At 40.3% G+C, this 57,671-nt stretch carries 50 protein-coding genes, 2 tRNA genes and 3 rRNA genes (2 of these 55 running past the window's edge); 24 read left to right on the forward strand and 31 right to left on the reverse strand.

Annotation, left to right across the window (positions count from 1 at the left end; genetic code table 11):
• The 9 genes from AAC851_RS09110 to tyrS form a co-directional block, all read right to left on the reverse strand.
• Positions 1-292, reverse strand: the 5' end (the start) of a protein-coding gene (locus tag AAC851_RS09110) for an SLC13 family permease (protein WP_005087418.1). Its footprint begins 1,484 nt before the window's first position; only the first 292 of its 1,776 coding nucleotides appear in the window; it begins with the start codon at positions 290-292; the stop codon falls past the left edge of the window.
• A gap of 397 nt (positions 293-689) precedes the next feature.
• Positions 690-1,253 carry a DUF4256 domain-containing protein gene (locus AAC851_RS09115; RefSeq protein WP_100833009.1) on the reverse strand — a complete coding sequence of 188 codons (564 nt, stop codon included), beginning with the start codon at positions 1,251-1,253 and terminating at the stop codon, positions 690-692.
• A gap of 47 nt (positions 1,254-1,300) precedes the next feature.
• Complete coding sequence (locus AAC851_RS09120) at positions 1,301-1,699, reverse strand: putative signal transducing protein (protein ID WP_017396284.1); 399 nt, start codon at positions 1,697-1,699, stop codon at positions 1,301-1,303.
• 93 nt (positions 1,700-1,792) lie between these two features.
• A 5S ribosomal RNA gene (gene rrf, locus AAC851_RS09125) occupies positions 1,793-1,907 on the reverse strand.
• A 172-nt stretch (positions 1,908-2,079) separates the two neighbouring features.
• Positions 2,080-4,970 (reverse strand): 23S ribosomal RNA (locus AAC851_RS09130).
• A gap of 390 nt (positions 4,971-5,360) precedes the next feature.
• Positions 5,361-5,436, reverse strand: a tRNA-Ala gene (locus AAC851_RS09135).
• Between the two features lie 36 nt (positions 5,437-5,472).
• Positions 5,473-5,549: transfer RNA gene (locus AAC851_RS09140), tRNA-Ile, on the reverse strand.
• Positions 5,550-5,713: 164 nt separating this feature from the next.
• Positions 5,714-7,250: ribosomal RNA gene (locus AAC851_RS09145) — 16S ribosomal RNA — on the reverse strand.
• The 16S, 23S and 5S rRNA genes sit together here with 2 tRNA genes alongside, the layout of an rRNA operon.
• Positions 7,251-7,746: 496 nt before the next feature.
• Positions 7,747-8,979 (reverse strand): tyrosine--tRNA ligase, encoded by a 1,233-nt coding sequence (gene tyrS, locus AAC851_RS09150; protein ID WP_100833008.1) that lies wholly within the window; start codon positions 8,977-8,979, stop codon positions 7,747-7,749.
• A gap of 61 nt (positions 8,980-9,040) precedes the next feature.
• Between tyrS and AAC851_RS09155 the strand changes: the two genes are divergently transcribed.
• A complete protein-coding gene (locus tag AAC851_RS09155; protein WP_100833007.1) occupies positions 9,041-10,174 on the forward strand; it encodes an anhydro-N-acetylmuramic acid kinase in 1,134 nt (377 codons plus the stop codon).
• A gap of 54 nt (positions 10,175-10,228) precedes the next feature.
• Here AAC851_RS09155 and erpA read toward each other — a convergent pair whose 3' ends face one another.
• The 4 genes from erpA to AAC851_RS09175 all read right to left on the reverse strand — a co-directional run bounded on the left by erpA (position 10,229) and on the right by AAC851_RS09175 (position 14,132).
• Positions 10,229-10,564, reverse strand: a complete 336-nt coding sequence (gene erpA, locus AAC851_RS09160) for an iron-sulfur cluster insertion protein ErpA (RefSeq protein ID WP_005086061.1) — start codon at positions 10,562-10,564, stop codon at positions 10,229-10,231.
• 121 nt (positions 10,565-10,685) lie between these two features.
• Complete coding sequence (locus tag AAC851_RS09165; RefSeq protein WP_075314251.1) at positions 10,686-11,690, reverse strand: putative solute-binding protein; 1,005 nt, start codon at positions 11,688-11,690, stop codon at positions 10,686-10,688.
• Between the two features lie 288 nt (positions 11,691-11,978).
• Complete coding sequence (locus AAC851_RS09170; RefSeq protein WP_075314250.1) at positions 11,979-12,989, reverse strand: putative solute-binding protein; 1,011 nt, start codon at positions 12,987-12,989, stop codon at positions 11,979-11,981.
• Between the two features lie 141 nt (positions 12,990-13,130).
• The gene (locus tag AAC851_RS09175) at positions 13,131-14,132 is read right to left on the reverse strand and encodes a putative solute-binding protein (protein WP_075314249.1); all 1,002 of its coding nucleotides are present in this window, start codon (positions 14,130-14,132) and stop codon (positions 13,131-13,133) included.
• A gap of 229 nt (positions 14,133-14,361) precedes the next feature.
• Here AAC851_RS09175 and AAC851_RS09180 point away from each other — a divergent pair, with 229 nt between their 5' ends.
• Together AAC851_RS09180 and AAC851_RS09185 are read left to right on the forward strand one after the other, a co-directional pair.
• Positions 14,362-16,290, forward strand: coding sequence for an ATP-binding cassette domain-containing protein (locus AAC851_RS09180; protein WP_160132008.1), 1,929 nt, complete (start codon positions 14,362-14,364; stop codon positions 16,288-16,290).
• A gap of 333 nt (positions 16,291-16,623) precedes the next feature.
• Positions 16,624-17,181: a VTT domain-containing protein gene (locus AAC851_RS09185; RefSeq protein ID WP_004637309.1), complete on the forward strand. Its 558-nt coding sequence runs from the start codon at positions 16,624-16,626 to the stop codon at positions 17,179-17,181.
• An 89-nt stretch (positions 17,182-17,270) separates the two neighbouring features.
• On the opposite strand, the gene gyrB is transcribed toward AAC851_RS09185, so the two are convergent.
• The 4 genes from gyrB to dnaA form a co-directional block, all read right to left on the reverse strand.
• Positions 17,271-19,739 carry a DNA topoisomerase (ATP-hydrolyzing) subunit B gene (gene gyrB, locus AAC851_RS09190; RefSeq protein WP_160132007.1) on the reverse strand — a complete coding sequence of 823 codons (2,469 nt, stop codon included), beginning with the start codon at positions 19,737-19,739 and terminating at the stop codon, positions 17,271-17,273.
• Positions 19,740-19,788: 49 nt separating this feature from the next.
• Positions 19,789-20,883: a DNA replication/repair protein RecF gene (recF, locus tag AAC851_RS09195; protein ID WP_100833004.1), complete on the reverse strand. Its 1,095-nt coding sequence runs from the start codon at positions 20,881-20,883 to the stop codon at positions 19,789-19,791.
• Positions 20,884-20,910: 27 nt separating this feature from the next.
• Positions 20,911-22,059, reverse strand: a complete 1,149-nt coding sequence (dnaN, locus tag AAC851_RS09200) for a DNA polymerase III subunit beta (RefSeq protein WP_340600790.1) — start codon at positions 22,057-22,059, stop codon at positions 20,911-20,913.
• A gap of 112 nt (positions 22,060-22,171) precedes the next feature.
• Positions 22,172-23,566: a chromosomal replication initiator protein DnaA gene (gene dnaA / locus AAC851_RS09205; protein ID WP_115736300.1), complete on the reverse strand. Its 1,395-nt coding sequence runs from the start codon at positions 23,564-23,566 to the stop codon at positions 22,172-22,174.
• 670 nt (positions 23,567-24,236) lie between these two features.
• Here dnaA and rpmH point away from each other — a divergent pair.
• The 6 genes from rpmH (at position 24,237) to AAC851_RS09235 (ending at position 29,170) form a co-directional block, all read left to right on the forward strand.
• Positions 24,237-24,371 carry a 50S ribosomal protein L34 gene (gene rpmH, locus AAC851_RS09210; RefSeq protein ID WP_000831329.1) on the forward strand — a complete coding sequence of 45 codons (135 nt, stop codon included), beginning with the start codon at positions 24,237-24,239 and terminating at the stop codon, positions 24,369-24,371.
• 27 nt (positions 24,372-24,398) lie between these two features.
• Complete coding sequence (gene rnpA, locus AAC851_RS09215; protein WP_004637316.1) at positions 24,399-24,794, forward strand: ribonuclease P protein component; 396 nt, start codon at positions 24,399-24,401, stop codon at positions 24,792-24,794.
• Between the two features lie 9 nt (positions 24,795-24,803).
• Entirely contained in the window at positions 24,804-25,127 is a 324-nt protein-coding gene (gene yidD, locus AAC851_RS09220) for a membrane protein insertion efficiency factor YidD (RefSeq protein WP_005086077.1), read from the forward strand.
• Between the two features lie 2 nt (positions 25,128-25,129).
• The gene (gene yidC / locus AAC851_RS09225; RefSeq protein ID WP_005091949.1) at positions 25,130-26,890 is read left to right on the forward strand and encodes a membrane protein insertase YidC; all 1,761 of its coding nucleotides are present in this window, start codon (positions 25,130-25,132) and stop codon (positions 26,888-26,890) included.
• A gap of 91 nt (positions 26,891-26,981) precedes the next feature.
• The gene (gene mnmE / locus AAC851_RS09230) at positions 26,982-28,337 is read left to right on the forward strand and encodes a tRNA uridine-5-carboxymethylaminomethyl(34) synthesis GTPase MnmE (protein ID WP_340601042.1); all 1,356 of its coding nucleotides are present in this window, start codon (positions 26,982-26,984) and stop codon (positions 28,335-28,337) included.
• 134 nt (positions 28,338-28,471) lie between these two features.
• Entirely contained in the window at positions 28,472-29,170 is a 699-nt protein-coding gene (locus AAC851_RS09235; protein WP_160132273.1) for a DsbC family protein, read from the forward strand.
• Positions 29,171-29,223: 53 nt separating this feature from the next.
• On the opposite strand, the gene AAC851_RS09240 is transcribed toward AAC851_RS09235, so the two are convergent.
• From AAC851_RS09240 to guaD, 3 genes are all read right to left on the reverse strand, one after another.
• On the reverse strand, positions 29,224-29,475 hold the full coding sequence (locus tag AAC851_RS09240; protein WP_004637321.1) for a GlsB/YeaQ/YmgE family stress response membrane protein: 252 nt from the start codon (positions 29,473-29,475) through the stop codon (positions 29,224-29,226).
• 226 nt (positions 29,476-29,701) lie between these two features.
• Positions 29,702-30,232, reverse strand: a complete 531-nt coding sequence (gene hpt / locus AAC851_RS09245) for a hypoxanthine phosphoribosyltransferase (RefSeq protein ID WP_075316468.1) — start codon at positions 30,230-30,232, stop codon at positions 29,702-29,704.
• Between the two features lie 225 nt (positions 30,233-30,457).
• On the reverse strand, positions 30,458-31,774 hold the full coding sequence (guaD, locus tag AAC851_RS09250) for a guanine deaminase (RefSeq protein WP_340600791.1): 1,317 nt from the start codon (positions 31,772-31,774) through the stop codon (positions 30,458-30,460).
• 325 nt (positions 31,775-32,099) lie between these two features.
• Between guaD and AAC851_RS09255 the strand changes: the two genes are divergently transcribed.
• Positions 32,100-32,471 carry a hypothetical protein gene (locus tag AAC851_RS09255; RefSeq protein WP_340600792.1) on the forward strand — a complete coding sequence of 124 codons (372 nt, stop codon included), beginning with the start codon at positions 32,100-32,102 and terminating at the stop codon, positions 32,469-32,471.
• Between the two features lie 14 nt (positions 32,472-32,485).
• Positions 32,486-33,046: a hypothetical protein gene (locus AAC851_RS09260; RefSeq protein WP_340600793.1), complete on the forward strand. Its 561-nt coding sequence runs from the start codon at positions 32,486-32,488 to the stop codon at positions 33,044-33,046.
• 162 nt (positions 33,047-33,208) lie between these two features.
• On the opposite strand, the gene AAC851_RS09265 is transcribed toward AAC851_RS09260, so the two are convergent.
• Both AAC851_RS09265 and AAC851_RS09270 read right to left on the reverse strand, forming a co-directional pair.
• Positions 33,209-34,162 (reverse strand): TerC family protein, encoded by a 954-nt coding sequence (locus tag AAC851_RS09265; RefSeq protein WP_340600794.1) that lies wholly within the window; start codon positions 34,160-34,162, stop codon positions 33,209-33,211.
• 292 nt (positions 34,163-34,454) lie between these two features.
• Positions 34,455-35,381, reverse strand: a complete 927-nt coding sequence (locus tag AAC851_RS09270) for a LysR family transcriptional regulator (protein WP_075316465.1) — start codon at positions 35,379-35,381, stop codon at positions 34,455-34,457.
• Positions 35,382-35,487: 106 nt separating this feature from the next.
• Here AAC851_RS09270 and AAC851_RS09275 point away from each other — a divergent pair, with 106 nt between their 5' ends.
• The 4 genes from AAC851_RS09275 to AAC851_RS09290 are packed head-to-tail and all read left to right on the forward strand — an operon-like array spanning position 35,488 to position 39,310.
• Entirely contained in the window at positions 35,488-36,720 is a 1,233-nt protein-coding gene (locus AAC851_RS09275; protein ID WP_161401470.1) for an acyl-CoA dehydrogenase family protein, read from the forward strand.
• 10 nt (positions 36,721-36,730) lie between these two features.
• Complete coding sequence (locus tag AAC851_RS09280; protein ID WP_075316463.1) at positions 36,731-37,852, forward strand: phosphotransferase family protein; 1,122 nt, start codon at positions 36,731-36,733, stop codon at positions 37,850-37,852.
• Complete coding sequence (locus AAC851_RS09285; RefSeq protein WP_004637330.1) at positions 37,849-38,547, forward strand: histidine phosphatase family protein; 699 nt, start codon at positions 37,849-37,851, stop codon at positions 38,545-38,547. Before AAC851_RS09280 ends, AAC851_RS09285 begins: the two co-directional genes overlap by 4 nt.
• Positions 38,548-38,566: 19 nt before the next feature.
• Complete coding sequence (locus AAC851_RS09290; RefSeq protein ID WP_005091975.1) at positions 38,567-39,310, forward strand: SDR family oxidoreductase; 744 nt, start codon at positions 38,567-38,569, stop codon at positions 39,308-39,310.
• Between the two features lie 525 nt (positions 39,311-39,835).
• On the opposite strand, the gene mpl is transcribed toward AAC851_RS09290, so the two are convergent.
• Positions 39,836-41,197, reverse strand: a complete 1,362-nt coding sequence (gene mpl / locus AAC851_RS09295; protein ID WP_075316462.1) for a UDP-N-acetylmuramate:L-alanyl-gamma-D-glutamyl-meso-diaminopimelate ligase — start codon at positions 41,195-41,197, stop codon at positions 39,836-39,838.
• A gap of 135 nt (positions 41,198-41,332) precedes the next feature.
• On the reverse strand, positions 41,333-41,860 hold the full coding sequence (locus tag AAC851_RS09300) for a hypothetical protein (protein ID WP_075316461.1): 528 nt from the start codon (positions 41,858-41,860) through the stop codon (positions 41,333-41,335).
• Positions 41,861-41,934: 74 nt separating this feature from the next.
• On the opposite strand from AAC851_RS09300, the gene AAC851_RS09305 reads away from it, so the two are divergent.
• The 4 genes from AAC851_RS09305 to AAC851_RS09320 all read left to right on the forward strand — a co-directional run bounded on the left by AAC851_RS09305 (position 41,935) and on the right by AAC851_RS09320 (position 46,002).
• Entirely contained in the window at positions 41,935-42,291 is a 357-nt protein-coding gene (locus tag AAC851_RS09305; RefSeq protein WP_257787235.1) for a DMT family protein, read from the forward strand.
• Between the two features lie 137 nt (positions 42,292-42,428).
• Complete coding sequence (gene purE, locus AAC851_RS09310) at positions 42,429-42,941, forward strand: 5-(carboxyamino)imidazole ribonucleotide mutase (RefSeq protein WP_005086095.1); 513 nt, start codon at positions 42,429-42,431, stop codon at positions 42,939-42,941.
• A 69-nt stretch (positions 42,942-43,010) separates the two neighbouring features.
• A complete protein-coding gene (locus AAC851_RS09315; protein ID WP_075316460.1) occupies positions 43,011-44,132 on the forward strand; it encodes a 5-(carboxyamino)imidazole ribonucleotide synthase in 1,122 nt (373 codons plus the stop codon).
• Between the two features lie 571 nt (positions 44,133-44,703).
• Positions 44,704-46,002 (forward strand): lytic murein transglycosylase, encoded by a 1,299-nt coding sequence (locus AAC851_RS09320; RefSeq protein ID WP_005086097.1) that lies wholly within the window; start codon positions 44,704-44,706, stop codon positions 46,000-46,002.
• 40 nt (positions 46,003-46,042) lie between these two features.
• Here AAC851_RS09320 and AAC851_RS09325 read toward each other — a convergent pair whose 3' ends face one another.
• The 4 genes from AAC851_RS09325 to AAC851_RS09340 form a co-directional block, all read right to left on the reverse strand.
• The gene (locus AAC851_RS09325; RefSeq protein WP_004637339.1) at positions 46,043-46,426 is read right to left on the reverse strand and encodes a hypothetical protein; all 384 of its coding nucleotides are present in this window, start codon (positions 46,424-46,426) and stop codon (positions 46,043-46,045) included.
• A 102-nt stretch (positions 46,427-46,528) separates the two neighbouring features.
• The gene (locus tag AAC851_RS09330; RefSeq protein WP_075316459.1) at positions 46,529-47,332 is read right to left on the reverse strand and encodes a matrixin family metalloprotease; all 804 of its coding nucleotides are present in this window, start codon (positions 47,330-47,332) and stop codon (positions 46,529-46,531) included.
• Between the two features lie 369 nt (positions 47,333-47,701).
• The gene (locus AAC851_RS09335; protein WP_075316458.1) at positions 47,702-48,616 is read right to left on the reverse strand and encodes a matrixin family metalloprotease; all 915 of its coding nucleotides are present in this window, start codon (positions 48,614-48,616) and stop codon (positions 47,702-47,704) included.
• A gap of 423 nt (positions 48,617-49,039) precedes the next feature.
• Positions 49,040-49,951 carry a matrixin family metalloprotease gene (locus tag AAC851_RS09340; protein ID WP_017395359.1) on the reverse strand — a complete coding sequence of 304 codons (912 nt, stop codon included), beginning with the start codon at positions 49,949-49,951 and terminating at the stop codon, positions 49,040-49,042.
• 163 nt (positions 49,952-50,114) lie between these two features.
• On the opposite strand from AAC851_RS09340, the gene AAC851_RS09345 reads away from it, so the two are divergent.
• Positions 50,115-50,999 carry an MBL fold metallo-hydrolase gene (locus AAC851_RS09345; protein ID WP_075316457.1) on the forward strand — a complete coding sequence of 295 codons (885 nt, stop codon included), beginning with the start codon at positions 50,115-50,117 and terminating at the stop codon, positions 50,997-50,999.
• A gap of 45 nt (positions 51,000-51,044) precedes the next feature.
• On the opposite strand, the gene dnaK is transcribed toward AAC851_RS09345, so the two are convergent.
• From dnaK to AAC851_RS09360, 3 genes are all read right to left on the reverse strand, one after another.
• Positions 51,045-52,988, reverse strand: coding sequence for a molecular chaperone DnaK (dnaK, locus tag AAC851_RS09350; protein ID WP_004949942.1), 1,944 nt, complete (start codon positions 52,986-52,988; stop codon positions 51,045-51,047).
• Positions 52,989-53,176: 188 nt separating this feature from the next.
• A complete protein-coding gene (gene grpE / locus AAC851_RS09355) occupies positions 53,177-53,722 on the reverse strand; it encodes a nucleotide exchange factor GrpE (protein WP_005091991.1) in 546 nt (181 codons plus the stop codon).
• Positions 53,723-53,881: 159 nt separating this feature from the next.
• Positions 53,882-54,775: a LysR family transcriptional regulator gene (locus tag AAC851_RS09360; RefSeq protein WP_017394688.1), complete on the reverse strand. Its 894-nt coding sequence runs from the start codon at positions 54,773-54,775 to the stop codon at positions 53,882-53,884.
• A 107-nt stretch (positions 54,776-54,882) separates the two neighbouring features.
• Here AAC851_RS09360 and AAC851_RS09365 point away from each other — a divergent pair, with 107 nt between their 5' ends.
• From AAC851_RS09365 to AAC851_RS09380, 4 genes are all read left to right on the forward strand, one after another.
• The gene (locus tag AAC851_RS09365) at positions 54,883-55,737 is read left to right on the forward strand and encodes an MBL fold metallo-hydrolase (protein WP_004637354.1); all 855 of its coding nucleotides are present in this window, start codon (positions 54,883-54,885) and stop codon (positions 55,735-55,737) included.
• A 389-nt stretch (positions 55,738-56,126) separates the two neighbouring features.
• Positions 56,127-56,357 (forward strand): hypothetical protein, encoded by a 231-nt coding sequence (locus tag AAC851_RS09370; protein ID WP_005086115.1) that lies wholly within the window; start codon positions 56,127-56,129, stop codon positions 56,355-56,357.
• Between the two features lie 286 nt (positions 56,358-56,643).
• Complete coding sequence (locus tag AAC851_RS09375; protein ID WP_340600795.1) at positions 56,644-56,844, forward strand: hypothetical protein; 201 nt, start codon at positions 56,644-56,646, stop codon at positions 56,842-56,844.
• Positions 56,845-57,081: 237 nt separating this feature from the next.
• Positions 57,082-57,671 carry the 5' portion of an alpha/beta hydrolase gene (locus AAC851_RS09380; RefSeq protein WP_194150420.1) on the forward strand. 481 nt of this gene lie beyond the right edge of the window, so the window shows 590 of its 1,071 coding nt (coding positions 1-590); the start codon lies at positions 57,082-57,084; its stop codon lies off the right edge, out of view.

The following is a 57,671-nucleotide window of genomic DNA, read 5'->3' on the forward strand; positions in this document are numbered from 1 at the left end:
AGATTCGCAACAGTGCCATACGTTCTGTTTTAGGTGTGCCCAATAGTTTATTCACAAAAAGGTCGATGCCACCGGAGTTGGAAATTCCTGCAGCCACCACAAACATCGCAGCCACAGTAATCAAACCTGAATTACTAAAACCAGCCAATGCCTCTTGCGCAGTTAATATGCCCAACACGCTTAATATCGTCAAAATTGCCAACATCACGATATGTGGGGCAATTCTTGAAAAAATTAGCGTAAGCAGTCCTGCTAGCGTCAATGCTAACGATAACCAACCTTCCCAACCCATGAGGCAGTCTTTCCACAACTATATAATTTTCCGAATTTTATATAGTTAAAGTTGATATACAAATGCGATTTACAGCTAACCTTAGCTAAAATTGTGATAAGAAAGCATATCTATATCGATTTATCTGGTAAAAATCACACAATCCAATCTAAGCATAATGTAAGCCTAAGCCTACATTAATCGGGGAAATTGACGAATATACAACGCCTCTGATTCATCTTAATATATAAATCATACAGAGACAGGAAGTCTCATTGAAAATAACAAGACCCACAGGAAGTGGTTGTTTATAGGAAGTAAACAACAATAAACTGAATATGAAGAAGCCCCATCAGGATGATGGGGCTTCTTTTTATGTTTGGCTTTTTAAATATTGAATAGTCTCTGTTTCCTTATTTCAAACTTTTAGACGACTACGAAATCCCCGCGTCGCATAATAAGATTGCGCACCATTATGATAAGTAAATACTCGACCATAGCGGCTATCACAAAATATCGCCCCGCCTAGTTCCCGAATATCATCCGGTGTTTTTACCCAACTCGATGTCTTTAAATCAAAACCCTCAATAGTTTGCAGTTGTCTATATTGGTCTTCCGTTAATAACTCAACGCCCATTTCTTCAGCGACATCAAGCGCGTTATTTTTGGGTTTATGTTCTTTACGTGCATCTAAGGCAGCTCGATCATAACACAAACTTCTCCGCCCTTTAGGGGACTCAACAGCACAATCATAAAACACAATAGTCGATGTTTTTGAATCAAAGCAAACAACATCGGGTTCACCACCTGTCATTTCCATTTGATTCAAGGACCATAATTTCTTTGGCTGTTGTTTTAATTGATCTGCTACATCCACCCAATCTAGCCCTTGATGTCGATGCATATTTTGCTCAAATCGTTGTTTTAAACCCATCATCAACGTATTGATTTGCTCTGCATTTAAATATTGTTTTTTCGTCATTTTAATTCTCTAAATATTTACTCTAATAAATTGGAGTTTAAGCTTAATTATTTACTCCAAAAATACTGACACTGCTGACATTTATAACCACTTGTATAAGAAAACAAAGGAAAACCTATTAATAAAAATAGCAAATAAGCTGGCTTTTTACCCTTAATATAAACCTCTATATCATAGCTTCCACACTGAGGACAACAGTCTTTCTCTCCTTGAAACTCTTGCTCTAGTAACTCACTAAAATCTTGGGTAAGAATCATTTTTGCCTCATCTTCATAAGCATTAGGTACCAGTAAACGCACACCACCTAAAGCATTCGAATAAAGCCAATTCATGTTAATCGTATGTTCATTTTCAATTTGGGCAGGAATGCCAGCAGCTTCTAATTGTGTTTTTGCAATTTGTGCTTCATATGGAAAAGAGAAGCTTTTTACGACGATCCAAGTCATTGCATAAAGCTCTCAAACTAAATAGGTAGTATATAAAATTCCGCCCAATAAAAAACACCCCTAACCGTCAGGTTAGGGGTGTTTGAATTTAAAAGCTGGCGATGACTTACTCTCACATGGCAAGTGCCACACTACCATCAGCGCGAAGAGGTTTCACTTCTGAGTTCGGGAAGGGATCAGGTGGTTCACTCTTGCTATTGTCGCCAGCAAACTGTTTTGGCTTTGGGTGGTCTTACTTTTGAACTTATTAAGTTCATGCCACTTAGTACCGAAAGAGTTATTAACGGATTAGTTAATCGAGTCGTATTGTAACTAGTTTTGACACTAAATCAAGTTATGTATTGAATTTATCTTGAATACAACAACTGTTTGGGTGTTGTATAGTCAAGCCTCACGAGCAATTAGTATTGGTCAGCTTCACACGTCACCGTGCTTCCACACCCAACCTATCAACGTCCTAGTCTCGAACGGCTCTTTAGAGGAATAAATTCCTAGGGAAATCTTATCTTGAGGTAGGCTTCCCGCTTAGATGCTTTCAGCGGTTATCCCTTCCGAACATAGCTACCCGGCGATGCGACTGGCGTCACAACCGGTACACCAGAGGTTCGTCCACTCTGGTCCTCTCGTACTAGGAGCAGATCCTCTCAAATTTCCAGCGCCCACGGTAGATAGGGACCGAACTGTCTCACGACGTTCTAAACCCAGCTCGCGTACCTCTTTAAATGGCGAACAGCCATACCCTTGGGACCTGCTTCAGCCCCAGGATGAGATGAGCCGACATCGAGGTGCCAAACACCGCCGTCGATATGAACTCTTGGGCGGTATCAGCCTGTTATCCCCAGAGTACCTTTTATCCGTTGAGCGATGGCCCTTCCATACAGAACCACCGGATCACTAAGACCTACTTTCGTACCTGCTCGACTTGTGGGTCTCGCAGTTAAGCGCGCTTTTGCCTTTATACTCTACGCGTGATTTCCGACCACGCTGAGCGCACCTTCGTACTCCTCCGTTACTCTTTAGGAGGAGACCGCCCCAGTCAAACTACCCACCAGACATGGTCCTCGTCCCGGATAACGGGACAGAGTTAGAACCTCAACATTACCAGGGTGGTATTTCAAGGACGGCTCCATTGGAACTAGCGTTCCAACTTCAAAGCCTCCCACCTATCCTACACAAGTAAGGTCAAAGTTCAATGTCAAGCTGCAGTAAAGGTTCACGGGGTCTTTCCGTCTAGCCGCGGGTACACTGCATCTTCACAGCGATTTCGATTTCACTGAGCCTCTGCTGGAGACAGCGCCGCCATCATTATGCCATTCGTGCAGGTCGGAACTTACCCGACAAGGAATTTCGCTACCTTAGGACCGTTATAGTTACGGCCGCCGTTTACTGGGGCTTCGATCAAGAGCTTCGCTTACGCTAACCCCATCAATTAACCTTCCAGCACCGGGCAGGCATCACACCCTATACGTCCACTTTCGTGTTTGCAGAGTGCTATGTTTTTAATAAACAGTTGCAGCGGCCTGGTTTCTGTGGCTGCCAATAGCTCAGGGAGCAAGTCCCATCACCGTCAGCAGCGTACCTTCTCCCGAAGTTACGGTACCATTTTGCCTAGTTCCTTCAGCAGAGTTCTCTCAAGCGCTTTGGTCTACTCGACCTGACCACCTGTGTCGGTTTCGGGTACGATTCCTGTGTAACTGAAGCTTAGAGACTTTTCCTGGAAGCATGGTATCAGCCACTTCACTGTACAAGTACAGCTTGCTATCAACTCTCAGCATAGAGCACCCCGGATTTGCCTAAGATGCATGCCTACTGTCTTCCACCTGGACAACCAACGCCAGGCTGACTTAACCTTCTCCGTCCTCTCATCGCATTACACAGAAGTATTGGAATATTAACCAATTTCCCATCGACTACGCCTCTCGGCCTCGCCTTAGGGGTCGACTCACCCAGCCCCGATTAACGTTGGACTGGAACCCTTGGTCTTTCAGCGAACGGGTTTTTCACCCGTTTTGTCGTTACTCACGTCAGCATTCGCACTTCTGATACCTCCAGCATACTTCTCAATACACCTTCATCGGCTTACAGAACGCTCCCCTACCACTTGACTAATGTCAAATCCGCAGCTTCGGCACATAGTTTTAGCCCCGTTACATCTTCCGCGCAGGCCGACTCGACTAGTGAGCTATTACGCTTTCTTTAAAGGGTGGCTGCTTCTAAGCCAACCTCCTAGCTGTCTATGCCTTCCCACATCGTTTCCCACTTAACTATGATTTTGGGGCCTTAGCTGGCGGTCTGGATTGTTTTCCTCTTGACTACGGACGTTAGCACCCGCAGTCTGTCTCCCGGATAGTACTCATTGGTATTCGGAGTTTGCATCGGTTTGGTAAGTCGGGATGACCCCCTAGCCGAAACAGTGCTCTACCCCCAATGGTATTCGTCCGAGGCGCTACCTAAATAGCTTTCGGGGAGAACCAGCTATCACCAGGCTTGATTAGCCTTTCACCCCTATCCACAAGTCATCCCCTGGCTTTTCAACGACAGTGGGTTCGGTCCTCCAGTTAGTGTTACCCAACCTTCAACCTGCTCATGGATAGATCGCCTGGTTTCGGGTCTACACCCAGCAACTAAACGCCCTATTAAGACTCGATTTCTCTACGGCTCCCCTATTCGGTTAACCTTGCTACTGAATGTAAGTCGCTGACCCATTATACAAAAGGTACGCAGTCACACCACGAAGGTGCTCCCACTGCTTGTATGCATGCGGTTTCAGGATCTATTTCACTCCCCTCACAGGGGTTCTTTTCGCCTTTCCCTCACGGTACTGGTTCACTATCGGTCAGTCAGGAGTATTTAGCCTTGGAGGATGGTCCCCCCATATTCAGACAAGGTTTCACGTGCCTCGCCCTACTCGTCATCATTGTGTGTGCCCTTTCGTGTACGGGAATATCACCCTCTACGTTCGCACTTCCCAGAGCGTTCCACTAGAACACACATAACTTAATGGGCTGCTCCCCGTTCGCTCGCCGCTACTAAGGGAATCTCAATTGATTTCTTTTCCTAAGGGTACTGAGATGTTTCACTTCCCCTCGTTCGCTTCAATAACCTATGTATTCAGTTATTGATACCCGCCTTGTAGCGGGTGGGTTCCCCCATTCAGACATCTCCGGATCAAAGGATATTTGCCGCCTCCCCGGAGCTTTTCGCAGGCTATCACGTCTTTCATCGCCTCTGACTGCCAAGGCATCCACCACATGCACTTAATTACTTGACTATACAACCCCAAACAGTCGCTAACCCTTACAAGTAAGGTTAGGACAGATTGCTATGCTTGTTTTTCAACTCACATCGCTCTCATCCAGTTTGTTGCCTCGTGCACTTAAGCACCGTACAGCTTCAATCTAAATTCATATACCAAAACGCTTGATTCAGTGTTTTTGCTAGTTCTCAATTTCATTCTTTCGAATGAATTGAGTGAACAATTTATTTCAGACTCAATTCTACTAATCTGTTAATGATTAACTACAGCCTCGTCAGCTTGCAGTAAACTGTGATAAATCACAGAAGTTAATAAACTCAAATCAAAATCTCTTTTGATTTATTTAGATATTTATTAATTTCTATAATTTACTTTAGCTTTGAATTAAATGTTTCATTTAATTCGTGGTGGAGACTAGGAGAGTCGAACTCCTGACCTCCTGCGTGCAAAGCAGGCGCTCTACCAACTAAGCTAAGTCCCCAGCTTTAATCATAATGAACGACATATCTTTCAGATTTGGTGGGTCTGACAAGACTTGAACTTGTGACCCCACGCTTATCAAGCGTGTGCTCTAACCAACTGAGCTACAGACCCTGAGAAAGTTTTAAAGCAACGCTTTAAAAGTTTTGCAAGACAAACAGCTCCGCTGTGCGTAGTGTTTGAGTCTCGTTTTTTCTTAAAGGCTTAACTCTAAATCTTTAAAGACATATCTCGAAGAACAACTTGTTGTGGATTCTTACCAGCCATCAATCTTTCGTTAAGGAGGTGATCCAGCCGCAGGTTCCCCTACGGCTACCTTGTTACGACTTCACCCCAGTCATCGGCCACACCGTGGTAAGCGTCCTCCTTGCGGTTAGACTACCTACTTCTGGTGCAACAAACTCCCATGGTGTGACGGGCGGTGTGTACAAGGCCCGGGAACGTATTCACCGCGGCATTCTGATCCGCGATTACTAGCGATTCCGACTTCATGGAGTCGAGTTGCAGACTCCAATCCGGACTACGATCGGCTTTTTGAGATTAGCATCCTATCGCTAGGTAGCAACCCTTTGTACCGACCATTGTAGCACGTGTGTAGCCCTGGTCGTAAGGGCCATGATGACTTGACGTCGTCCCCGCCTTCCTCCAGTTTGTCACTGGCAGTATCCTTAAAGTTCCCATCCGAAATGCTGGCAAGTAAGGAAAAGGGTTGCGCTCGTTGCGGGACTTAACCCAACATCTCACGACACGAGCTGACGACAGCCATGCAGCACCTGTATGTAAGTTCCCGAAGGCACCAATCCATCTCTGGAAAGTTCTTACTATGTCAAGACCAGGTAAGGTTCTTCGCGTTGCATCGAATTAAACCACATGCTCCACCGCTTGTGCGGGCCCCCGTCAATTCATTTGAGTTTTAGTCTTGCGACCGTACTCCCCAGGCGGTCTACTTATCGCGTTAGCTGCGCCACTAAAGCCTCAAAGGCCCCAACGGCTAGTAGACATCGTTTACGGCATGGACTACCAGGGTATCTAATCCTGTTTGCTCCCCATGCTTTCGTACCTCAGCGTCAGTATTAGGCCAGATGGCTGCCTTCGCCATCGGTATTCCTCCAGATCTCTACGCATTTCACCGCTACACCTGGAATTCTACCATCCTCTCCCATACTCTAGCTGACCAGTATCGAATGCAATTCCTAAGTTAAGCTCAGGGATTTCACATCCGACTTAATCAGCCGCCTACGCACGCTTTACGCCCAGTAAATCCGATTAACGCTCGCACCCTCTGTATTACCGCGGCTGCTGGCACAGAGTTAGCCGGTGCTTATTCTGCGAGTAACGTCCACTATCTCTAGGTATTAACTAGAGTAGCCTCCTCCTCGCTTAAAGTGCTTTACAACCATAAGGCCTTCTTCACACACGCGGCATGGCTGGATCAGGCTTCCGCCCATTGTCCAATATTCCCCACTGCTGCCTCCCGTAGGAGTCTGGGCCGTGTCTCAGTCCCAGTGTGGCGGATCATCCTCTCAGACCCGCTACAGATCGTCGCCTTGGTAGGCCTTTACCCCACCAACTAGCTAATCCGACTTAGGCTCATCTATTAGCGCAAGGTCCGAAGATCCCCTGCTTTCTCCCGTAGGACGTATGCGGTATTAGCATTCCTTTCGGAATGTTGTCCCCCACTAATAGGCAGATTCCTAAGCATTACTCACCCGTCCGCCGCTAGGTAATGTAGCAAGCTACACTTCCCCGCTCGACTTGCATGTGTTAAGCCTGCCGCCAGCGTTCAATCTGAGCCATGATCAAACTCTTCAGTTTAAAATCATTAGTAGCTTATGGCTACAAATCTTGACTCATCAATTTTCTGACATTAATTTCTCAAATAAACTTCGAGTAATTTCTACCATTCAATCAATGAAATATTTTCAATCGATTAACCAGTAAAAATCCACACAAGTTGTTCTTCTATTCTCTTAATGATCTTCTCGATGATTCGTCATCATCAAGCTAGGTCGGCTATATTACTCTTAATCTCTTAAAAGTCAACAGGTAATTTAGATATTTTTAAAACTTATCAACCAATCCAAAAATCTAACCACTAAAGCCAAATCCTTGTTTATCAACAAGTTTTTATCTGCATCACCGCCGATGGATGTGCATTCTACAGCATTCACAACCCAACACAACCCCTTTTCTTATTATTTCCTTTTGCATGTTTCTTTTTTCGACAAAACTAGTGTTTTCGTTGTTTTTATCATCTATTTACGTATAAAAAGCAGGCTCATGGCCTGCTTTTTATTTTTTTCTTTATGGTTTAATCGGTGAAAGTCACACGTGCAATGGCTTTTTTACCAGATTGGATGATTAAAGTGACATTCTCTTTTACAGAATAGCTCATATCGACCACATTCCAATCGACTTTAACAGCACCACGACCAACCGCATCTTTAGCTGATGCTGCATTTGGGTTTAAACCTGCAACACGAAGAATGGTAGCAATAAATAACTCTCCACCAAACTCGCCACGAGAAATGATTACTTCTGGTGTGTCTTCAGGTACTTCGCCTTCTGTTACACGGTTGCCTGCGCTCTTATGTGCATTTTCAGCCGCTTCTGCATCATGGAAACGCTCAACCAGCTCAAGCGCCAAAATACGTTTGATCTCTTGTGGGTTACGACCAGCAGCCATTTCATCAAGCAAGACTTTGATTTCATCGAGTGACTTAAAGCTAAGTAGATCAAAGTAACGTTCAATCAAGCTATCTGGCATCGACAAGATTTTTTGGTACATCGCACCTGGTGTGTCAAATACACCAATATAGTTGCCTAAAGATTTAGACATCTTATTGACACCATCTAAACCTTCAAGAATTGGCACAGTGATACACACTTGTGATTCTTGACCATAACGACCTTGTAAGGTACGGCCCATCAGCAAATTAAAAGTTTGATCTGTTCCACCTAACTCTACATCTGCTTCAAGCGCAATCGAATCATAGCCTTGCACTAATGGATAGAGGAACTCATGAATCGCAATCGGCTGGTGATTGTTATAACGCTTAGTAAAGTCATCACGTTCTAACATACGTGATACTGTTTGTTGGCTCGCCAATTGAATTAAATCAGCAGCAGTTCTTTGATTAAACCACTCTGAGTTAAAGCGTACTTTGGTCTTATTTGGATCTAGGATTTTAAAAACCTGCTCTTGATAGGTTTTGGCATTGGCTTCAACTTGTTCACGAGACAACGGCGGACGTGTTGCACTTTTCCCAGACGGGTCACCAATCATGGCAGTATAGTCACCAATCAAGAAAGTGACTTCATGTCCTAAATCCTGGAAGGTCTTTAATTTATTAATCAGAACCGTATGCCCTAAGTGTAAATCAGGTGCCGTAGGGTCAAAACCTGCTTTTACACGCAGTGGACGATTCTCTTTCAGCTTTTTGAGTAAATCTTCTTCAGAAATAATCTCGTGCGTGCCTCGTTGAATGAGAGCAAGCTGTTCTTCGGCGGGCAAGAAATTTGACATCACAAAACCTAAACACATCAGTTATTCAATTTGTGCGATATACTAACATTTTTTCAGCATCTTGCAGGGGAAGTTGTATATGAGCGCAATCTATATTGGTGTAATGACAGGCACAAGCATGGATGGTGTTGATATTGTTGCAACTTCATTTGATCCATTAACACTGCACGCAACGCTCACAGTACCTTTTGAACCAGAATTGCGTGATGAATTAATGGCATTAACGCTTCCTGATGATAATGAAATTGATCGTATGGGTAAGGCGGATGTCGCTTTAGCACAAATGATTGGAAACGGAATCAATCAGTTAATTGAAAAAAATCATTTAGATCGAGCTCAAATTAAAGCCATTGGTTCACACGGACAAACAATTCGTCACCGTCCTGAATATGGCTTTACTTTACAAATCGGTGATCCGAATATCATCACCGAGATCACTCAACTTCCTGTTGTTTCAGATTTTCGTCGCCGTGATATGGCTGCTGGTGGTCAAGGTGCGCCATTGGTTCCTGCCTTTCACCAAGCACTATTTCAACATGAGAGTATCCATCGTGTGATTTTAAATTTAGGTGGCATTGCCAATGTCAGTATGCTACCTGCTAATAATCCAGATGCGGTGTATGGCTTTGATACAGGTCCGGCCAATATCCTGATGGATGCTTGGTGCCAACGCCATACTGGACAGCCTTATGATGAAAATGGTGACTGGGCAGCATATGGACAACCAATTCGCTCATTGTTAGATCGTTTGCAAACACATGAATATTTTTCTAAAGAACCACCTAAAAGTACAGGACGTGAAGACTTTAATCTGGAGTGGTTAGATGACCAAATTAGTGATTGGCGCAATGATCTCGACTATGATGAACTGGAAGATACCCCAGAGAATGTGCAAGCAACGCTGATGAAACTCACCACACGTGCCATTAAAAAAGCCATTTATCGAAGCAAGGATTTAATGCCAACAGGTGAAGTTTATGTCTGTGGTGGGGGCGCATATAACTCACATTTGCTAGAACAACTACGTTGGCGTTTACGTAAGCATAATTGGTCAGTCCAAACGACAGATGCTTTAGGTTTAGCCCCAACATGGGTAGAAGCAACAGCATTTGCTTGGCTAGCAATGCGCTTTATTCAACAACTGAGTGGTAATTTAGCTACGGTTACAGGTGCATCTGGTGATCGTATTTTAGGAACAATTACGGCGGTCTAAGCATAAAAAAGCCTCTCAGACTTTCTCATTGAGAGGCTTTTAAACAAATCTATCTTAGATTGAAAATGACGAACCGCAACCACAAGTGGTCGTTGCATTCGGGTTTTGCACCACAAAACGCGAGCCTTCCAGACCTTCTAAATAATCAACCACTGAACCCACTAAGTATTGATAACTTAAAGAATCAACCAAAACTTTGACATCGCCATTGCTGAATTCCGCATCATCTTCGTTGACCGTTTCAGCAAAGTTAAAACCATACGAAAAACCAGAACAACCTCCACCCGTGACATAAACACGTAACATCAGGTCATTATTACCTTCACTTTCGCGCAGTTGGCGAACTTTTTTAGCAGCATTATCTGACAATTCGAGAGCTTGGGCGGTCATGGATGTTCCTCAGACTTCAATATGTCTTTCATAAATAAAAGACCCAATATTTAGTATAGCATACCTAATATCGGGTCGGTCTTTGAACTTTTAAAGTGTCGTTACAGACTTTTTCACAAGATTATTTGTAATTTTCGTCCTGTAAAGCGCACTCAAAATTCTTGGCATCTTCACGGCAACGGAATTGCCATAATAACTTCATCATACGCTTATCGTAGATACCGCGTTTGGTTAAATCAATACGTGCCTCACGCATTAATTTCTGATATCCAGGTTTGTCAGAAGCTGGTATTTCCATCCAATACTTTTGTGGAATGTCAGCTTTCATTTTGCCTAAAATATCAAAGGCCCGTGGTAATTGAGAACTCACCCATTGTCTGGATTTTTGCCCAAAACCTTCTGGGAATTTATCGGAACGAATAATAATATTTCCCGTTACTTGCAAAATTGGATAATTTACAATCGCACCTTTTGTACCTAAGCCTTTATGTAACTCTAGTGGTTTAAATGCAGCAGCTGGTGCGCCAATGATATCAACCTGACCATTGTTAAATTTTGCTCCGAAGTTAGTCACATCTGAACTTACCGCTTGCGCACCCACTTGAGCTGCCATAATTTTTTGAGCATCATCATAATCTAGTACAGCGATTTTCTTGCCTGCAGCCTTCGCGACCGTATTAATATTACGATCATTGACCATCAAGTACGCATCTCCGACAGGAATAACGCCCACCACTTCATATTGACCGTTCACCATTGCTTTAGCAAAGGTTGGGCTGGCTAAACCTTGCATGACTTTGACTGCAAATTTTAGGTCTGTAATCGCGCCAATCGCGTCGAGTGATCCTGTAAATTTGTTAAACTGACGACCACGCATGCCTGTGATACTGACGGCATCACATTTGCCAGCCTTAAAATCTTCTGCAAGTACGGCTTCATTTTGTCCCACACGCAACTCAATGTCCGCACCCCACGATTTCGCAGCAATCTGATAGTCTTTCATCAAAGCATAGACATCACCATTTCGACCCACTAAATCAAATACACAAAGGGTTTGCTTTGCTTGTGTAACGGCAGAAACAGTGGCGATGCTTGACGCAAGTAAAATTGTTTTAAACCATTGCATGTTATTTTTTCCTTTGCATCTAGTTTGAGTGTTGTTGCATAACCTTAAGCTTGTGAAGAACAAATGAAGTCCCTCAGATAAAGGCTTTCAAATGAATATATGTTTAAATTCGGTATTGTTTCATCATCCTGATCAAACATATTTTTAAATCATCACGATTTCATCTGATTTTTATGCTTCTATCATCACGGTGTTTCGTCATGAAGACAATGACCTTAATGACATAATCAAAAAAACAAAAAGCCTAGATAAATCTAGGCTTTAAGTATGCTTTTTTGCAATTCTGGATTATTCACCAGGTAATGCACATTCGAAGTTCGCTTTATCAACTGAACAACGTGCTTTCTTTAAAACAGACATCATGCTGGCATCATAAATACCACGCTTGGTTAAATCCATACGACCATCACGTAATAGTTTTTGATATTTAAGTTTGTCTTCAGCACTTAAATCCATTCTGTATTTTGCAGGAATTTCCGCTTCTAAACGCTTGATCATTGCAAATGCTTTCGGCAATTGTTTTACATGCCAATCACGTGACTTTTGACCAAAACCTGCTGGGAATTTCTCAGGACGAATTACTAAATCTGCAGTTACGTGCAAGACAGGGAAGTTAAACATCGCACCATTGGTACCTAGACCTTTGCTTAATTCTAATGGTTTATAAGCATAAGCAGGCGCACCCACCATATCTACCTGACCATTGTTAAACTTTGCAGCAAAGTTAGAAATATCTGAAAGTACTGCTTGCGCACCTACGCGTTGTACCATGATTTTTTGTGCATCATCATAACCAAGCACAGCAAATTTCTTACCTGCTGCTTTTTCAATTGAGTTGATACTCTTATCACGCACAAAGATATACGCAGAACCTAAAGGCGCAATACCAGCAACCTCGTATTTCTTCCCACTCAGATTGGTAGTCATTTTAGCAGCATTACGTGCATCTAATACAAACGTAATTGCGCGTTGCGCAATTTCATTGCTCGTTACACCACCTAATGAGTCAATTGAACCAGCGAATTTATTGTATGGACGTGCACGCATTGAAGTCATTGCTACAGCGTCACACTTACCAGCTTTGAAGTTGTTATCTGCAACAGCTTCATCAGTCAATGCAACCAAATTTACATCAGCGCCCCAACCCTTAGCAGCCAATGCCCAATCCTGCATCATTTTATATGACTCACCAGATCTACCCAATAAGTCAAATACACATACGTCTACTTTGTTTGCTTGAGCTGACGCAGAAAAACCCATGATAGATGCGGTGATCGCAGCGAACGCAATTTTTTTCATTTTTTCTTCCTTCTACAAACTTATGTCTGTCTCCTTGTACAAGGCAAATATTAATCATGTTTTATGGAAAAAAATAGAGTTAGTACTCTATTTTTTGTGTCAATATTGCTACATTTTGTCATTTTTTAACCAGTTTATGGTTTATTCACCGCTTAAAGAACATTCAAAATTTGTTCGTTCAACCGTACACCGCGCACGTTTCAACACATTCATCATGGTTGCATCGTATACACCTTCTTTGGTCAAATTCATTCGCCCATCACGTAACATTTTTTGGTAACGAACTTTATCTTCATTCGATAAATTGATACGAGCTGCATCCATACCCGCTTCTAAACGTTGTACCATCGCAAAGTTACTTGGTAATTTTCCAACAAACCACTGACGTGATTGCGCGCCAAAAGAACTAGGAAACTTTTCTGGGCGAATAATCAAATCTCCTGTGATATTTACGACTGGAAAATTAAACAAAGCACCATTTGCTAAACCTTTATTAATCTCTAAAGGTTTGTAAGCATAAGCAGGCGCAGCAATTACATCCACTTGACCACGGTTAAATTTTTGTACAAAATCTGAAATATTAGAGGGTACTGCAACCAGATCAATACTTTCCACGATGGCTTTTTGCGCTTGATCATAATGTAAATATGCGAATTTCTTGCCTTTGGCCTTTTCAATGGTATTAATATTTTTATCACGCACAAAAATATAAGCTAAACCAACTTGAATAATCCCTGCAACTTCAAATTTCTCACCATTGAAAGTCGCCACTAAACGACGTTGATTACGTTTATCGAGCACAAATGAAATCGCTTTTTGAGCAATTGCATTACTGGTGACTGCACCTACAGCATCAATCGAACCCGCAAATTTATTGTATTTTCGCGCACGCATAGAGGTCATATACACTGCATCACAGCGTCCTTGGTCAAAATCGCGTTCCGCTTTTTCCTCATCTTGATAAGGAATTAGTTCAATATTTGCTTTCCATGTTTGTGCAGAAAGACGCCATTCTTCAAGAAGTTTATAAGACTCACCTGCTCTTCCTAATAAATCGAATACACAAACTTTTTGTTTTGCTTGTACTTGTGAGCTCATCGCAAATAAAGCCGCAGCCCCCAATAACCAAAGTCCTTTTTTCATCTTGTTTTCCCTTCTGTGCTGTTCTGCATGTTTTTCCATCAATGCAAAATCAATATAGTCAAATTTTGATCAAATTAACAGTATTTTTATATACATACATCGGATTATTATCAGTTTTAATCATATTCATCACACTTTTTTAAAGCTCTTTTTCGATTGCTGTAGAAAAGTTTGCATTCATTGGGATAGCCCTTAAAATGCTGCTATCTATTCGCTATGCTGCATACTTATGATCCAGTTTGACCAAGTTTCACTACGCCGTGGTGGCCGAATTTTATTTCAAAAGGCCTCTATGCAACTTCATCCAGGTTGGAAAATTGGCTTAACGGGTGTAAACGGTGCTGGTAAATCGACCTTATTCGCAGCGCTCTTGGGTGATTTGGTTGCTGACGAAGGTAACTTAATCCGTCCTGCGGTATGGACAGTTGCGCACATGGCACAAGAAATTAAGGCCTTGGAAATGCCTGCGCTTGACTTTGTTCTTTCAGGCGATGAGGAATACTGGAGTATCAAAGAAAGATTAGCTCACCCCGATCAATTGAGTAACGATGATCTAGCCCAACTGCATGGGCGTTTTGATGAGATTCATGGTTATGTCGCTCCTGCAAAAGCGGCTCAATTGATGGCTGGTTTAGGCTTTTTAGATCATCAATTAAGCTTAAATGTCGCCAGTTTCTCTGGTGGTTGGCGCATGCGTTTAAACTTAGCACGTACTTTGATGAGTCGTTCAGATCTCTTACTACTAGATGAACCGACCAACCATTTAGATTTAGATGCTATCTTGTGGTTAGAAGACTGGCTCAAAGCTTATGAGGGGACACTGGTTCTTATTTCTCATGACCGTGATTTTCTTGACGCAATTACTGATCATATCCTTCATATCGAAAACCAAGAATTGACCCTGTACACAGGTAATTATTCAACTTTTGAAACCACCCGCAGTGAACGTTTAGCACAACAACAACAAGCTTTTGAGAAACAGCAAGAAACTCGTGCACATTTACAAAAATTTATTGATCGATTTAAAGCGAAAGCCACCAAAGCACGTCAAGCGCAAAGCCGAATCAAACAACTAGAACGAATGCAACAACTTGCTCCAGCCCATGTAGATACGCCCTTTACATTTAGCTTCCGAGAACCGACCAAAATGAGTTCTCCGCTATTAAGTTTAGATGCAGCCAGTATTGGTTATAGCGACAAAATCATTGCCGAAAAAATTCGCTTACAAATCACGCCAAGCTCACGTATTGGCTTATTAGGAATGAACGGTGCTGGTAAATCAACACTGATCAAAACTTTAGTGGGTGATTTAGCATTATTGTCTGGTGAACGTAAAGCATCTGAACTACTCAATATTGGTTACTTTGCGCAGCATCAAATGGATGCTTTAGATGCCAATGCCAGTCCGATGTTGCAACTTGCACGGATTGCGGATAAACAAATCAGTGAAGCATCATTACGAGCTTTTCTGGGTGGGTTTGGTTTTAGTGGCGAACGTATGGATACACCATGTGAAAGCTTCTCTGGTGGCGAACGTGCGCGCTTAGCGTTAGCACTCATCGTTTGGCAACGTCCAAATGTTTTAATTTTGGATGAACCCACCAACCATTTAGATTTAGATATGCGTCATGCACTCAGTATGGCCTTACAAGATTTCGAAGGCGCTGTGGTACTGGTTTCACATGAACGCCAACTCATTGCCAGTGTCTGTGATGAATTATTGTTAGTACATGCAGGGCGTTGTACTGAGTTTGATGGTGACCTACAAGACTATGCAAAATGGTTACGAGAAGCACGTCAACAACAAATCAATGCCCAAAATGCATTACAACAACAAGCGACCAATCAACAAGTAAACAGCGTGAAAGTTGATAAAGAAGCACAACGTAAAGAAGCTGCTCGACGTCGTGAAGTCACCCGTCCTTTGCGTAAAAATATTGAAAAAGTCGAAGCTCAAATTGAAAAGATTCAGCCTCGTTTAGTCGATATTGAACATTCGTTGGCTGATAGTGCATTGTACGAAGCTAATCGCAAAGATGATCTAATCAAGCTCATGAATGAACAAAGTGAATTAAAAAACAAACTAGAGCAATATGAAGAACAATTGCTCACCTTCATGATGGAGTTAGAAGAATTAGAAGCGTCATTTACGCATTAATTTAAAAATATAGATCCATATATTTACTGCATAGAAATATATGGATCTTAGATACATGTAGATATTTAAAAACCTTTAAGCCTGTTCCCAAGCTCAAATCAACATCCCCGTAACATAAATCTGTATTGAATAATGTTATTCTTTTATCTCACTTTTTAATCTCGATTAAAATTTGAATTTTCTCAAAAAATTGAGCTTTGGCTTCAGGCTAGATATACTCAAGCCCCATTATTGTAATGTTATCACCTACGAATGAATCTTGAGGGTTAGATTCGTTTAATATTTTTTGTACTGCAATTTGCTGAGTACGTTATTTGGGACACTACAAACTGAATGAACTCTTTAGACTTTCTTTTTAATTTCGAACACTTCCTGCCAATCCTAGTTCAAGAATATGGTTTATGGATTTACGCTATTCTCTTTCTGATTATTTTTTCTGAAACAGCTTTTGTTTTCATGTTCTTCTTACCCGGTGATAGCCTATTACTTGCTGTTGGCGCTTTGTGTTCAGTAGTCGAAATTATGCATCTTGGCTATATGATTACACTGCTTTTTTTCGCTGCTGCATTGGGTTATATGGTGAATTTCCATATTGGTCGCCATTTTGGTGATCGAATTTTCAATACAGAATCTCGCTTCATCAAACAAGAATACCTACAAAAAACCAATGTGTTTTTCTTAAAGCATGGTGGGAAAACTATCCTTCTTGCCCGCTTCATTCCTTTTGCACGCTCATTTGCACCGCTAGCAGCAGGTTCAAGCAATATGAATTATACGCACTTTGTAGTTTACAATATCCTAGGTGCGTTGCTGTGGATCAGTGTTCTAGTTACTGCAGGTTATTTATTTGGTCACGCGATTATTCAAGTGAGTGATTTGGTAGATAGTTAATCCTGTAGTGTTCCACGTGAAACCTTCCCTGCTAGTTTTCAAAAAAAAAGACGATGCTCCAAGGCATCGTCTTTTTTTACATCCAGAATTTAAGCGTCAATATCTGCATTGAGTGCATTTTCTTCAATGAAGGCACGACGAGGTTCAACATCATCACCCATGAGACATGAGAACATACGATCCGCCTCAATCGCATCATCAATGGTCACTTGCAACATATTGCGATTTTCAGGATCCATCGTAGTTTCCCAAAGTTGCTCAGCATTCATTTCACCCAAACCTTTATAGCGTTGAATCATCATGCCACGGCGAGAGTCTTGTAAAATATGCTGCCAAACCTGATGGAAACTTGCCACTTGGATACGACGCTCACCTTTCTGTAAGTAAGCCCCTTCTTCAAGTAACTTAAACCAGCTCTTTGAGTTTTTAAGTAAGCGCGCATATTCTGCTGAATTTAATAATCCAGCATCTAATAAATAAGCATGCGGTAAGTTATGGACGTACACCGTGACACGTGGCCAATAATGTGCTGATTTCTCACCTTGAGCATTTTCACGCTCAAATGCTTCTAAACTGATTTCAGGACGAAGGTTCGGCTGCAATGCTTCAATGGCTGAACGCAATTGCTCTGCCCAAGTCTCAACATACTCACGTTCGTGGTTATGATCGATTTTAAATGCATCTAGTTCTAACAGACCATCTAACAAACTTGCTGGATAACGTTGTGTTAAACGCTGTAAGCTCTTTTGTGAAACTTGATAATCTGCGATCACACTCGCTAACGCCTCACCACTGATCGCTGGCGCATCTGCACTCACATGTAACGCCAATTCATCAATTGCATTTGAAATAAGGAAGGTTTCAAGCGCTTCATTATCTTGAAGATATTGCTCTTGCTTGCCTTTTTTCAATTTATACAATGGCGGTTGAGCAATATAAATATAACCGCGTTCTACCAACTCAGGCATTTGGCGGAAGAAGAAGGTCAACAACAGAGTACGAATATGTGAGCCATCCACGTCCGCATCGGTCATGATAATGATTTTGTGATAACGTAATTTGTCAGGATTATATTCTTCACGACCAATACCACAGCCTAACGCCGTGATTAAAGTGCCCACTTCTTGACTTGAAATCATCTTGTCAAAACGCGCACGTTCAACGTTTAGAATTTTACCTTTCAGCGGTAAAATTGCCTGCATTTTACGGTTACGACCTTGTTTAGCGCTCCCGCCCGCAGAGTCACCCTCGACCAGATATAGTTCAGACAAAGCTGGATCTTTTTCCTGACAATCTGCCAATTTACCTGGTAAACCTGCAATATCCAAAGCACTCTTACGACGAGTCATTTCACGTGCTTTACGCGCCGCATCACGAGCACGAGCAGCATCGATAATCTTGCCAGCGATTGATTTCGCAGCTTGCGGGTTTTCTAACAAATAGGCAGAAAACTCTTTGTTCATCGCCTGCTCAACCGCAGGTTTCACTTCACTCGACACCAACTTTTCTTTGGTTTGCGAAGAGAATTTAGGATCAGGCACTTTAACTGAGATAATTGCCGTCAAGCCTTCACGGGCATCATCCCCAGACACCACAACTTTTTCTTTTTTGAGCAGGTTTTCATTTTCCATGTAGCTATTTAAGCCACGGGTTAATGCTGCACGGAAACCAGCTAAATGCGTACCGCCATCTTTTTGTGGAATGTTGTTGGTAAAACAACGTACATTTTCTTGATAGCTATCATTCCATTGCAATGCCACTTCCACACTAATGCCATTATCCGCATCGGTAGTGAAATGGAAAATCTCATTGAGATGTGTTTTACCTTCGTTGATGTACTTAACGAACTCGGATAAACCACCTTCATAATCATAGACATTTTCAAGATTGACACGTTCATCACGTAATACAATACGGACGCCTGCATTCAAGAAAGATAACTCACGTAATCGACGTGCCAAGATATCAACATTGAAAATGGTTTGGCTAAAGGTTTCAGCACTTGGCCAAAAACGCACAATCGTACCCGTACGATCAGTTTCACCAATCACACGTAATGGGTATTGCGGATCACCATGATGATATTCTTGCTGGTGTTCTTGACCTGCACGATGGATCGTCAGTTGCAATTTACTTGATAAAGCATTTACAACTGAAACACCTACACCATGCAAGCCACCTGAGACTTTATAACTATTGTCATCAAACTTACCGCCTGCGTGCAGAATCGTAAGAATTACTTCTGCGGCAGAAACCCCTTCTTCAGGGTGAATATCAGTTGGAATACCACGACCATTATCCGAGACACTCACAGATTCATCTTCATGAATCGTGACTAAAATTTCATCACAGTGGCCTGCCAATGCTTCATCGATGGCGTTGTCCACCACCTCAAACACCATGTGATGTAAACCTGTACCGTCATCAGTATCCCCGATGTACATGCCAGGACGTTTACGAACCGCGTCTAATCCACGTAATACTTTAATACTAGAGGAATCATAAGCCTTTTCATTTGTTTGTTCTGTTTGAGAGACTGATTGAGACTCTGAACTCATGGTTACTCCCTAGTAAATATCTAATCTATCCAAAGATGAGGAAATAAAATTATGGCGCAGCAGGACTGACTTGACCGTGAACAACGTGGAACAATTGAAAAGAAATCGACAAATCATGTAAGTGTTTTAATACCGACGTATGGTCTAAGGTGGTCATAAAAACCTGACTTCCTAATTGACTCAATCGCTCCATTAAACGTTGTTGTGCAGCTACATCTAACTCTGCTGTCAGATCATCTAATAATACCACAGTTTCCTTATTACTCGCATGTAGCATTGCAATTTGTGACAGTTTTAATGCCATGATTAACAACTTTTTTTGTCCTCGTGATAACACATGAGCAGCATCACTGCGCATGGCATCGCCCTTGGTTTTTAAGCGTAAATCAGCACGATGCGGCCCATACTCAGTATAGCGTCGATCCAAATCTTTTTGATGTTGCTGTACTAAATCTTGCAATAGCCCTTGCTCAGTATGAAACCCTGCATGGTATTCCAATTCGATTTCGATATCAGGCAAAAGTTGCTTTAAATCTTCCTTAAAAAATAAATTCCATTGCTCTAAAATACCAACCCGCTGCGAGTGCAAAATTTCACCATAATCGCTCAACATTTTGTTCCATGGCTCCAAATCAGCCAAAGTCAAATTCCGCCGTGTTTTAAGTAAGCTATTACGCTGCTTAAGTGCACGAGAATAATATTGCCAAGCAAAGTAAAACTCAGGTTCCACGTGGAACATCAACCAATCTAACAACTGTCGCCTAGGCTTGGCACCTTGATCAATAATATCGGTACTTTGTGGATCTAAATGTTGCAATGGTAATCGCTTGGCTAATTGTCCTTGTGTTGCGATGGTATCGCCATTGATTTTAATCAACTGTTCACCAGAAGCCAGTTTTCGCATCCCCATCCGCTCATGAACTGATTGTGCAAAGACAATCGCATCATCAGCCTCATACTGAATGTAATGCTTTGGAATATGAGTGCGAAATGAACGACCAGTAGCCAACAAATGGATCGATTCCAAAATTGAGGTCTTTCCAGAACCATTGGCTCCGTAAAAAATATTAAACGGTTGCAACTCAGTGAGTGCAACCGTTTTTAAATTTCGTACACGCTCGATATTTAAACGCGTAATTTGCATGCTTTAAACTCAAATGATCAATGTTGATTAAACACGCATTGGCATCACAACATAAGTTTGATCAGGATGAGCAGGATCTTGCACAAGCACCGATTGATTGGCTTCGGTCATGCTCATTCTTACATCATCCCCATCAAGAACACTCAATACATCCAAAATATATTGGGCATTAAAGGACATCTCTAAAGGCGCATCTTGATACTGGATAGCCAAATCTTCAACAGCTTCATCTTGTTCTGGGTTATTAGCGCGTAACTGTAATGAATCTTGATTGAAGTTTAAGAAAACCCCTCTCAGTTTTTCATTACTCAAAATCGCCACACGCTGTAAGGATTGTTTGAAAACATCATGTGCGATGAGAACATGCTTATCGCCACCTCTTGGAATCACACGACGATAGTCTGGGAACTTACCATCAATCAGCTTCGTGGTAAAACGTACTGTGATATCGCTCTGCTCTTTGTCTCGGCTCGGCGTGTTGATGGTCACATTTAATAATTCACGACCAATCAACAGGGTCAACTGTTCATCTTCAATACTCAGCAAACGTTGTAATTCACCAACGGCCTTACGTGGCACAATTGCTTGCATTGGAGCAGAGGCGGTCGAAGAAGCTAAAACTTCACACAATGCCAAACGGTGCCCATCTGTTGTTACAGTTCGCAATTGATTCTGATCAATTTCTAGCAAAGTACCTGTGAGATAAAAACGTACATCCTGAACCGCCATAGCAAACGCTGTTTTTTCAAATAAGCGTTTTAACTCACGTTGGGTCACTTGAACTTGTGTCCCCTGATTATTTTCAGTAGTGAGCAAAGGATAATCTTCAGCAGGCAAGGTGCCCAAAACGAAACGACTATTACCTGATTTTAAAATACAGCGCTGATCTTCCGTAATTTGTAGATCAACCAAGGCAGCTGTAGGTAGAGATTTACAAATTTCGACCAATTTACGCGCAGGAACGGTGGTTTCACCCGGCTCCAAACACGCACCTTCGGCTAAATTTGTGCTTGCCACTAACTCAACTTCCAAATCAGAACCTGTAATGGTTAACGCATGCGGTGTAGTTTGAATTTTGACATTCGAAAGAATATTCAATGTATGACGACGTTCTACAGCCCCCACCACATGAGATAAAACATTGACTAAACTTTCTTTAGCGATTTTCAAACGCACGGTTTATTCCTCTTACAACGGAAGCTGATTACGAATATTAGCAGTGTACTATGCTGCACTTAAAAATAGTTTGCAACTAGGAAAATAGAGTCAGTTGCAATAATGCTCAAAACTAGCTTTGCAACAAACGTAGTAAATTTTTATAGTCTTCATTAAAAATTGGATCTTCTTCTCGCAAACTGACAACTTTTTCACAGGCATGCATTACAGTACTGTGGTCACGACCACCAAAAGCCATACCGATTTCAGGAAAACTATCCCCTGTCAATTCACGTGCCAACCCCATTGCCAACTGACGAGGTCGAGCATAAATACGCGTACGCTTCGGTCCAATCAATTCTTTTAATGGAATACGGAAATATTCACTTACTACACGCTGAATATTTTCCACACTAATGGTTCGCGCACGAATCGCCAAGACATCTTTCAACGATTCTCGTACCACATCTAAATCGATTGCTGTCCCTTTAAAACGCGAGATCGCTACGACTTTATTCAGTGCACCTTCAAGCTCTCGTACATTGGCAACCACTTGTTGGGCAATAAATAAAGCACAATTTCGAGGTAAATCTACACCACTATTTTCAGCTTTTTTTAACAAAATCTCGATACGAGTTTCGATGTCTGGTGGTTCAACTCCCACTGACAATCCCCAAGAAAAACGGGAAACTAAACGCGGGTCTAGTTCAGTCAACTCTTTTGGATAACGGTCTGAAGTCAAAATGATTTGCTTTGATTCATCCAGTAAAGCATTGAAGGTGTAAAAGAACTCAACCAAGCTCGCTTCTTTACCTGCTAATAAATGAATATCATCAACCAATAATAAATCTAAAGAACGGCAATTCTTTTTAAACTCTTCAACTTTTCCTTTTTGCAATGAACTAACAAAGTCCTGCACAAAACTTTCAGAAGTCATATACATCACACGAGCGTTGGGTTTAGCTTGTAGTAAAGCATTACCTACAGCTTGCATAAGATGCGTTTTACCAAGACCTGTCGGTCCATATAAAAATAATGGATTATGTTGTGAAGCTCCCAACTGGGTTAAAACCTTACGGCAGGTTTCTGCTGCCATTTGGTTAGAGCGACCTTCAACAAATAGTGAAAAAGTAAATAATGGATTGAGTTGTCTTTTCTTTGGAATCTTGTTGGCATTTTGGCTCGGCTGTACCAAATCAGCCTCTTTCTTTATTTTTGTCGGAATTGGAATACTTGTATTCAATGCAGCAGTTGTGGTCGCAGGTTGTTCACTACTCGCTAGAATAGTACCAGGGCGCGAATCAACCAAAATCTCGACTTGGCGTACTCGACCTTCCGACAATTGCTCAGCCAAAATAGAAATCAACTCAAGATGATTATCTTGGATATAACGCGTCCAATAGGGGTTAGGTGCGTATAACCGCATCACATCATCAACTTCTTCCGCAACCAAAGGACGAATCCACATCGCAAAGACGTTATCAGATAGCTCTTGTCGCAAGCGAGTTAAGCAGTCTGTCCAGAGCATGTGCATCCCCTATTTATCCATTTTTAAATTTAAAAAACAAAAAAACCACCACCCTTGCATTCCGAAGGGGTCGCCATTCTAACCAAGTTATCCACATCTGTCAGGAAAATTTCAGATACTTTCGATGAAAAAGAAAGCATTCGTGAATTAAATTTAAATTCAAAGCACTTGTGAATAACTTTTAGCACATCCTGTGGATAGTTTTAACCACTAAGTTATCCACAATCTATAAAATCAATAAAAACAGAGTTACCCACAAGGTAACCATATGTTTAATGATGAAAATATGTGGTTCTCCACAGAAAATATCCACCCTAATAGTAATAAATTTAAATTTTAAAATTTGAATTTATTTATAAATCGAACCGAAGTGTGGATAACTGAGCATATCGAAATTTAAATTCAAAATCCAAAGAATAAATTTAAAACATTTGCTTTATTGTGGGTAAGTCTATGGATAGGCTGTGAATATATATTATTGTTGATATAATTTAAATAGATAGCTTGTGTATGTTTTTTGTTTTCAAGAATAGAGAAGAAAGTGCACGACCAAAATATGAAAGAAAAAGTACAAGATAAAATGTAAAGTTTTTGATTTTTGATTGACAGCGTAAACATTGCACAATAAAATCGCGGACCTTTATAGAAAGATCATTTTGGGAGTTTCGATATGAAACGTACTTTCCAACCATCTGAATTAAAGCGTAAACGCGTTCATGGTTTCCGTGCTCGTATGGCAACTAAAGCTGGTCGTCAGGTTTTAGCTCGTCGTCGTGCGAAAGGTCGTCATAGCTTAACTGTTTAATACTGTTAAGCTGACCAGATTTGGGTGATGACACTTTACAGTTTTGGCACTGAATTTCGTATTCGTTGTGCTGCAGATTACAAAAGTGTATTTGATGGTGCGCTTTTTAAAGTGCATCAGCCCCATTTCCTTTTTTTAGCAAAATTAACCGAACAGCCAAATAGCCGTTTGGGTATTGTCGTTGCTAAAAAAAAGGTGCGTCGTGCACATGAACGAAATCGGGTAAAACGTCTTGCTCGTGAGAGCTTTCGTTTACATCAAGCACAATTTAATGCTGATATCGATATTGTGGTAATGCCTAAAGTAGGTATAGACACAATTTCAAATCAAGAATTACATCAACAATTAGATTTTGCTTGGCAAAAATTACAACGTTTAGCAAAAAAGCATTCTAAAGTCGCTACCACCGCCCTCCAAAATTAGAGATCTCCAATGGTACGTATCCTGCATTGGTTGATAAGATGCTACCAAATCGCAATAAGTCCATTATTGGGGCCACGTTGCCGCTATATTCCAACTTGTTCTCAATATGCTATAGAAGCTTTACAAACGCATGGGGCAGTTAAAGGAGTTTGGCTGTCAACTAAACGCGTTTGTCGTTGTCATCCTTGGGGAGGGTCGGGTTATGACCCAGTGCCGCCTAAAGCAGTTCGTTTTATTTCGTTTCATCAAATAGATTCTCAAATGCATCACGTTGCTGTACCCTTTCGTGATCGTTTATGTAAGCAAAATTTCTCTAATCATTTGGGATATTAGTTATGCAACAATGGGCCAGATTTGCAATTCTTGGAGCCATGTTTGTTACCGCATATTTGCTTATTTTGGCTTGGCAAAAAGATTATGGTCATGCTGCACCAGCTCCGCAACAACAAGCGGCAGTGGTCAGTGCACATGATGTGTCTGCAGATTTGCCAAATGCTCAAAATGCAACAGCGGCTTCAGACTTGCCACAAGCAAATGTGACTGCATCACAACAAGCCACAGAAACTACCTCTGTGAATCAGCAACTGATTTCAGTACAAACCGATCTCTATCATCTTTGGATCAATCCAAAAGGTGGTGACATTGTTCGTATTGAGTTATTGAGCCATGATCAAAGCAAAAATGGTGATCAACCATTTGTCATGCTGGAAAATGATGCGAACCGTACTTACGTCGCTCAATCAGGCTTAATTGGATTAAATGGACCAGATAGCAGCCGAAATGGTCGTCCAATGTATGATGTTGAAAAAACAGCATATACAATGGAAGATGCCAAAAAAGTGGCGACGACAGATGGTGCAAGCAGTCAAGTTTTGACTGTTCCATTGGTCTTTAAAACACCTGAAGGCGTTGAAGTGATTAAAACTTTCACTTTCACTCAAGGTGAATATCCAATTACCGTTAAACACCAAGTCGTTAACCGCAGTCAGCAAAACTGGCAAGGTCAAATGTTTGGTCAGTTAAAACGTGATAACTCAGATGATCCAGGTAAATCTGACCAAGGTATCTTTACCTTAGGGACCTTCTTGGGTGGCGCATGGGGTACACCTGATGCACATTACAATAAACTCAAGTTTTCAAACTTCTCTGATGAGAAGTTAAATCTTGATGCGAAAAATGCTTGGGTTGCGATGGTTCAGCACTATTTCGTGAGTGCATGGATTCCAGGTAATTTAAAACTGACGCAAGCGGATGGTCAGCCATATACTGCTAAATTAGAATCACGTCAGTCTGCGGACAAGATGAATATTATTGGCTTTACTTCTCCGACCATTAATGTGCCTGCAGGTACATCGATGGAAGTTGATGCAAAGTTCTATTCAGGTCCAAAGATCCAGTCTGAGCTGAAAGATTTAGCTGTAGGTTTAAATCAAACCGTAGATTATGGTTGGTTATGGCCGATTGCAAAACTATTGTTCCTTGGCTTGCAATTTTTCCATAACATCGTGGGGAACTGGGGTTGGTCAATTATTCTTTTGACGATCTTAGTGAAGCTGATTTTGTGGCCACTTTCATCGAAAAGCTATCGTTCGATGGCAAAAATGCGTGTCATTGCACCTGAAATGCAACGCATGAAAGAAGAGTTTGGCGATGACCGTATGCGTTTCTCTCAAGAAATGATGGCATTGTATAAGCGTGAACAAGTAAATCCATTATCGGGTTGTTTGCCGTTGTTACTGCAAATGCCAATTTTCCTTGCCCTGTATTGGGTACTCATGGAAAGTGTGGAATTACGTCATGCACCTTGGTTGCTATGGATTCAAGATTTATCGGCGATGGATCCTTGGTTTATTTTGCCGCTACTCATGGGGGTTACCATGTATGTGCAGCAAATGCTCAATCCACAACCGACTGATCCAATGCAGGCAAAGGTTTTCCGTTTGATGCCAATCATCTTTACGGTATTTATGTTGTTCTTCCCAGCAGGTTTAGTCCTTTACTGGATCGTCAACAACGCCATTACGATTCTGCAACAGTCATTTATCAATAAGAGTGTAGAAAAAGATCGTCTCAACAAGATTGAGTCAGCGTCTTAATTCTCCAACTTTTACTGAATAAATCCGCTTAAGATGGTAATCTTAAGCGGATTTTTATTTGGCTGAATTTTAGGGTTGTGAAGTGAAAAATATGCAACATCAAACCACAATTGCTGCGATTGCTACACCGTTGGGTCGTGGAGGTGTGGGAGTCATTCGTCTCTCTGGACCGAAGGCTTATATGATTGCCGAACAACTCACACAAAAACAAATACCTACTGCAAGAATGGCGGCTTTTCGCCAGTTTTATGATGTAGATAATTCAGTGATGGATGAAGGCATTATCTTATGTTTTCCAAATCCCCACTCGTTCACGGGCGAGGATGTAGTGGAAATCCAAGGACATGGTGGTCCAGTCATTCAAAATGCATTGTTGGCGCGCTTGCTTGATTTAGGTGCGACAGCTGCAAAGGCGGGTGAATTTTCCATGCGTGCCTTTGAAAATGGCAAAATGGATTTGGTTCAAGCAGAAGCGATTGCAGATTTGATTGATGCAACCTCACAGGCAGCAGCACGTTCAGCGGTACGTTCTTTACAAGGTGCTTTTTCAACTAAAATTAATACTGTTTTAGAAAAATTGATTCACTTGCGTTTGCATGTGGAAGCCGCGATTGATTTTCCAGAAGAAGAAATTGATTTTTTAGCGGATGGTAAAATTCTAGCGTTATTGGATGATGTACAAGATTCTGTCAAAGCGGTACAACAATCGGCGCGTCAAGGTCAATTGTTACGTGAAGGTTTGCAAGTCGTGATCGCAGGTAAACCGAATGCTGGAAAATCGAGCTTATTAAACGCATTGGCTGGACATGAGCGTGCCATTGTGACCGATATTGCGGGTACCACACGTGATGTTTTACACGAAAAAATCAGTTTGAATGGCCTGCCGATTACCTTAACGGATACGGCTGGTTTACGCGAAACAGGTGATGTTGTTGAACGCGAGGGTATTCGCCGAGCGATCAAAGAGATTGAGCAAGCGGATTTGTTACTGTTGGTATATGACTTAAATCAAGGTGATGAACCGTTGCAATTGGCACATGAATATTTTGCAGATCATCTTGAGCCGAAACGGTTATTGTTGATCGGAAATAAATGCGATTTAACGGGTCAACCAGCAGAAATGACGGATTATCAAGGTTTCCGCCACATTCGGGTTTCAGCAAAACAGGATATGGGGGTTCAGGCGCTCATAGATGCGATTACAGCGCATGCAGGCTTCCAGCCCGAAGAAGATACCTTTATTGCCCGTACGCGTCATCTAGACGCAATGAAGCGCACTCAGCGCTATTTGGCAGAGGCTCGTGAGCAGCTTGTGGTGTTTAATGCGGGTGAGCTTGTTGCAGAGTCTTTACGTTTGGCACAAAACGCCCTCGGTGAAATCACTGGTGATTTTAGTGCGGATGATCTGCTCGGAAAAATCTTTGGTTCGTTCTGTATTGGGAAATGATTCCAATTAGAAAAGTGTTCCACGTGAAACATCTCGGGTATTGGTGTGATTTTGGTTGTGACTCAGTAAGTCGAGCTGTATAGCCTTGTGAGACGGATTACAATAGCGGCTGATTTTTGATTCGAGTGTCAGTCATGTTAAAAAAAATTGGGATATTCTCATTATTGAGCTGTGTTTCTATGATGAGTTTAGCCAATGTGGAAACCTTAAAAAGTAATCTAAATAAAAACTATCCCGATATCCAAGTGACCAATATTCAAGCCACTGAAATGACGGGTTTATATAGTGCAAATCTAGATAATCAAATCATCTACCTCGATGAAAATGCCGAGCATATGTTTATCGGTTCAATGGTGCGTTTAAAAGACCAAAAAAATCTCACAAAAGATTTAGTACTTAAGCAAAATTCAATTGATTGGCAACAACTCCCTTTACAAGATGCAATTAAAACGGTCAAAGGTAATGGTAAACGTCAGCTCGCTATTTTTTCAGATCCAAACTGTCCGTACTGTAAGCAATTAGAAGCAGAACTCGATAAGCTCAATGATGTAACGATTTATACCTTTATCTATGCCTTAAAACCGCAATCTATCGCTGTTTCTAAGCAAGTTTGGTGCGATGCAAATCCATCCTATACATGGAAAAATTTACTGCAAAAAAATGTTCAACCTAAAGCAAAAAACTGTGCCAATCCAATTGATCGAAACCTAGCTTTAGGACGTAAATTAGGCGTGAATGGTACACCGACTTTGATTTTTTCAAATGGCTTAAAGATGGTGGGGGGACGTAGTGCTGAAGATATTCAAATGATTTGGAAGGAATTGGGACTATAAATATAAACCTCCCAATTCATAACAATCATGAATTGGGAGTGATTTCTATGCCTCTAGCTCTTCTTGGTAACGAGGTTGTAGATGAATAAAATAATCACAGCACCGACCACAGATGCAATAAATCCAGCCGCTGAATTTTCACCATATAAGCCGAGTAATCGGCCGCCATAGGTTGCCAATAAAGAACCCGAAATACCGAGTAAAGTGGTAACAATAAAGCCAGCTTTGTCATCACCTGGATGAAGCGCTCGTGCAATTAAACCCGCAAAGAAACCAACGACAATTGCTACAATTAGAGACCACATTGTTATTTCTCCTTGTTTTAACAATAGTATTTGTAGTTATCCTGCTTGATGAGGAGAGCTTTTGTCTGTAGCGGATTGCTTATTTATGTCGTATTTTTGTGCAGTGTTGAGATATTTTTAATTAGGATTTAATAAATAAAAAAGCGACGAAATCGTCGCTGAACAGGTGCTTGAGCTACTTTTGCATGGGCAGTTCAAGCACCAATGATACAGATTGTTTTATTAATCAAAGACCAATTTCACCGATAAATGGAAGATGACGATATTTTTGATCAAAATCGAGACCATAACCCACAATAAATCGATCTTCGACTTCAAAACCTAAGAATTTTACGTCTAAATCAATCTCACGGCGTGAAGGTTTGCTGACTAAGGTACATAGCTCGATTGAGTTAGGATTACGGGTTTGCAGAATTTCCATAACTTTACTTAATGTCCGTCCTGAATCAATAATATCTTCAACAACGAGAACATCTTTACCACGGATTTGACCATCAAGATCTTTTAAAATTTTGACATCACGTGAAGAAACGGTTGTACCGTTTACATAGCTTGAAACAGTCATAAAATCGAGTTCATGCGGTTTTTCAATCGCACGGCATAAATCTGCCATAAAGATAACTGAGCCACGCAGTAAACCAATCAATACCAGTTCTTTATCACTTTGAGCATAGTGTGCATTGATTTTTTCACCTAGCTCTTTCACTTTGGCTTGGATCTCTTCACTGGAAATCATTACGCGCATCGCAACAGTCATCGATAGATTCCTAAAACTTTAAAAATGGGAAAATAAAAAAGGTGTTGACCTGCAACACCTCGAAATCTTGAGTTAATGTGAGAATTTTAAAACAAAATGAGTTTTCATGCATCTTTTGATGATGAAGAATATGTATCATTTTGCCGTGAAGCACTGTCTCGCTTCAACAAAACTGCGCAGCTCATGGCAAAGATGATCAATCCAATCCTACGCTTATTAAATACTCTAGTTGGCGCTATAGGCTTTTTGTCCATAGATATAGGTTGCCTCGATATTACGGTCATCGCCCATAGTAAACAGCGCAAATAAGCTGTCATCAATTGATTTAGAGCGTGACTGACGTAGTTGTTGTAAAGCCGTTGCTTGCAGATTCAGCACGACAAAATCAGCTTCTTTACCGATATTGAAATTGCCGAGCTTATCATCGAGATCAAGTGCTTTTGCACCACCTAAGGTTGCATGATACAGCGACTCAAAAGCAGAGAGTTTATCACCTTGTAACTGCTGCACTTTATAGGCTTCATTGACGGTTTGTAATAAGCTAAATGAAGTCCCTGCCCCAATATCTGTACCCAAACCAACTTTGACTTGTTGTTCCCATGTTTTCTTTAGTGGAAATAAGCCGCTACCTAAGAACAGGTTAGACGTTGGGCAAAAGGCAATTGCAGAGTTAGTCTCATGCATGCATTTCCATTCTGCATCTTCTAAATGTACGCAATGCGCGAATACCGAACGCTGACCTGTTAAGCCATAGTGATGATAGACATCGAGATAGCCCTTTTGCGCTGGGAATAAATCTTTGACCCATGCAATCTCATCTTTATTTTCACTTAAATGAGTATGTACATAGACATCAGGATATTCTGCTTTGAGTTGCCCTGCTTTTTCTAGCTGTTCTGGTGTAGAGGTTGGTGCAAATCGAGGTGTAATGGCGTATAAAGCGCGACCTTGGCCATGCCACTTTTCGATCAGGGCCTTAGAATCATCGTAGGCGCTCTCTGCAGTGTCGCACAGTGCTTCAGGTGCATGACGATCCATCATGACTTTACCTGCGATTAAACGCATTTGGTATTGTTCTGCGGCTTCAAATAAAGCATTCACAGATTCAGGATGAACAGTACAAAACACCAGTGCCGTAGTGGTTCCATTTTTAAGTAACTCTTGCACAAAGAATTTTGCAATTTCTTCGGCATAGGCTTGGTCTTTGAACTGGATTTCAGTTGGGAACGTATAGGTATTGAGCCAACTGAGTAATTGTTCACCGTAGGCACCGACCATTTCTGTTTGTGGGAAGTGGATGTGGGTGTCAATCATCCCAGGAATGATCAATTGATCTGGATAATGTTGAATCTCAACATCTGTAGGTAGGTGATCTTGAGCCGCATCCCAAGTGCCAAACCAACGAATTTTGCCTTGTTCAGTGATCAGAATACCATCTTCGATATATCGCACTTGGTCTGCGATTTCAGTCGCTTGGGAAACAGTTTTTTGAATATCTAAGAAGCGACCACGAATAACCGTGATCGAAGTAGCCAACGTCATAACAACCTACAGTTTTACTTTTTTCGGTTGATTGTACCTGATTTTGTCCAAGTTACTGGAATATTCGCCTAAATTAAGCCACTAAAAAGTGTATAAATGTGAGTAAATTTTTTGAGTCAATGAATTAAGTTTATCTTTGGTGAGAATGTATATATTCTTAGCAAAAAGAAGTACTGTTTGAGAGCAGTATATTGATAAGTCAAAATTAAAAAATTTACTAAATAATATTTTTTATAAGTTTTGTATTGTTGATGAAGGTTGCGAGAGTGATCTCGTTTAAACTAGATTTGCAGTATTTGAAATTTTAGAAATTGAGATAAAATTTATGAAAAAAATAGGATTAATTATTTTGTTGGCAATCACTATTTCAGCATGTGATTCTAACAATAAAACTTATCAAAGTACTTTTAAGCATACTCTAGAATGCCAAGATCAATTAAAAGACATTACGAAGGGAGACTTTAAACTAGATGATATTCCAAAGAAGAATTTGACCTTTGATATACAGCCGAGAGATAACAATATTGAAATAATTCAAATTAATTTTGTCCCAAAAGAGCAAAATGAAAGTAGATCAGCGGGTCGAATCAAAGTGAACAAAGCTGATAAAGAGATGTTCAATTCAACTTTTGACGATATAAACCTAATCCCAATCAAACTGGGTTTACATCAAATGTTTGTTGCCGAGTGTTTTTAAAAAGGTAGTTAGTCTTGTCAAAAGTTCTTCTTGCTATAACGCATGGTTTTAAAGCATTTAAAAATAGTTCTACCCTCCTTGAGGAAATGAAACAGCAAATTGAGACCATGTGGATATTATTTGAGTATAGAAATGATCAAGGAGAGCGAAGACAAAGCTTTGCACTGATTGAAGTAATTATTGATGATATAAGTGTCCCTAAAAATGAAACTTTTTTAACTTACCATTCAAATGATTTTTTATCAGAGGAACTTGTTGCATTTAATGATGATACTGATCAGGTTCTTTATTATCAGATTATTGAAAATGAACAATTTGACGTGAGAGAACTAGAGCTTTTTAGATGGAACAATCATAATGAAGAGCTTGATGGAAAGCTCCTATATTTTCGTGTTCCTATTACTAGAATGAATGATCAGTACAATGAAGTTTTTTTAGGATGGGCTGATTTTGAAAATGATCCTCCATGTTTAGAAATGTATACTGCTAGAGGTACGAAGTTGGTTGATGTGAATGATTATCCTGAAAGAGAAGATTTTTATTTTGCTTTTGTTCCTTTCTTGGAGGCGGAGTGATTAGCTATAGAGTTTTAATATTGAAATTTAGTCTTAAAAAAAGATACTCAGCTTAGTGAGTATCCTTCTGCTTAATTTGATATGCTATAGATATCGAGCTTTGTATAGGCTTAAAAAGGTATCAAGAGTGGATCATTAAGATCAAACCAATTAAAAATTAATTTATTCCGCTTGATGTTTATTGTGACGTAACGATAGATACGCCGTAATACTCAATACCAAGATGATAAAGCCGAGTGAGATCCAGATCGGCATGTGGAACACATCCAACAACAACATTTTCGTACCGATAAACAATAAAATAATACCTAAGCCATAAGGTAAATAATGCATTTTGGTTGCTGCACCAGCGAGTAAGAAGAACATCGCACGCAAGCCTAAAATTGCCATTAAGTTTGCAGTTAAAACGATGAATGGATCAGTCGTTACAGCAAAAATCGCAGGAATCGAGTCCACAGCAAAAATGACATCAGAAGCTTCGACCAGTACTAATACTAAAAATAACGGCGTCGCCCACAAAAGGCCATTTCGGCAGACGAAGAATTTATTGCCTTCTAGTTGAGGTGTAATGCGTAGGTGTTTACGTAACCATTTCAGTAAAGCATTGTCTTCGATATTGCTTTCTTCCTCCTGCCCTTTAAGAAATTTAAAGCCGGTGTAAACGAGGAAAGCACCAAAGATATAAAGAATCCATGAAAACTCTTGAACGAACCAAGCGCCAATAAAGATAAAGATGGTTCTTAATACGATGGCACCTAATACGCCGTAGAGTAGGATTTTACGTTGCAGTGCAGAAGGAATCGCAAATGCAGAGAAAATCATTAACCAAACAAAAACGTTGTCAATCGCTAAAGATTTTTCTAACAAATAACCTGCAAAGTATTCCATGGTTTTTTGATTGGCAATGTTCACCCCAACCGTTTGTTGGAGATACAGCCACAATCCACCACCAAACAGTATGGCGACAGTGACCCAAGCAATACTCCAATAAGCAGCTTGTTTAAAAGGAACATTTTGGTTTTGCTTCTGTTTAAAACCTAAAAAGTCGATGATTAACATCACCGACACAATGCCAAAAAAGGCAAGGTATAGCCATAAATTGCCGATAGTTTCCATCACTACTCCCTATCTGGCAAATGGACATAAAAAAACCTTGACCAGTTGCCAGATGAATTAAAAAAACATCTGTTTCAACATGATCAAGGTCTTGCCTACATCATCATGAGAGATGATGCTCAGAGTCCGACTTTTTGCAAAGTGTAATGACGGAGCTCTGACACCTGAGTTTTAATTTCAACACTCAGGTTTGGAGGAGGCTACTCCCCTTGTCAACAAATACGGTATGGATGATGCCATCCAAATCTGCGCGTAGCATTACATAATTTGAGTAAATCTGCAAATGGATACTTCATGGTTTCGCATTAAAAATGTTTAGAATTTCATGCCGTAAAAATTGATGGCGAGGGTTTTGTTTGACGTGGTCATGCCAATACATCCCCATCGTGATTTTTGGTAATTCGATAGGTAAGGCATGAATCTGTAATGTTTCCGCATAATGCAGATGATTCAGAATACTTTGTGGAATTGTTAATATCGCATTGGGGTATTGTGCCAAGACTTGTAGTGCGGTTGCGTAATGCTGGCAACGCAGAAAAACTTGTCGAGATAATTGTTGGCGATTCAAATAAATATCTTCCAATAAAACCCCAGTGCGACGAGAAGATACCCCAATATGTGGAGAGGATAAGTAGGTTGCTAGATCCATTTTACTTTGTTGGGTGCACACCACAAAATGATCTTGAATGAGTTGTTCAAACTGTAGATGTGCTTGATGAGGTTGTACTAGATCAATCACAAAATCGATCTGCTGGGCAGATAAGTCCGCCAGCATATTTTTACGATCGAGTTTGGAGCTAAGAAATTGAATATCGAGATTTAATTGTGCAAAGTGATGTACCAATCGAGGAAAAATAATCGGTTCAATTTCATCGTGAATCGCAATCTTAATACTTTGTAGCATGCTCGGAACAAACTCTTGCTGTGGCACAGCAATCTGTTGAATCGTCAATAACGCCTCTTGGATTGGATGATAAATTTGCTCTGCATAAGGCGTTGGAAGCATCTTTTGTCCACTTCGTACAAATAATTCGTCATTCAACTGTGTACGTAAACGTTGTAAGGCATGACTAACGGCAGATTGGCTAATACAGAGTAATTGAGCCGCTTTAGAAATGCTTTTTTGTTCAAAGATCGCAATAAAAAGTGGGTATAAATTAATATCTATGCGGTGGAATTGGCCGACTTCGAGAGGGTTTTGGTTATGAATCTGATTCATAGTTTTAAATAAAATAAAATCATTTCATTCATAATAAGTTTTCGCTTAAGGTGAAGTAAAGCAGCGAATCCAATTTCGTTAAATATTTACCTTGAGGGAAATAATGATGTTTGCATTATCTGAACGCGCGCAGGATTTTATTGCAAGAACGCAAACCTTTATTCAACAAGAAATAGAACCGATTGAAAAAGCCTTTTGGGATGAGGTCCATCATCTCAATGTCGATGGCGACTGGACCAAATGGCAATGGCCAGCTCAACTCGAACAATTAAAAAGCAAGGCCAAAGCATCAGGCTTATGGAATATGTTCTTGCCAGATGCGGAACTCGGTGCAGGTTTATCGGTTCAAGAATATGCGCATATTGCTGAGTTGACAGGACGTAGCCTCCTTGCACCAACGGTATTTAACTGTAATGCACCTGATACTGGCAATATGGAGGTGTTATGGCGCTATGGTAGTGAGCAACAAAAGCAACAATGGCTGCAACCACTACTGAATGGTGAGATTCGCTCTGTATTCTGCATGACTGAACCTGCGGTCGCGTCGAGTGATGCCACTAATATGCAAGCTACGGCGGTGATTGAGGGTGATGAAATTGTTCTGAATGGTCGTAAATGGTGGTCATCAGGTTTAGGTGATCCGAATGCTAAAGTGATCATTTTTATGGCATATACCCCTGATTCAAGCAAAGACCGTCACCATCAGCATTCGATGGTTCTGGTGCCGATTGATACCCAAGGTGTGACTATTGAACGGATGTTGCCTGTCTTTGGCGATTATGATGCGCCGCATGGTCATGGACAGGTCAGTTTTGACAATGTACGTGTACCTGTTAGTAATTTTATTGGTGGCGCAGGGCAAGGTTTTGAAATTGCTCAAGGTCGTTTAGGACCTGGGCGGATTCACCACTGTATGCGTTGTATCGGTGCAGCAGAAAAAGCGTTAGAGCTGATGATTGATCGTGGTATGTCGCGTAAAGCCTTTGGTAAAGAAATTCTTAAACTCGGTGGAAATTTAGAACGTGTTGCTGAAGCACGTGTGCAAATTGATCAAGCCCGTTTATTAACCCTTTATGCCGCTTATAAGATGGATACCTTAGGCAATATGGCAGCCCTCACTGAAATTTCTGCAATCAAGGTCGTCGCACCAACCGTATTGCAGAACGTAGTCGATATGGCGATTCAAATTCATGGTGGTGAAGGAGTATCTCGTGATACGCCATTGACTGCATTTTTTAATCAGGCACGAAGTTTACGTTTAGCCGATGGACCTGATGAAGTGCATAAGGGCATGATTGCTAAATTAGAACTGAAAAAACGTGGTTATGGTCGCGGATAAGGATATAAAAATGACAGTAATTGATGTGGGTGGTCAGGTTCGTCATGGCGAAGAACTCGATATTTCCGCTGTTGAAACATGGTTAAAAAAACAAGGTATCGTGCTCGAAGGTCAAGCACAAGTGACCCAATATTCTGGGGGAGCATCAAATTGGACGTATCGTATTCAATATGAAAATACCGATTTAATTTTACGTCGTCCGCCAAAGGGAACCAAAGCTAAGTCAGCACATGATATGGCGCGTGAATACAATGTACAGAAGCATCTTGCACCGTTCTACCCTGTCCTACCTGAAATGATTGCATTGTGTCAGGATGAAAATGTGATTGGTTGTGATTTCTATGTAATGCAGCGAATTGAAGGGATCATTCCTCGTGCCAATTTACCTAAAGAATTACAACTCGATGAGCAACAAGTTCGGCAACTTTGTTTAAATGTACTCGATAAGTTGATCGAACTGCATCAAGTGCCGTATCAAGGCACAGAACTTGAAAAACTGGGCAAAGGTGAGGGCTATTGTCGTCGTCAAGTGGAAGGTTGGGATGGACGTTATAGCAAGGCGCTTACACCGAATGTGCCTGATTTTAGCTTTGTGCGGGAATGGCTAAAGCAACATATTCCAACGGATACGAAGACCTGCGTAATTCACAATGATTGGCGTTTTGACAATGTGATTTTAGATCCACAACAACCAACTACAGTGATTGGCGTACTTGACTGGGAAATGGCGACATTGGGTGATCCACTGATGGATTTGGGTAGCGCCCTCGCCTATTGGATTCAAGAAGATGACGATGCTTTGATGAAATCTAGCCGCCGTCAACCAACCAATCTAAAAGGCATGCTGACACGTCAACAAGTCGTGGACTACTACTTAGAGAAAACTGGGCTGAAACCTGACAATTGGGCCTTTTATGAAGTGTTCGGTTTGTTCCGTTTAGCCGTGATTGCCCAGCAGATCTATTATCGCTATTACCATCAACAAACGGATAACCCAGCCTTTAAGGATTTTTGGATCATGATTCATGCCTTACATATTCGGGCACTCAAATTAATTGCAGAAAATAATGCCGAAGCTCAGCAATTAATTCCTGAATATGGCGCAAAGCTAAAGGATATTTTAAAAGGATGAGCACAATTTATTTGGTGCGACATGGGCAGGCTTCATTTGGTGCTGATAGCTATGACCTGCTCTCTGCAAAAGGCGAACAACAGGCACAAGTAGTGGGTAATTTTTTTAAACATACCTTAAAAAATCAGCCTTTAGTACTTGCAGGTTCAATGCAACGCCATCAGCAAACGGCACAGCTCGCTTTAGCGCAAGGTTTTGCAGATGTATCGATTCAAACCGAGTCGGCATGGAATGAATTTGACCATCAACAAGTGTTTGCCAAATACGATGCGCGCTTTAATCATCCTGAATTACTCAAACAGGATATTGCTCAAGTGGCGAATCCACGTGCCTATCTTGCCAACATCTTTGATGGTGCGATAGATCGCTGGATTGGAGAGCAGTATGACCACGAATATCATGAAACATGGTTAGGTTTTCAATCACGGGTCGAAGGTGCCCTACAGACGTTATGTCAGTACATTGACGTCACACAACAACGTCAGGCGGTGGTGTTTAGTTCGGGTGGCGTGATTTCTGTAGCAGTCGGCAAGGTATTAGGTTTGAATGCTAAACAGATTTTTGCGCTGAATTGGTCAATTGCCAATGCCAGTATCACCACGCTACGTTGGGCTGATGAGCGTTTGCAATTACTGAGTTTTAATGAGCATCATTATTTAAAAGCACACGACGCAGAACTTTTAACATGGATTTAAATAAGAATAGGTGAAGGAAATGACAAAGACGATTTTAATTACAGGTGCAAGTTCAGGTTTAGGAGCTGGGATGGCACGCGAATTTGCGGCTAAAGGCTACAATCTAGCACTGTGTGCACGTCGTTTAGAGCGTTTGGAAGCCTTACAGCAAGAATTGCAAAGCCAGTTTGCAATTCAGGTCAAAATCAAAACCCTTGATGTGACTCATTACAATGACGTCTTTACGGTTTTTAAAGCTTTTCAGCAAGAGTTTGGCAGTATTGATCGAATTATTGTCAATGCAGGTGTGGGCGAAGGTCGCCGTATTGGAAAAGGACATTTTGAGGTGAACCGTGCCACGGCAGAAACCAATTTCATTTCAGCATTAGCACAATGTGAAGCAGCAGTAGAAATTTTTAGGGCGCAAAATAAAGGGCATTTGGTGGTGATTTCTTCGATGAGTGCGATGCGAGGCTTGCCGAAGCATTTATCAACTTATGCAGCGAGTAAAGCAGCAGTGGCACATTTGGCTGAGGGGATTCGAGCGGAGTTGTTGGATACGCCAATTAAGGTCTCGACGATTTTCCCTGGTTATATTCGCACTGAATTGAATGAGGGTGCAAAAAAATTACCGTTTGAAGTGGATGAGAAAACGGGTAGTCAGGCGTTGGTGAAAGCGATTGAGAAAGAGCCTGTGAAGGCATATGTACCGCAGTGGCCGTGGTTGCCAATGGGGATTGCCATGAAGATTTTGCCGTTAAAATTGGTAAATAAATTGAGTTGATTTGGATGGTTATTGCTGAGTCTTATGGAGATCTCATTTTAATTTCAAGCTAAGCCACTACGTCTTGCACTTCAGTTGAAATATATTTCAACTTCGTTCAGGCTCGACCTGAGAAGCGTGTAAAGCTTCGTAAGTCTTTCGGGAAAAGTAGGCAAAACCTGAGGTACGAATAGCAAAGATTAATAATCTTTGCCGTACCGCAAGGTAAAAGCTCGGCTTGAGCAATAAACTACGCACTTTGTTTGTCTTGCGCTAGCCCAAAGCTTTAAGCGCTTTGGTTAGCTCAGGTTGTGGATGACGTTTACGCGTATCATCTTTTTTGTCGAACTCAGATTAAATTAATTTCTTGCTGATATTTACTATTGTGACGGCGGCATGGATGCCGCCAGTTTGGCAGGGGTTACAAGGATGTACCCTCTGCCAAACAAAGAGGTTTGGTTACTTTGCCCAGTCAAAGTAATAAATGCTTATACAAAAGTCATTTGTTCTTTCTTTATATACGAGGCCGTGCAAAGTTCATCTTCATTAAGACAAAGCTGTAATTAACTTTTGGTGTAAACCACCAAAACCACCATTGGACATGATCACCACAGCATCGCCCTCACCTGCCTCACTCACCACACGGGCAATGATCTCATCCAATGAACGGCTGACTTCTGCCTTGTTTGATGATGCCGCAATTACAGGTTGTAAATCCCAATCCAAACCTTCTGGTTGATACCAAATTACTTCATCCGCTAAACGTGCTGAATGTGCCAAACCATCTTTATGGCTGCCCATACGCATGGTATTTGAGCGTGGTTCAATGATTGCCCATAATTTACGTTCGCCTAAACGTTTACGTGCACCGTCCAAAGTCGTTTCAATTGCTGTTGGATGGTGGGCAAAGTCATCATAGACTTCGATGCCACGGACTGTACCTAAAAGCTCCATACGGCGTTTCACACCACCGAAGTTAGATAATGCTTCACAGGCTTGTTCAATGCTGACACCGACATGTTGTGCAGCAGCAATGGTTGCCAGAGCATTGGCAACGCTATGTTGTCCAGTCATGCTCCATTTCACTTCCCCGATCACTTTGCCATTTTCAAGGACTTTAAAATGACTACCATCGGCACTGATTAACTCAGCAGATAACGCGGCCTGATCATTTGGTTCAAGACTGGTGCGAACCACAGGCGTCCAACAGCCTTGTGCCAAGACTTCATCAATATTGGTTTCAGTAATTGGAGCAATAATACGACCTTCACTTGGAATGGTACGTACTAAATGGTGGAACTGTTTTTGAATCGCAGCCAGATCATCAAAAATATCGGCATGGTCAAATTCAAGATTATTTAAAATCGCAGTTTTTGGATGATAATGGACGAACTTAGAACGCTTATCGAAGAAAGCAGAATCATATTCATCAGCTTCCACACAGAAGTATTTCCCGCCACCTAGGCGAGCGCTTTCGCTAAAACCAAGTGGTACACCACCGATCAAGAAGCCAGGGTTTAAACCGGCCTGATCGAGTACCCAAGCCAGCATAGTCGTGGTAGTGGTTTTACCATGTGTCCCTGCGACACCTAGCACGTGTTTACCTTGTAGTACGTGATCAGCCAAGAATTGTGGACCAGAAATATAAGGAAGACCTTCATTCAGCATATATTCAATCGCATCAATGCCACGTTTCATTGCGTTGCCAACGATGACAAGATCAGGATGTGGTTGCAAATGGCTACGGTCATAGCCTTGCATCAACTCAATACCTGCATTTTCGAGTTGCGTCGACATCGGTGGATAAACATTGGCATCTGAACCTGTGACTTTATGTCCTAAATCTCGTGCTAATAGAGCCAAAGACCCCATAAAAGTGCCACAAATACCCAAAATATGCAGATGCATCGTGCTTCTCTCTTATTCAATCACGTAATAAACGTGTGTAATGCAATTAAAAATTTGCTTGAAAAGATAGCAAGGCTGTTATGGAAAAGATAGTCAAAATTCGTTGTTGTTTACTTAAAATTAAAGTCAGAAATGTTAAGATTTCAACGTTACCGTTGCAAAAAAATAGACACTATCCTCTTCACCATTTTGCATAAATTTAACAACTTTATTCAATGGGAATATAAAATTTTCACCATCCGTAAGTACAGCGGCAAGTTCAATTGAATGGGCTTTGTCTTTAAAAAAATCAGAATTTATTTCTTTTGCTGTTTCATAGTCGACCCAATACCACTTTCTATTTTTATCATTTTTTCTTATTACTTCCCCGACATAAGCTCCTGTGCGTAAAATCGTCTTAAAACTTTGATCATCTGAGATTTGATCTAAATTGGTCTTTCTTAAATCAGATAAATAAGTATCAATCAGTTTTAGGCTTTCAATAGAATAGTCTAGTTTTTTAGGGTTTAAAGTTTCAAACTGATATACAGGGTCATTTTTTTCACTATAAAACATGTCTGCTAAATCTGATAGCGCCTCATTTTGATTGTCGAGATCTAATTCTACTGAATGACTTATACTGATTGAGAAGCACAAAATAGTCGTTAAAAATAATTTTTTCATAGCATCCTTAAGTTTTTGAAACCTTATCCAGGAACTGATTTTAATATAAAATTATTGCAAAATTTTTAGAGTAAATACAATTGAGCCCTACTCTTTTAGCGCTGTGTTTATTGGTGATTTCCAATTGTTTTATGACCTTGGCATGGTATGGTCATTTGAAATATTTACATGATGCACCGATCTGGCAGGCGATTTTACTGAGTTGGTGTATTGCCCTACTCGAATACAGTTTTATGATTCCAGCGACCAAACTATTGAGTCAACATGGCTGGGGTCTGGGGCAAATGAAAATTACTCAGGAAGTGGTGACCTTGCTGGTGTTTGTCCCATTTTTACTATTTATGTTTAAACAGCCTTTTAAGTTAGATTATGTTTGGGCGATGCTCTGTTTATTGGGCTGCGTCTATTTTGTTTTCCGCAATCACAGCTAATTTTTCTGCGATCAGTTCAAGCGTTCTGTAGTTGGGGATGCTTGAAAAAACCGCTATAATATCTGCCAATTTATTCCTTTGTGTTTGGCGTAAGTCGAGACACTGCCCTCTTTTTTTATCAAGTTTTGGAAAAGCCAATGAATGCGGTCGCAACAGATAGCCAACCTTTAGTCGGGATTATCATGGGTTCTCAATCAGATTGGGCAACACTTGAACATACCGCTAACATGCTCAAACAATTGGGTGTGCCTTTTGAAGCTGAAGTGGTTTCTGCGCACCGTACACCAGATCGTTTATTTGAATATGCTGAAACAGCACGTGATCGTGGTATCCAAGTGATTATTGCAGGTGCTGGTGGTGCGGCACATTTACCAGGAATGTGTGCAGCAAAAACTGATTTGCCTGTGCTGGGTGTACCTGTTAAATCTTCGATTTTAAATGGTGTAGATTCATTACTTTCGATTGTACAAATGCCTGCAGGTATTGCAGTAGGTACATTGGCGATTGGTCAAGCGGGTGCAACCAATGCAGCCATCATGGCAGCGCAAATTCTGGGTTTAACACGTCCTGAGATCGCAAAAAATGTTGCGGATTTCCGTACTGCGCAAACTGAGAAAGTGTCGAGCAAAAATATCCCTGGTCATGAATGAGGATAAGCAAAGCAACGCTTTGCCCGAATGCAAGGCGAAGACTTTGTCTGAGCAAGTAGAGTCATATAAATGAATAAAACCATCGGTATTTTTGGTGGCGGACAACTTGGACGCATGATGGCGCAAGCAGCTCTGCCACTGAATATTCAATGTAGCTTTTTTGAAGCAGAAACGGATTGCCCAGCGGCGATTTTAGGTCCAGTCTTTTCAAGTAAAAATGAGCATGCCTTGCAGGATTTTATTGCCAGTGCAGATGTATTTAGCCTTGAATTTGAAAATACACCTGTTGCGGATGTGGACGTCTTGACACAAACCAAAACTTTACACCCTCCTCGCCTTGCTTTAGCAACAGCGCAGAATCGTTTGGCTGAAAAATCCTTATTTGATGAATTAGGTATTCCTGTTGCGCCGTATCGTGCAGTAGATAGCTTAGACAGCTTAAAACAAGCAGTAACTGATCTAGGTTTGCCAATCGTTTTAAAAACCGTAACTGGTGGCTACGATGGTAAAGGTCAATTTGTTCTACGTTCAGAAGATCAGATTGATACAGCTTGGGCTGAGCTTGGACCTGCGAAAAGCTTAATCGCGGAAAGTTTTGTGAAATTCAGTCGTGAAGTATCCATTATTGCGGTACGTGGTCAAGATGGTGATGTCAAAACATGGGCGCTGGCAGAAAACTATCATCATAATGGCATCTTGTCCCATTCGATTGTACCTGCGCCAAATAGCGTCGATTTACAGCCCGTGGCACAAGATTATATTACCCGTTTGTTAAACCACTTAAATTATGTCGGCGTGCTTACACTTGAATTGTTTGTAACCGAGCAAGGTCTCTATGCCAATGAAATGGCATGTCGTGTACATAATTCAGGTCACTGGTCGATTGAAGGTGCGATTTGCTCGCAATTTGAAAACCATATTCGTGCAGTTGCAGGCTTGCCACTCGGTGCAACTGATGTGGTGCGTCCGACAGTCATGGTAAATATCATCGGGCAACATCCAAAATCTGAGGATGTTTTAGCACTCAAAGGTGCACATTTGCATCTATATAATAAATCTGAACGTGAAGGTCGTAAGTTAGGGCATATTACATTGATGCCGAATAATCGTGATGAGTTAACGTCATTGTGTCGTCAACTTGCTCAAATTTTACCTGTGCCATTGGCATTAACAGATGAGATGACCATCTAACTTATCCACAGAACATCAAAAGCGATCTTCGGATCGCTTTTTTTATTACTTTAAATTCATAAAATAAAAGATATATCAAAAAGCGGGTGTGGATAACTTTTCTTTAAACTTTGAATTTAAATATTGTCTGTTTGTTTTGAATTTAAAACTTTGATTTGGGTGCGTGTGTTATTTTAAATTCAAAAAATCAAAGCTTTTTAAATTTAAAAGTTTGAAGGAGGTTGAGTTTTGAATTTAAAGTTGTGGTTTGTGGATATCTATTTGATCTAAAACAATAGGAATTAAGTCTATTTCTTTATTTTTTATAAATGTATGGTGTGAAATGAATTCATAAGTGGTTGCTCTTTTTGAATTCAAATGATGGTATAAGCTATACAGCTGCTTTTGAATTCAAAATATAGGTGTTATCTATTTTTAAATTTAAAAGAAATGATACTTTTGAATTTAAATCTTATGTTTTAAATTTAAAACTCAATTATGAATTCAAAAATTACGATTTCAAACGTTGTAACGTCAATGATCGTGTTATGTTAATCCTGAAATTTAAATTCAAAAATATGGTTTAGACATCATGCACCGTTTTCCTCTTTTTCTAGGCACTGCCTTATTGACCTTATCTTATAACGCTCATGCTGAGCTGATTATCAATGGCGCAAAAGTTTCAACCACGACGACGACGCCAGCAGTAAGCAATACCAGTACATTTAGTCCAACACGTGATTTTCAGAGCTGTATAGCCGGTTTACGATCTCAAGCAATTGCATCTGGTGTTTCGGCTGCAAGTTTTGATCGTTATACCCAAAATCTAAGTGCGGATTATTCAGTGATTGATCGTTTGAATTATCAGCCAGAGTTTTCTACACCGATTTGGGATTATTTATCAGGCTTGGTTGATAATGAGCGTGTACAAGCAGGGCAACAAAAACTTGCGCAACATCGTGATGTGCTTAGACGTGTAGAACAAGCTTACGGCGTGCCTGCTGAAACGGTGGTTGCAGTTTGGGGTGTCGAAAGTAACTATGGTGATATTTCTGGTCGATATCCTTTATTACAGGCATTAGGTACATTGAGCTGTGAAGGTCGTCGTCAAAGTTATTTCCGTGGTGAATTTTTTGCCACCATGCGTATTTTGCAACGAGGTGATGTGACTCAAGATCAACTTTATGGTTCTTGGGCAGGAGCATTTGGTCACACGCAATTTATGCCATCTACTTATGAACGTTTAGCCGTAGATTTTGACGGTGATGGTCGCCGTGATCTCGTATCGAGTATCCCAGATGCTTTGGCTTCGACAGCAAACTTTTTAAAACGTGCTGGATGGCAAACAGGTATGCCTTGGGGTTTTGAAGTGAAAATTCCACAAGGTATGTCAATTTCTGGCGAAAGTCGCCGCAATAAAAAATCACTTAATAATTGGATCGCACAGGGTGTAACACGTGCAGATGGAACAGCTTTGATCCAAGGCAATTTGACAGGAAGTACTCAAGCAGGTTTGATTTCACCTGCAGGTGCGAATGGCCCATTATTTTTAGTGTTTAGAAATTTTGATGCGATATATAGCTATAACGCTGCTGAAAGCTATGGTTTGGCAATCGCACATTTGTCTGATCGTCTGCGTGGTGGAACACCATTTTTAACGGCATGGCCTACAGATGATGCGGGAACATCAAGAGCAGAACGCCGTGAAATTCAACAATTTTTGATTCAGCGTGGTCATGACATTGGTGCAGTGGATGGTTTGATTGGTGATAAAAGTCGCCAAGCCATTCGTCAAGAGCAAACTCGTTTGGGATTAAATCCAACAGGACGCGCAGGGCAGCAAATTTTACGTGCTTTCCGCCAAGAGCAAGCGCGTAAAATGATGCAATAAGCTAATCATGTGAAAAGGTCTGCCAAGTGCAGACCTTTTTTTATGGCGCAGCGTCTAATTTGACGGCTTCTAAAATATCAAAAATAACCGCCGTAACATCCTGACTCAGATCCCGATCATTAAAAATTTCATAAGCCGTAATTGTGACATCAGTATCACTTGGCAGTTGTTTTTGTTCTTCTTCGATTAAATGTTCAATTGGAAGCAAGGTTTGTTTCACTTCCAAATGTAAAATCTCGTCATAAGGCACATTTTCATCTTCTAATTCAACAATTTGTTCGTTGAAATAAGGAATCAAAATCGAATGAAGAAAGGGGCTAATATCTTCAATATTTAGGATTTCGATATCACGAGTCTGCTCAATCGTACTGATGTGGTCGTTCACTTCAATGAGGATATGATAATAACTCATGCTGATCTCCATTTAGATTAAAATGATGCTTTCACACCACAATAACATGAATAAATCAAAACAATCGACCCATTCTTGTTATCTCATAAAAACATCAGCTTAATCGATTTATCTTCAGTGAGCCAAGCCTAATAGCGCTAAATCTGTGTCAGTTAACCTAAAGTCTTTTGCATCTTGTACTTTGATTCTCGGATACATCAAAGATTGTGGATCTTGAGTATGTTTCAGACCTAAAGCATGTCCGAATTCATGTGCCAAGGTGAGGCGTAGGTCATCAATTGAAGAAAACTCATAAATAAAGATTTGTTTTCCTTGAAATTGTCCCTTGTGTAAAACTTGTGGAGCAAACGTTTGATTAAATTGCTCGATGGCTTGCGTCAGTTGCTGATAAAGTTGTTTCGACTTTTGAGTTTGCAGATCAAACTGTTGGGTGAGTCGTTGATGTTGTTCTACGCTTTGTTGATAGATTGGCGTTTCTATTTGATGTTCATGTTTTGGTGATTCAAGATGTGCCGTCGAAATAGCAATTTGTCTTTTAAGTTCTTGTAGTTGTTGGTTTTCATTTAACCAAATTTGTTGTTGCTGTTCCAGTTGATGTAAATTTTCCGAACGTTTCATGCTGCGGATCTGGCGTTGATCCATCACCAAATGAATCGAAAATTCAGCATTTGGATCATAAACGAAATAGTTTTGACCCGTATCTTTTTCCCAAATCGCGGCTGCTTGTTTGCTGATTTCAATCATTTGCTGTTGCGTGATATTCAAGCGAGGATCAAAATCAGCAATACGATAACGGAGTGGATGACCAGTACCATATTTTATGGGCGTAGAATTCTGTACCGAGGAAATTTGAGCAAAAGAGGCTGTATGACCAAACATGAACATACATGTTGCCAATAGGAGAGGGAGCAAACGCATAACAGGAGAAATAAAACAAGAAAAAGGATGTATTTTAATCAGCTTTCATGATTAGTCAATTTGGGGAAAGGTATTTAAATTGATTGATTTAATAAAAAATCATTAAAAATAAATAAAGATACAAATGTATAAAAATTAATCTATTAAATATAATTTATAGTCAATTTTGGTGATGGATTAATCAAAAATAGCCCGATAACAGAGATTTATTTTTTATGATCTGAGATTTAAATAGGGATAAATCGTTAAAATTTTAGATCGTGCTATGCCAGTCGATTTCTAAAAATTATTTCCTATTTCATTTAATATAAAAAACTGTTTGCTCAAAAAATAATCAAAAACAACTGTAACTTTACGGTTTATTTGAGATTAGTACATGGCTTTAACTAGGGCTTTATCACTTTGTGTTAGTGCAAAGCGTTGTAAATTTTGTTGTTGTATAACAGGATACATGAGTGAAGTCGGATCATCGGTATGTGGCAAGCCTAAGGCATGCCCAAATTCATGTGCCAATGTTAAACGAAGATCATCGGTTGAACTAAACTCGTAAATCGTGATTTGTTTGCCATTAAAATTTCCTTTATGGAATAGACGCGGTTTGAATACCTGATTGAATCGCTGTGCTGATGATACAAGTAGCTGATTATTATCATTTAATTTTTTGATTTTTTGGTTGAGTTGTTGAGCTTTTAGATTGTGTAGATTCACCTCTTGTTGTAAAGCTTTGGACTGTTGATGTAATGCTTGCTGACGTTGTGCCAATTGATCGGCTAAGGATTTAGATGAAGAACGCTGTTGGTTGAAGTGTTTTACATCTGCATTATATTGCTGAAATTGGGCTTGTAGTTGATTCTGCTTGATGGCCAGCAATGCATTATTTTTTTCAAGCTCTGCTCTAGCTTGTTGCAACTGTTGATTTTGATGCTCCCATCGTTGCTGCTGTTGATGAATTTGATCGAGGCTTTGCAGACGATGACTGCTTTGTTGTTGTCGCTCATCATAAATCAAATGAATGCTGAAATTCGCTTCAGGGTCATAAATAAAATGCTGTTTACCCGTTTCTTGGTGCCAAATATCCGCAGCTTGTTGGGTAAGTTGAATCACTTGCTGAATACTTAAATTAAAGCGGGGATCAACCTCTGCGATACGATAAAATATAGGCGTTTGAATAGCTTTATGGTCATGTTTATGGGTGCTATGTGACGTATTTTGGGCATGGCCAAGGTGCGGAATCCCCATGCATAAACATGCAATGATATTCAGTGCGGTAGTTAAATTTCGCATGACCTTTATCCCCAAATAAAACTTATTTTTGGATAATTTTGTAAATAGGTCAAAAAGCTATCTAATTAATAAATAAAATAAAAAATGTGATTTTATTTGAGTAAATATAATAATTGATCGAATAATAGGCAAAATATAAAATCAAGAATTTGGCTTTCTATTTGCACATAAATTTATAAATATCAGTCCATTAATGCTAAAGAGTAGAATTTTAAGCGCAAAGTAGTTAAAAAATGCTCATTTGTTATCTTTTGTAAAAAAAATTATAAACTGAAAATATTTTGCTCTTTAACTGCAAAGTTGTTGATTTATGACATTAAAGGTCGCTGGCTGTTTTAGCTGTGAGTTACTTATTTGCTTATATTAATGCTTCAAAAGCAGTTGAATTTTTACGACAGTGTTAAGTCCGAGGTTTTATGCTGTCTACCGAGCCATCAATAGATCACGATCTGTCTGGGTTAGGTGAAAGTCAGTAAAGTTCTGTTCTTTCAAAATCGGATGCATCAATGCTTTGGGATCATCAGTATGCTGTAATCCTAAAGCATGACCGAATTCATGGGCTAGCGTTAAACGTAAATCATCTTTGGATTCAAATTCATAGATAATAATTTGCTTACCATTAAATAAACCTTTATGAAATAAATGAGGCTGAAAGCGTTGTTTATATTCTTTCACAGCATCATGTAATTGCTGGTCAAGCGCATTTAGTTCATCTACTTTTTGATTTAAGTTATTGATTTTTTGATTAAAGTTGGTGATTTCTTGTTTTAATGCATCGACGTTGTATTGTAAGTTTTGTTGTTTTTGCTGTAGATGTTGTTGATAGGCACCAGTCATTGAGTTGAGATGTGCATTTTTTTTCTCTTGATTATATTGTTGGATTTGCTGATCTAGTTGTTGACGTTTTAAGCTTAAAGATTGTTTCGTCTCAACTAGTTCTTGTTCAATATGATCCAATTGCTTTTTTTTATCACGCCACTGTTGTTGATTAAATTCTAATTGGCTTAAATGGGCACGTCGTTGTTCGCTTTCAATTTGTCGTTGATCGTAAATTAAATGAATGGCCAGTTGCGCATTTGGATCATATACAAAGTAATCTTTACCTGTTCCATCTTTCCAAATTTGAGCTGCTTGATGGCTGATTTCTTGTACTTGTTCTAGGCTAAGTTTAAAACGAGGATCAACCTCAGCGATACGATAACGAAGACGCGTATCAAAAGGATGTGTTATGCGATCAAGCAAAGAATTAAATTTAAGCTGCGGGTGCTGATGGCTTTGATAACCAGACCATAAGATAAGGAAGAGTAATCCTGAAAAAATCAACAGACGAATCATTTTAGTTTCTTCTGAAATACGACGCTCAATTGAGTTTATTAATCGTGCTTGCAGATCAGACTATAACAAAAATAGCGAGTATCGGGAAATGATATGATTAAACGGCAGATTTTGTTTTAATGCCTTATATAAGATAGATAAATAAAAAGATTAAGGAATAAAAATGCTGAAATATTTACTCAAAACTCCTGACATAGCATGGTCTGCGACGTCACCGGCCTTAGCAAATACTGAGAATTTGACCATTAAATATTTAGGTACAGCGGGTTTTATCCTTTCGGATCGAAATCGTACAGTCGTACTTGATCCTTTTATTAGTCGTCCCACTCTATGGCATACACTGACTCAACCTTTACTCAGCGATCCAATACTGGTTCAGCAATATATTCCTCGCGCAGATGATGTACTGATAGGACATGCACATTATGATCATATTTTGGATGCGCCTGAAGTATGTAAACAAACAGGGGCACGATTAATTGGTTCTCAAGCGAGTTTAATGTATGGGCGATCGGCAGGTTTGTCTGAACAGCAAATGCTTGAAACAAAAGGGCGGGAAATTATTCAATGTGGTAAATGGCAAGTTGTTGGGTTGCCTTCGATTCATGGCAAAGCATTGTTTGGTCGGGTGCCATTACCAGGTGATATGACTACACCACCACCTTATCCACCGAAATTTCATCACCTACGGCATGGACAGGTATTTAATTGGTGGATTAATACGGGGCATCTTCGCGTTGTACACATTGACTCAGCTGACTTTATTGAACAAGAATTACAAGGTAGGCAAGCAGATATTGTTTGTCTATGTGCGATTGGACGCAAATATCGCCCGAACTATGTCAAAGATGTCGTGCGCTTGCTGAAACCTAAATACATTATTCCATGTCATTGGGATACGATGGTAACGCCTATTGATCAATTACCTAAATTATTACCTGGTGTGAATATCCCTGAATTTTTAGAAGAAATAAAAGCTTCTGGAGTCGAACCATTATTTATGCCGATTTTAGGTGAACTATATTTCGATCAAAATAATGAATCTTAAAATAAAAAAACCGCGCTTTCGCGCGGTCCTTTTTAAAGAGACAAATTATTTTTTGTCATCTTTAACTTCTGTGAACTCAGCATCTACAACGCCATCATCCGCTTTTTGTTGTTGACCAGCATCACCACCTTGGAATGCATTTGGATCAAAACCTTCTGCGCCGCCAGCACCTTGTGCTTGTTCATAAGCACGTTGAGTGATTGGCATCAAGATGTTTTGTAAAGCTTCAGTTTTCGCTTTGATGTCTTCAACATCATTTTCTTTAGTTGCTGCTTCAAGCTCAGAAACCGCAGTAGCGATTGCAGTTTTTTCATCTTCAGTCACTTTGTCACCTAGATCTTTAACTGCTTTGTTAGAGCTAGATACTAAAGCATCAGCTTCGTTACGAGCTTTCGCTAACTCTTCAAATTTACGGTCTTCTTCAGCATTCGCTTCAGCATCTTTGATCATTGCTTCGATTTCAGCATCAGACAAACCTGAGTTTGCTTTGATCTGGATTGATTGCTCTTTACCAGTGCTCTTATCTTTAGCCGATACTTTCAAGATACCATCAGCGTTGATGTCGAACGATACTTCAATTTGCGGTACGCCACGTGGAGCAGGTGGGATATCGCCTAATTGGAAGTTACCCAACAATTTGTTTTGTTGAGCCATTTTACGTTCACCTTGGTAAACAGAAATATCTACAGCAGGCTGGTTGTCAGCAGCAGTAGAGAACACTTGTGATTTCTTCGCAGGAATCGTAGTGTTTTTCTCAATGATTGGTGTTAATACACCGCCCATTGTTTCGATACCTAAAGTTAATGGTGTTACGTCTAATAAAAGAACGTCAGTTTTGTCACCAGACAATACTGCACCTTGAATCGCAGCACCAATCGCAACCGCTTCATCAGGGTTTACGTCTTTACGTGGCTCTTTACCGAAGAATTCTTGTACTTTTTGTTGTACAAGTGGCATACGAGACTGACCACCAACTAAAATTACGTCAGAGATGTCTGAAGTCGAAAGACCAGCATCTTTAAGCGCGATTTTACAAGGTTCGATTGTACGAGCAACTAAATCAGCAACTAAACCTTCAAGTTTGGCACGCGTTACATTGATCACTAAGTGTTTAGGACCAGTTGCATCAGCCGTGATGTATGGAAGGTTGATTTCAGTTGCATTTGATGAAGAAAGCTCGATTTTTGCTTTTTCAGCAGCTTCTTTCAAACGTTGTAACGCAAGTGGATCATTTTTCAAGTTCACACTTTGTTCTTTCTTAAATTCTTCAACCAAGAATTCAATTAACGCGTTATCAAAGTCTTCACCACCAAGGAAAGTATCACCGTTTGTTGATAACACTTCGATTTGTTGGTCGCCATCAAGGTCTGCGATTTCAATGATTGATACGTCGAATGTACCACCACCTAAGTCGTAAACTGCAACTTTACGGTCACCTTCTTTTTTGTCCATACCGAACGCAAGTGCCGCAGCAGTTGGCTCGTTAATGATACGTTTAACATCAAGACCTGCAATTTTACCCGCATCTTTAGTTGCTTGACGTTGCGCATCGTTAAAGTAAGCAGGAACTGTAATCACTGCTTCAGTCACTGTTTCACCTAAATAGTCTTCTGCAGTTTTCTTCATCTTTTTCAAGATTTCCGCAGAGATCTGTTGAGGCGCTAATTTTTTGTCGTTTACTTCAACCCAAGCATCGCCATTGTCTGCTTTGATGATTTTGTAAGGTACAAGACCGATATCTTTTTGTACCGCTTGATCTTCGTAACGACGACCGATTAAACGCTTGATTGCGAATAATGTGTTTTTCGGGTTGGTTACAGCCTGACGTTTTGCACTTTGACCAACTAAGATTTCACCATCTTTATATGCAATGATCGATGGAGTGGTACGTGCACCTTCAGCGTTTTCGATTACTTTTACTTTATCGCCTTCGAGTACAGCAACACATGAGTTGGTAGTACCTAAGTCAATACCAATAATTTTTGCCATTTGGGATGTTCCTCTAAAATTTTGTGAATCCCCGATTTCTCCAGTAATAAAGGGGAGAGTCAAAAGGGGATTTTCTTGTTATTCGATATGAGAGTTAATCGGTTTTTTTCAAGCATTTTTGTGAAAAAAAATCAAAAAACTCTCAAAATTTTGCATTTTTGAGCAAATAAAGGCTTTGCTCCAGAGGGTTATTGACCCACCATCACCATTGCTGGGCGAAGTAGGCGACCATTTAAGGTATAACCTTTCTGTAACACTGTACCGATTTCATTTGCTTTGGCATTTGGATCGATACCTACAGCTTGGTGTAGATCCGCATTAAAACCATTTTGTGTATCTGCTTCGACTACCCCAAATTTTTCAAGTGTAGTGAGGAGTGATTTCAACGTTAGTTTGACACCTTCAAGCACAGGTGTTTCTTCTGCGCCAGCGGCTTGAATTGCACGTTCGAGATTATCGACAGAATCCAATAATTCTTTGGCGAACTTTTCCAGCACAGTATCTTTGTGCTTTTCAGATTCACGTTGAATACGTTCAACACTCTTTTGTGCCTCGTAAACCGCATTGGCCGTACGTGCTTTTTCGAGTTTCAAGCTTTCTTCAAGTTGGGTGATGTGCGCTTGTAAATCTTCAACGCTAAGCTCGTTAGCTTGCTCTACACCTTCAGCTTGAGTTTGTTCAGCTTGTTGCTCATTTTGAATGTCTTGAGCTTGCTCATTGTGCTCATTAGCCATTGATGATCTCCGTTTAAAAAAGTTCTCAAACATGTACAGTCCTTTTGGCGTGAATGCTCATCGGGTTAAACCTGAACTGCCACATCTTGGTCATTCATTGATACGGATGAGGTATGGGCAAGGCGACAAAATTCAAGCGTTCAGGTGAATTTAAATCTTTTAATTTTGCTGATTTAAGTAAAAATTTAAGTTTTCGATTACAAATGCAATAAATTCTTGGGTGATTTTGGGCAAATGTTGTCTTGATGCATAGACTAACGACAAGGTGAGATCGGGTGCAGAAAAATCTGTAAATACCTGTTGCAAGCGTTGTTGAGCAATATCTTGGCGTACAAGCAAGGTCGGAAGCATGGCAATTCCTTCTGCTTTGAGACACATTTGATAGAGTGCAATCACATCATTGCTTTTAAACGTAACATTTAAAGGATAGTTCTGCGGTTGCTGATCTGTATCAAACAGAGTCCAGTATTGATTATGAGTATGATGAGCAATACAGTCATGTTGAATCAATTGGCTTGGGTGTGACAGGGGAGTGTGATCTTGTAAATAATGCGGGTGCGCACAAAAGATAGACTCAATTTGACAGACGGGACGAGCAATTAAACCCTCTGCCACTTTTTGGGTAATTCGCAAAGCAAGGTCAACCTGAGCATCCATCAGATCAATTGTATTTTCAGTAAGATATACATCAAAATGAATATGGGGGTAGCGTTTTTTAAACTGTTTAATGCATTCATTCACACCGAGCTGAAATAGAAATAGACCACAAGTAAAACGAATCGTGCCACTATGCTGTTCGGGTGCAGCCAAACCTTCAAGTAACTGTTGTTGCTGTAGGATATTTTCACAATAAAGCAGCGCTTTTTCGCCCGCAGGGGTCAGTGAAACTTTACGCGTATTGCGTTGAAATAGTCGTGTCGAAAATGTGGCTTCAAGATGCTCTAAATAGCGAGACACCATGGCTTTAGAATAATTTAAATGTTGCGCCGCTTTGCTGAGATTACCTTGATGAGCAATACAGACAAACACTTGAATGGCTTTTAATGTATCCATATTAATGATCATTGTTGCAAGATATGCAACATTTTATCTTAATTTAGGGTGTTTATTTGGCAATAATTGCAACGTAAAGTGTGTCTTATCAGATAGGAGACATATAAATGAACCTTAAACCTTATGCATTGGCATTGACAGCATTTGCTGTAACTTCAACAAGCTTTGCGCAAGACTTAAAAATCCAAAATTTCTTAGCAAAACCTGAACACTTTGGCGTGACTTCAACCTTGATCGAAGGTGATAAAGAAGTGTTATTGGTCAATGCGCAATTTTCTAAATCAGAAGCTTTACGAATTGCTGCAGACATTCTGGATAGCGGTAAAACCTTAAAAACGATTTTCGTGAGTTATGGTGATCCAGATTTTTACTTTGGTTTAGATGTCTTTAAGCAATATTTTCCAAATGTTCAGATTGTTGCGACACCAGAAACGGTAAAGCATATTCAAGATACACAAGCACTAAAAGTAGCGTATTGGGGACCAAAGATGGGAGCCAATGCGCCGAGCAAAATTATTGTTCCGCAGCCTTATACGGCTAAAACTTTAAAATTCGAAAATGAAAATATCGAAATCAAGGGTAAAAAGGAACTGACTTATTTGTGGATTCCAAGTGCTAAAGCTGTTGTTGGTGGGATTCCTGTCTCGTCAGGTATTCATTTGTGGATGGCGGATACACCCAATACGAAAGATCGTAATGAAGTCGTACAAACTTTAGAAAATATTAAGGCATTAAATCCTCAAGTGGTTGTGCCTGCACATATGAAAGCGGGTGCTGCTGAAGGCTTAGATGCAGTTAACTTTTCAATTGATTATCTAAAGCAATATGAAAAAGCAGTGAAAGCCAGCAAAAATTCAGCTGAGTTAATTCAAATGATGCAAAAACAATATCCAGCTTTAGGTGAGTCAAGTAGCCTTGAGTTAGGAGCTAAAGTAGTTAAAGGTGAAATGCAGTGGCCTTAATCTAGTGCTCAAGATCAAAAAAGTCGTGGTTTTCCACGACTTTTTTTATTTGCGCTACATTTATTTTTAATCAGAATTACGCAATTGTAAGCTTATGAGAGGATTGTGCGGTGTTTCTATGAATTATAAAAACATAAGCTGATCATATTATTGGGTTATTCAAAATGCACCCAAATTGATTAAGTAATTAAATTATTGGTGATTTGTGGTGAACATTTAAAAGTATTAGAGTGTGAATAATAAAGTGAACTGATTTAATAAAAATTGCAAAAACATCCTGCATAAATAACAAACTGCAACTAATCCTCATCACGTTCTAGAAAAAAATTGTGAATCATAGGCAACGCAAAGACAACTTTGCTTTTTGTCATAATGAAAGGAAATACGTAATGAAAAAGTTAGCATTGATTTCTATGGTGGTATCTGGTGTTGCATTAACGGCAGTAGGTTGCTCAACTCAAGGTGGTCTAGAGGCATCAGGTTCAGCGCAAACAAGTGCAAGTCCAACGGGTGTTCAAGGTGGCGTTGGTATTCAAGCGGATACATCTATGGGCGTTGATCATAGCGGTGCATCGGCAGATGTATCTGGCGCAGTAGATGCTGAGGCTTCAGCGCAGTAATTTATCATGACCTTTAAACACAATAGATCATCACATTGATGCCAATAGATCGATCGAATCATATACTGCTATATATGCTGTGTTAGAGGTACTGAGTAAATTGAAAAAACTAGAATCATTGGCTTGATTCTAGTTTTTTGTTGTGGTGATTTAGCGTTTTATCAAGCTGCGAAATTTGCCAAACTGACAATAAATAAATCCAATCCGGTCTATACACTCATACTTAAAATCGTAATGATGAGGATGTGCAACAAAAGTGCACGTAGAAAATAGTAAAGGAAAAAATATGAAGCAATTTGCTCTAGTCTCTGTGTTAAGTCTAATGGTCATCAGCATAATTGGCTGTGTTTCTGTTGAAGCAACAGGTTCAACCAATGTTGGAGTTGGTTCTCATGGTGTTCAAACAGGAGGGGGCGTCAAAGCGCAGGTTCAACCTGGACAAGTTGGTGTTAATATTTCAGGTTCAGCTGCAGCAGGTCGAAAATAAAATTGTGTCTATAAAAACTCAAAAGTATTGAATATTCACTTTTGAGTTTTGTTTCCAAATACGTCATAGATTAATCAATTGGCCTAAATAATGATCATGGATAAGCATAATGGTTAATGACTTTTGAAAACCAACACTATAGCGTACAAAATATTTTTAAATTCTTGATCTATCGCTTTGGATAAGCATATAGTCGAGAGGAAAAGAACGATGGATAGCGTAAGAAGGGGACAAAAAGTGACGGCATTACCTCAAAAAATACAAACCATTTTAGATCATGGACAAGGTCCTGCTGCACGAGCACTCGATAAGTTACCTACATTTGTACAAGAGTCTTTAGCTAAAATTTTAGGTTACCCACACCAATATCCTGATTTGGATGCATTTACCAAATGTTTGATGGCTGTTCAAATTAAACAAGGGCGCATTGGTTTTATTGGAGATGATCCGATTGAGTCTCGACGCCAATTTGATGCGCAGATGCTCGCGATACTTAATAAATCCACATTTATTGAATCTGTTGAAGATATTCGTTTACCTTTGCAAAGCGGTACAGTTTTCGCAAGACATTATCATCCAGCACCCAATAAGAAACTACCGATGATCGTGTTCTATCATGGTGGTGGTTTTGTTGTCGGTGGTTTGGATACGCATGATGAAGCATGTCGCCTCATTGCCAAATATGCGAAAGTTCAGGTCATGAGTATTGATTATCCGCTTGCTCCAGAAGTTTCACCTAAACTGCTTATTCAATCATGTGAAGATGCTTTAGCATGGGTATATCAAAATCGCCGTCAGTTAAAGATCTATAAAAATCGTATTGCGGT

It is taken from the genome of Acinetobacter sp. HZNU-JH01, from assembly GCF_037996845.1.
Lineage (GTDB): Bacteria > Pseudomonadota > Gammaproteobacteria > Pseudomonadales > Moraxellaceae > Acinetobacter > Acinetobacter haemolyticus.

Excerpts from the sequence above, each read along its gene's own strand:
- AAC851_RS09325 (WP_004637339.1), bottom strand. The coding sequence starts at position 46,426 with ATGGAGATCAGCATGAGTTATTATCATATCCTCATTGAAGTGAACGAC.
- dnaK (WP_004949942.1), bottom strand. The coding sequence starts at position 52,988 with ATGGCAAAAATTATTGGTATTGACTTAGGTACTACCAACTCATGTGTT.
- AAC851_RS09170 (WP_075314250.1), bottom strand. The coding sequence starts at position 12,989 with ATGAAAAAAATTGCGTTCGCTGCGATCACCGCATCTATCATGGGTTTT.
- AAC851_RS09365 (WP_004637354.1), top strand. The coding sequence starts at position 54,883 with ATGAACCTTAAACCTTATGCATTGGCATTGACAGCATTTGCTGTAACT.
- AAC851_RS09185 (WP_004637309.1), top strand. The coding sequence starts at position 16,624 with ATGAACTCTTTAGACTTTCTTTTTAATTTCGAACACTTCCTGCCAATC.
- tyrS (WP_100833008.1), bottom strand. The coding sequence starts at position 8,979 with ATGTGTTTAGGTTTTGTGATGTCAAATTTCTTGCCCGCCGAAGAACAG.
- grpE (WP_005091991.1), bottom strand. The coding sequence starts at position 53,722 with ATGGCTAATGAGCACAATGAGCAAGCTCAAGACATTCAAAATGAGCAA.
- AAC851_RS09345 (WP_075316457.1), top strand. The coding sequence starts at position 50,115 with ATGCTGAAATATTTACTCAAAACTCCTGACATAGCATGGTCTGCGACG.
- recF (WP_100833004.1), bottom strand. The coding sequence starts at position 20,883 with ATGCAAATTACGCGTTTAAATATCGAGCGTGTACGAAATTTAAAAACG.
- erpA (WP_005086061.1), bottom strand. The coding sequence starts at position 10,564 with ATGACCGCCCAAGCTCTCGAATTGTCAGATAATGCTGCTAAAAAAGTT.
- AAC851_RS09165 (WP_075314251.1), bottom strand. The coding sequence starts at position 11,690 with ATGCAATGGTTTAAAACAATTTTACTTGCGTCAAGCATCGCCACTGTT.
- AAC851_RS09375 (WP_340600795.1), top strand. The coding sequence starts at position 56,644 with ATGAAGCAATTTGCTCTAGTCTCTGTGTTAAGTCTAATGGTCATCAGC.
- AAC851_RS09155 (WP_100833007.1), top strand. The coding sequence starts at position 9,041 with ATGAGCGCAATCTATATTGGTGTAATGACAGGCACAAGCATGGATGGT.
- AAC851_RS09290 (WP_005091975.1), top strand. The coding sequence starts at position 38,567 with ATGACAAAGACGATTTTAATTACAGGTGCAAGTTCAGGTTTAGGAGCT.
- rpmH (WP_000831329.1), top strand. The coding sequence starts at position 24,237 with ATGAAACGTACTTTCCAACCATCTGAATTAAAGCGTAAACGCGTTCAT.
- AAC851_RS09240 (WP_004637321.1), bottom strand. The coding sequence starts at position 29,475 with ATGTGGTCTCTAATTGTAGCAATTGTCGTTGGTTTCTTTGCGGGTTTA.
- AAC851_RS09235 (WP_160132273.1), top strand. The coding sequence starts at position 28,472 with ATGTTAAAAAAAATTGGGATATTCTCATTATTGAGCTGTGTTTCTATG.
- AAC851_RS09340 (WP_017395359.1), bottom strand. The coding sequence starts at position 49,951 with ATGATTCGTCTGTTGATTTTTTCAGGATTACTCTTCCTTATCTTATGG.
- AAC851_RS09180 (WP_160132008.1), top strand. The coding sequence starts at position 14,362 with ATGATCCAGTTTGACCAAGTTTCACTACGCCGTGGTGGCCGAATTTTA.
- AAC851_RS09115 (WP_100833009.1), bottom strand. The coding sequence starts at position 1,253 with ATGACGAAAAAACAATATTTAAATGCAGAGCAAATCAATACGTTGATG.
- AAC851_RS09275 (WP_161401470.1), top strand. The coding sequence starts at position 35,488 with ATGTTTGCATTATCTGAACGCGCGCAGGATTTTATTGCAAGAACGCAA.
- AAC851_RS09300 (WP_075316461.1), bottom strand. The coding sequence starts at position 41,860 with ATGAAAAAATTATTTTTAACGACTATTTTGTGCTTCTCAATCAGTATA.
- mpl (WP_075316462.1), bottom strand. The coding sequence starts at position 41,197 with ATGCATCTGCATATTTTGGGTATTTGTGGCACTTTTATGGGGTCTTTG.
- rnpA (WP_004637316.1), top strand. The coding sequence starts at position 24,399 with ATGACACTTTACAGTTTTGGCACTGAATTTCGTATTCGTTGTGCTGCA.
- AAC851_RS09255 (WP_340600792.1), top strand. The coding sequence starts at position 32,100 with ATGAAAAAAATAGGATTAATTATTTTGTTGGCAATCACTATTTCAGCA.
- AAC851_RS09265 (WP_340600794.1), bottom strand. The coding sequence starts at position 34,162 with ATGGAAACTATCGGCAATTTATGGCTATACCTTGCCTTTTTTGGCATT.
- mnmE (WP_340601042.1), top strand. The coding sequence starts at position 26,982 with ATGCAACATCAAACCACAATTGCTGCGATTGCTACACCGTTGGGTCGT.
- yidD (WP_005086077.1), top strand. The coding sequence starts at position 24,804 with ATGGTACGTATCCTGCATTGGTTGATAAGATGCTACCAAATCGCAATA.
- AAC851_RS09320 (WP_005086097.1), top strand. The coding sequence starts at position 44,704 with ATGCACCGTTTTCCTCTTTTTCTAGGCACTGCCTTATTGACCTTATCT.
- dnaA (WP_115736300.1), bottom strand. The coding sequence starts at position 23,566 with ATGCTCTGGACAGACTGCTTAACTCGCTTGCGACAAGAGCTATCTGAT.
- AAC851_RS09360 (WP_017394688.1), bottom strand. The coding sequence starts at position 54,775 with ATGGATACATTAAAAGCCATTCAAGTGTTTGTCTGTATTGCTCATCAA.
- yidC (WP_005091949.1), top strand. The coding sequence starts at position 25,130 with ATGCAACAATGGGCCAGATTTGCAATTCTTGGAGCCATGTTTGTTACC.
- guaD (WP_340600791.1), bottom strand. The coding sequence starts at position 31,774 with ATGACGTTGGCTACTTCGATCACGGTTATTCGTGGTCGCTTCTTAGAT.
- gyrB (WP_160132007.1), bottom strand. The coding sequence starts at position 19,739 with ATGAGTTCAGAGTCTCAATCAGTCTCTCAAACAGAACAAACAAATGAA.
- AAC851_RS09285 (WP_004637330.1), top strand. The coding sequence starts at position 37,849 with ATGAGCACAATTTATTTGGTGCGACATGGGCAGGCTTCATTTGGTGCT.
- AAC851_RS09315 (WP_075316460.1), top strand. The coding sequence starts at position 43,011 with ATGAATAAAACCATCGGTATTTTTGGTGGCGGACAACTTGGACGCATG.
- AAC851_RS09175 (WP_075314249.1), bottom strand. The coding sequence starts at position 14,132 with ATGAAAAAAGGACTTTGGTTATTGGGGGCTGCGGCTTTATTTGCGATG.
- AAC851_RS09120 (WP_017396284.1), bottom strand. The coding sequence starts at position 1,699 with ATGACTTGGATCGTCGTAAAAAGCTTCTCTTTTCCATATGAAGCACAA.
- AAC851_RS09330 (WP_075316459.1), bottom strand. The coding sequence starts at position 47,332 with ATGCGTTTGCTCCCTCTCCTATTGGCAACATGTATGTTCATGTTTGGT.
- AAC851_RS09370 (WP_005086115.1), top strand. The coding sequence starts at position 56,127 with ATGAAAAAGTTAGCATTGATTTCTATGGTGGTATCTGGTGTTGCATTA.
- AAC851_RS09335 (WP_075316458.1), bottom strand. The coding sequence starts at position 48,616 with ATGCGAAATTTAACTACCGCACTGAATATCATTGCATGTTTATGCATG.
- AAC851_RS09280 (WP_075316463.1), top strand. The coding sequence starts at position 36,731 with ATGACAGTAATTGATGTGGGTGGTCAGGTTCGTCATGGCGAAGAACTC.
- purE (WP_005086095.1), top strand. The coding sequence starts at position 42,429 with ATGAATGCGGTCGCAACAGATAGCCAACCTTTAGTCGGGATTATCATG.
- hpt (WP_075316468.1), bottom strand. The coding sequence starts at position 30,232 with ATGACTGTTGCGATGCGCGTAATGATTTCCAGTGAAGAGATCCAAGCC.
- AAC851_RS09270 (WP_075316465.1), bottom strand. The coding sequence starts at position 35,381 with ATGAATCAGATTCATAACCAAAACCCTCTCGAAGTCGGCCAATTCCAC.